Origin of the sequence: Corynebacterium sp. HMSC075F02 (assembly GCF_001838335.1) — a bacterium.
GTDB lineage: Bacteria > Actinomycetota > Actinomycetes > Mycobacteriales > Mycobacteriaceae > Corynebacterium > Corynebacterium jeikeium_D.
On record NZ_KV836324.1, the window covers coordinates 57,672 to 114,796 of the forward strand.

Sequence of the window (57,125 nt, forward strand, 5' to 3'; positions counted from 1 at the left end):
AGGAATGCGATGGCGGCAATCACGAGCGCGACAATTGCCGGTAGCCAGAATGCGGGAGTCCAGTCGGCGTCGGAAGTGGCGAACGAATGCAAGCCCCAGGCTGCCAGAGCACCGCCGACGGCGGCGCCGACATTGTGGGCAGTGTTCCAGATCGACATCAAAGTGCCACGCTCGGATGTCGAGAACCAGTGGACGACAACTCGTCCAGAGGGCGGCCAGCCCATGCCTTGGAACCAACCATTGATGAACATGACTGTCGCGAATATTGCAACAGAGGCGCTGATGGCTGGGACGAACGCAACAAAGAGGTTTACGACCGCGGACAGTGCTAGGCCAAGCGGGAGGAAGTACCTGGCATTGGCTCTGTCGGAGAGCATGGCCATGAAGAATTTGGATAGGCCGTAGGAGAACAGAACTGCATTGGCTACGATGCCGATTCCGGCTGCGCCAAGTAGGTCGTGCTTTTCCAGTACGGCGGACACCAGGGGGATGTTATTTCTGATGAGGTAGAAGCCCGCGTAGCCGATGAAGATGCCCATGAACACGTTGAATCGCCAGGTTCGGTAGGTCGGGGCAATTTTTTCCTCGGGGAGGGGAGCTGCTGGGCCGGGTGCGCTGAGCCAGCCGAGCCTCTGACTGCTCATAATGACAGTCCTTTCGCTGAAGGCCGCCGTTGCCTCTAATGCGACCTGTGCGGGTGGTTAGGGCAGCAGGCGGGGAGCTTTATCGTTTCAGCGTTGAGTTTACAGAGACTTCAGTCTCTATTAACGGGGCATTAACCTCCCGGCCTTGGAGGTCTTTGAGAGGGGTTGGCGTAAAAGCAATTAATGCTTGCCACTGCCTAGAGAATGTCATTAATGGCCTCGGTGGGGCGAGCCATCCTTACCCCCTTATTGGTGACGACAAACGGGCGCTCAATCAGGCGTGGGTGTGTGACCATTGCGTCCAGCAGTTCCTCGTCGCTGGAGTCCTTGGAGAGTTCCAGTTCCTTGAACTCTGCTTCCTTGGTGCGCACGGCATCGATGACGTTCAGGCCTGCCGCCTCGATTAGCGAGCGCAGCTCGGCCTTGGTTGGAGGAGTGTCTAGGTACTTGATGATTTCCGGCTCGATGCCGGCTTCGCGTAATACGGCGAGAGCCTGGCGGGACTTTGAGCAGCGGGGGTTGTGATAAATCTTCGCTTCCATGTCTCCATCATGGCTGATGTTGTGGCGTGAAGGTTGGCGCTGTGGCGTGACGGCCTGTGGATAGGGGTTGTTCAATGTTTATCCTTAAAAAATGTCATACCGAAAACACTTAAGTTCAATAGGTTGAAAATCGCTGTCGTTAGGTTTACTCTCACACGTGATAGATGAACGGCGAAGTGCGCCCCAACCGCCCCTAAGGTGACCCGATTTACTGAAGCGGCCGGTCAGCGTAGCCGTCGTAAAGCAATAACAAATAATCAAGAGCGGACACCAACATGACAATTTCCGGAAAACTTTCGCGATCAGCTAAGTCCATGTGTGCGGGCCTTTCGATCTTGCTAGCGGGCGCCGGCCTTGCAGCGTGTGGCGATGGCAGTGAGGGAGCCAGCGGCGAGAACCCAATCAACGTCGTGGCTTCCACGACGCAGATTTGTGATTACGTGAAGCAACTGGACATCGATGCAGTTGATTTGACCTGCCTGTTGGCGCCGAATGCAACAGCACATGAGCTGGAAATGACCCACGAGCAGCTGACCAAGACTGGTAACGCCGATCTCTTGTTCGTCAACGGCGTTGACCTGGAGCACTTCCTGGATCAGGCGATTGAGTCCTCGGGCTTTTCCGGAACGATGGCAGTAACCAGTGGCGTTCTCACTGCAGGTGACGTAGATGCCATGAAGGCAGCCAAGGACACGGACAAAACAAAGCCACTGCCACCAGAGAAGGCGAAGAATGGTAACTACACCATCGACCGAGGGGTGGAAAAGATTGATGTCGCCCCATGGCCATTCCCGCCGGAAGAACCCGGTGAGGAGGCGGAATTCCGCTTCGATCCGCATGTATGGACCTCACCGAAGAACGCCAAGATCCAGGTTGCCAATATCGGCTATGCCCTGGAACAGGTCGCTGAGGAACGTGGCGACAATGAGCTGAAGTCCACCATCGCCGACCACGTTGCGGCCTACCAGGAGAAGCTGAATCAGCTGGATGAGTGGGCAAATAAGTCCATCGCCACCGTGTCGGACCCTGTGCTGTTTACCAGCCACGATGCCTTTGGATACTTCTCCCACGAGTTCAATATCAACTTCATCGGCGCAGCGCTGTCTGATTTCAACGAGCAGCAGGATGCCACGGCCGCGCATATCGCCGAGGCGGCAAAGACCGTGAAGGACTCGGGTGCAACCGCGCTGTTTGCGGAGAACTCGAACAACTCGAAATCAATTGAGGCGATCGCCAAGGCCGCAGGTGTCAAGGCCATCGTTGGTGAGGACGCACTCTACGGCGACTCCCTTGGTCCGGCTGGCAGTGCCGGCGAGACCTACATCGGTTCCATCATCCACAACGTCACTCAGGTTGTGACGGCATGGGACGGAACTGTCGCGCCGCTGCCAGAGGGCATCAAGTGAGTCGTAACCGCTTAGCTAACCCCATGTCTGCTGACCCCATAGTCACGCTCCGCGATGCCTCATTCGGCTACACGGCGGTACCCATCGTCAATCACATCACCGCCAATGTCGCGCCGGGTACCGGGCTTGCACTCATCGGCGCCAATGGCTCTGGAAAAACGACTGTGCTGCGCGGAATCCTAGGTGGGACTCGTCTTCTCGCTGGTGAGATGCACAACAACGCGAAGATTGTGTCCTACGTCCCGCAGTCGGCAGACCTCGATCGCACTTTTCCGGTCACGGCGTTCGATGTCGTCGCCATGGGGGTGCTGCACGAACTGCGCCCCTTCCAACCGCTTGGACACCGCAAAGAACGCATCCACGCAGCGCTAGCCAAAGTCGGGCTTGCCGACCGCACCAGTGAACGTTTCGGCAACCTCTCCGGTGGTCAGCAGCAACGCGTTCTGTTGGCGCGTGCCATCGTCGCACGTCCGCAACTCGTGCTTCTCGACGAGCCGTTCAACGGCCTCGACACTGAAAATCGGGCGATGCTGCTGAATCTCCTCAACGAACTGAAGGAAAATGGCACGGCAATTATCGCGGCCACCCATGATCTTGTTCTTGCTGAGGAGACCTGCGAAAACACATTAATTGTGGCGGAGCAGCCGGCTTTTGGTGCGACCTCGAAGTTGGTGCCAGCCTATGTGGACTGAGCTTGCGAATGAGCTTGGGGTAGCGCCTTTCATGTTCAGGCCACTAGTGCTGCTGATTGCCCTCGGGGCGGTCTCTGGCCTGGTCGGTGTCATCGTGAACCTGCGTGGCCTCGAGTTCAATGCCGAGGCCATGGTGCATTCGATTTTTCCCGGAATTGTGGCCGGTGCCGTATTCGGCGGCATCGACATGATTATCCCGGTGGCTGCAGCATTTGCGGTGGTAGTGGCAGTAGCACTGACCTTGGTATCGCGCTCGCACATGTCGGAAGCCGGAGTGGCAGTTGTACTGACCAGCTTCTTTTCCATCGGTGTGATTCTCTCGCTGAAGAAAGGTGACCAGTCAGGACAGCTGGAAGCGCTCATGTTCGGGCGACTGCTGGAAGTCACTGACTCCCGTCTCACCAGCGCCCTGATTGTCTGTGCCATCGCCTTGGTTCTTATCGCAGTGACCTGGCGCCGGCAGGTGTTTGTTGCCTTTGATCGCTTCGGTGCCAAAGCCGCAGGCGTCAATGTGTGGGGCATCGACCTCACCATTAACGCGGCGATTGCTGCGGTCGTGGTGTCGTCGGCAAGCGCTGTGGGCGTGCTTCTGGTAGTCGGATATCTGGTCGTGCCGGGAGCGGCGGCGAGACTGCTGACTCGCCGAGTTCATGTGATGGTGCCGATTGCGATTGCAGTGGGCTGCCTCAGCGGAATCGTTGGTTTGGCACTGGTGCCTTTGGGGCCGGTGTCGCCTCAGGCAGTCGTCGCGCTGACCTCGGTGGGACTGTATTTCATGGCACTGGGGCTGCGCGTCGTGCTGGGAGGAGACCGTGTCTAGCATCCTGATTTTGCCCATTATCGAACTGATACTGGTAGGAGCCCTGGCTGGAGTAGTTGGGGTGCTCGCGGTGCTGGGAAAACAAGTGTTCTTCGCAGAAGCGATTACACATGCGACTTTTCCCGGCGCGGTTGTGGGCGTTGTTATTGCGGCAGCGCTCGGCCTGAGCCACTCGTGGATTTCGGTGTTCCTCTTTATCGGAGCATTTCTGATGTGTATTCCGATTGGGGCACTGTTCGGTCTGTCAAAGGTGGGAACGACGTCCTCGGCGGCAGGAATTGTGCTGACATTTGGGTTCGCACTGGGCTACTTCCTGAACAAGTGGTTCGCCCCGTTGCCGGTGAAGGTAGAAAGCTTCCTGGTCGGCAGCGTACTTAACGTGAACAAGATTGATATTGTGCTGTCCGGTGGCCTCTTGCTGCTGGTGGCGTTGGTGCTGGTGGCTCGGTGGCGCCAGCTGATTTACTTCACATTCGATCCGGAGTCTTTCGGGGTCGCGCATTCGAGGAGAAGAGCACAGTTGGTCATCAGCGGGCTGATTGTGTTGACTCTGGTGGCGCTGATTCCGGCTGTCGGCACGATTTTATCCATCGCGCTGTTGGCTGCCCCGGCAGCTGCGCTGGTTGGGGTAGTGAACGATACCCGTTTGCTATTCGTGTTAGCACCATTGATGGGTATCGCGATTGGCCTGGTGGGGCTATTCATTGCGGTGGCGGCGAACTTGTCAGTTGGTGGCTGTATTGGCGTGTGCGCCGGTTGTTTCTATGTCCCCCTCAAGATTGCGGCAACACGCAATAACGCTAGAGTTTAAAGAATGCACGTGGAGGATTTACCAGCAAAGACCCAGGACTACCTCAAGGTCATTTGGGATTTGCACGAGCGCACCGGTGAAAAAGTGGCACTAGGCGACGTCGCTGAGCGGATGGGTGAAAAGAAGCCCACCGCCAGCGAAGCTGTGAAGAAGCTAGCTGCACGTGGACTTGTCAACCACGAGCCGTACCGGGGCATTAGCCTGTCGGACCGTGGGCGGGATATTGCGCTGATCATGGTGCGTCGCCACCGGCTTATTGAAAGCTTCTTGGTCTCGACTCTGGGATACACCTGGGATGAGGTTCACGAGGAAGCTGAAAAGCTTGAGCATGCGGTCTCGGATGATTTCATTAGTCGCATTGATGCAATGCTGGGATTCCCTGAGCGCGATCCGCATGGCGATCCAATTCCCAGCGCCAGCGGTACCATCGCCAGCGCAGTGCGCACTGACCTGACGGATATCGAAGCTGGCGCGATGGTGGTAGTCGATCGTATTAACGACTCCGATCCTGAATTGCTGCGCTATTTGGCTACATCAGGGGTAGGCCCGGGGACCGTGCTCCGAGCCGAAGCCGCACCATATGCAGGTATGCATGTCTTCGCCATCATCGATGAGGTGGGCGATAACGAGCCAAAGAAAATTCATGTGGCAGACTCGGCACTATGGGCAATCAAGGCGACTCCAACAACCAACTGACGAGAGCCGCAGCGCGCTCTTACTATAAGGTGTCGCGGAATCTCACTGGGCCGACGAAAGTGCCACCCGCACCGTCAGTGTCGTTCGACAGCGTGAAGAGTGCTCGTCGGCAGGCATATGCCAGTGTCGAGAGTGTTGATGTGCCGTTGAATGCCATCGCTATCTCACGCGCCGAGCAGCAGGAACACATGGTTGACCTCGAACGTCGATTGAATGCCTCGACCAAAGACATGCGTGCCCTGGTTGACTACGAAGAGCAGCGCATTGCGGTTACTAGCACTGTCAAAGAGGCAATCGTCTATACGCTGCTGGCAATACTCCTTCTGGCAGCAGCCATTGGACTTGGCTACGCCAGCCACCTGGGGGCCGATGCGATTTTGAATGCTGCGGCGGAGGTGACGCCGCGATGAGTAAACGCTCAGGCTCCGACAACGGGTGCGCGACGGTCATTGTCGTATTTTTCTTCTTCGGCCTGATTGTTCAGCTCTTCGGTGTCACGCTGTGGATTCTGCAATATGCATTGCCAGTTGCGGGCTTGGTGCTTGCGATTCTCATTGCATACCAGGCGTGGGTCGGTGTGCGCCGCAGCGCTGAGGCGCACGAGCTCGCCGAGCGTAATCGCGCTGAGCTGCAACAGATTGCCATGGACACCGAGTACCAGCTCACCGCAATCCTCTCTGCCTGGGACAACGTGAACACCACAATGGGTGTCGGCACCATCTACAAAGATGTATTTGCCTCCGGTGAGGCTACGCCGGAGCTCATCGAGCTACGCGGTGAGCTCTCTCGTGCTCGGAAGCTAAACAACCGACTGCGCGAGCAGCGTGAAACTATGACCAACCGGGAGCTGGTGGAAGCCATCTCTGATGCCGACGCGCTGTGGTGCTCGCTGACGAAGACGTATCAGAACGCTCGTCGCGAGCTGTAGTAACGCACCTGGTTTACTCGACGGTCATCACAATCTTGCCGTCAGCGTGCCCGTCTTCCAATACTCGGTGGACCTCCGCGACCTCGGTGAGATTCTTAGTCAGTCCGATAGGAAGTGAAATCTCACCGGCAACCACGCGGTCGGCCAGGTCGGCGTAAATAGTCGTGTCATTCGAAATAGCCGGAATGTGCGCCTCAATGCCACGTTCCTTCGCCGGTGCCAGATCGGCCAGTGAAGGTAGCGCCACGATCCGACCATCCGATGGCAACACATCCAGCGAGGGCAGGAAGGTGTCGAAGTACACGCCATCGAGCACAACATCTACGCCCTCGGGGAACCGTCGACGCACAACCTCGAATACATCTTCCGCTGTGTAATCAAGATGCTGCGCGCCAAAGCCCACTAGTTTTTCATGATGGCGTGACGACGCACTGGCCAACACAGTTGCGCCACGGGCAACTGCCAGCTGCGTCATCAGCTGGCCAACGCCGCCGCCGGCACCATGAATGAGTACGGTGTCACCGCTTTTTACCTTCGCTAGCTGATCGACAGCCACGGTCGCCGTGATTCCCACTAGGGCAAGGCCCGCAGCGGTTACGTCGTCAAGCGAATCGGGTGTTCGAACCACACCGTCGGCGGGGAAGACGTTGTGCGTTGCGTAGGTGCCGCGGAAGTCATCGAAGCCGCGCATGCCGAAGACTCGGTCGCCGGGGTGGAAGTTGTCCACACCTTCGCCGACGGCAACGACTTCGCCAGCGGCTTCGCGTCCGAGGACGGCGGGAGGGGTGAACTTTGCGCACAGACCGGAAGAGCCATCGCGCATCTTGTAATCCAGCGGATTCGCGCCGATGGCTGTGGTTTTGACCAGGATTTCGCCGGGACCGGGCTGAGCATGATCGATAAGTGTCCTGGTGAAAATGTCAGCGGGGCCGAACTCCGGAATGGTCATTGCGTATGCGTTGCCTGAATTTGCTGCCATGTCCATCACTTTAGTCCTAGCAGCTAATTATCAACGGTCGGCAAGCGGGAGGGCAGCGGTGACGGCACTGAACGACTCATTGAGGTAGGCGCTGAGGAGGTCGGCGGCGTGGTTTGGGGTGTCCTCGATGAGAACTTTGGCGATACTGATGTGGCGATCGGCGTATCGGGCATGGAGTTCGATGCTTTGGGGGTAGGAGAGGAAGCAAAGACGGAGTTGGGCCTGAATTGATTCGGCGGTGGCTAACAGGTCGGGGGACCCGGAAGCTCTGACGATGGCGAGGTGAAAGGCATTATTCCGTTCGGGAAGGTTCAATGATGACTGTGAACCACAAATAGAAAGAATCTCTTCGCCGAGGAGCTTTGCCTGGCTCTTGCTTAGCGATCGCAGTGTTCCGCATTCGACGACATGGCGAAAGGCATACAGTTCGCGGATGCGTTGTTTGTCGAAGGAAGCGATAAACACGCCGTGATGAGGGATGTGAGTAAGTAGCCCCTCAGATTCCAGCTTGCGGTAGACCTGTCGGATGGTGTTGCGACTGACCTGCAGTCGCGCAGCAAGTTGGGTTTCACGGAGCTGCTCGCCACTGTAGTGCTTTCCGGCGAGAATCTCTCGGCGCAGGACAGTTGCGGTGACATCCGCTACTGAAACGTCTTGTTGTTTTTCCCCAGAGGACGTGTGGGGCTGATCGTCGAGGATGCTTCCGGGGGTAGTCATGTAATACAGACTACTAAAGCACTTTTGTGTGGCGGCCATCACCAATTAACATACGAGACATTGTTCAACAATCTCTGTGCAGGCGATCTTCAACGTGGGAATCCTTCAACGTGGGAATCGTCAGACTTGTAGGGAAAGGCCTTACGCTATGGACGCTTCAACATCTGCCCATAAGGCGCGGCGAACGGCACTCCTCGGCGCCGTATTCCTGATGGCGACCAGTGCTATCGGGCCGGGCTTCCTCACCCAGACCGCAACCTTTACGGCCAAGCTTGGCGCGGCTTTCGCCTTTGCCATTGTGATCTCGGTGCTTCTTGATATCGCGATTCAGCTCAACGTGTGGCGAGTGATTGCTGTCTCTGGACGCCGCGCGCAGGAGCTCGGCAACGCCGTGCTTCCGGGGCTGGGCTGGTTAATGTCAATTCTCATTGTCATCGGTGGTGTGGTCTTCAATATTGGCAACGTCGGCGGTGCTGGACTTGGTGCGAACGCGATGTTGGGCGTGGACGCAAAGATTGGCGGCATTGTTACTGCAATCCTCGCCATTGGCTTCTTCCTCTCCCGTCGGGCGGGTATGGCGCTGGACAAGGCACTCGTTGTGCTCGGTGTCGTGATGATTCTGGTCACTGGAATTGTGGCGTTCAGTTCTAACCCGCCAGTAGGGGAAGCACTGAAGAACACGGTCATGCCCGACACGATTGACTTGTTGGCAATCATCACGCTCGTCGGTGGCACTGTTGGCGGGTACATTACTTACGCTGGCGCTCACCGCATGCTTGATGCTGGCGCCGGCGGTGTAGAGAACCTCGCACAGACCACTCGCTCATCTGTTACGAGCATCATCGTCACAGCCATCATGCGTTTCCTCCTTTTCCTAGCTGTCTTGGGAGTGGTTGCGGGTGGCGTGGTCCTCAATACGGATGGAAACCCCGCTGCAGAGGCATTCCAAGCTGCGGCAGGAGATTGGGGTATGCGCTTCTTTGGCGTTGTCCTGTGGGCTGCGGGAATCTCGTCGATTGTGGGTGCCAGCTACACCTCAGCAACATTTCTGACTCGTTCCTCGGGTGCTGGAGCCAAGACTCAAAACACGATCACCATTGTCCTAATTGCAATCTCCACGCTGCTCTTCGGTGTCATCGGTACGGCTCCAGCGACGCTGTTGGTTTTCGCCGGAGCCTTCAATGGTTTGGTTCTTCCAATTGGCGTTACTGTGCTGATTTACATCGCGCTGTTCCGTGCGGATCTCATGAATGGTTACAAGTACCCGAAGTGGTTGGCGGCTATCGGAATCTTGGGTGTCGCAGTCGCCTGGTTCTTGGCGTGGCGCTCATTCGGCGGTGTGTTTGAAATGCTCGGCTAATCCCCCCCCCGGTTTCTCGCACAGCTCAGATGAGAACCAACATAACAACGGTACAAAGACCAGCATTATTACTTGGAAGGAGCGGTGACGTTTATGGGCGCCACTATCGATCTCAACTCTGACCTTGGGGAAGCGTTCGGCTCGTGGAAGATGGGTGATGATATCGCTCTGCTGAACATTGCGACCAGTGCCAATATTGCCTGCGGGTATCACGCGGGTGACGCTAGCGTCATGATGGAGACCTGTGAGGCAGCTGCCGTGCGCGGAATTCGCATCGGCGCGCACGTCGCCTACCGCGATCTCGCCGGATTCGGACGACGACGCATGGATTACTCACATCGAGAATTGCGAGCCGAAACCGTCTACCAGATTGGTGCACTTTCGGCATGTGCACGGGCGGTGGGTACCGAAGTTTCCTACGTCAAGCCCCACGGTGCCCTCTACAACCGCATCGCAGTGGATGAAAATCAGGCCGCTGCAGTGGTGGAGGCGCTCCTGCTCGCTCGCTCCACCTGCGGAGATGAGCTTGCCATTATGGCGCAGCCGGGGTCGGTCATCGAACGGCTCAGCCTCGACGCGGACCTCCCTGTGATTAGGGAAGCTTTTGCAGATCGCGCTTACAACTCCGATGGAACTCTGGTGTCCCGAGTACTCGAGGGGTCGGTCATTGTAGAACCCGATGCCGTCGTCAAACGCGTCATTGCAATGGCTAGCGGGGAACCAATCGTCGCCTACGACGGTTCACCGTTGACCGTGCAGGCTGACTCTATTTGTTTGCACGGAGACACCCCTGGTGCGGTCGAACTCTCCCGTATGATTCGCCAAGGGCTCGTCGACGCCGGAGTCACCGTCGCTGCCCACGTATAGCGCGGACTCGCACACCGGTCTTATCAACCGCAGTTTTTCAACCCCGCAAGAAAGAAAGGATCAGCACCGCCATGGCCGAGATTCGCCCTATGGGAACAAATGCGCTGCTTATCGACTATTCATCATCGGCCAATCCGTTGGCGAAGGTACTTCGTGCACACTCTGCTGCGGCTGAGATTGAGGGACTCGTTGACAGGGTACCTGCAGCCCAAACGCTCCTTCTTCGCTTTCGCGGACCGGCTCGTCGTTACCTCGGCGCAGTAGAAACCGCGCTGCGGGGCAACAATGCGCAGAGGCAGACCGTCGACAAGCGAAAAACAATGACGATTCCCGTTCACTATGACGGCGCGGACCTTGAGTCCTTGGCACAAAGCCTTGGGATGAGCCCTCAAGCGTTAATCGATTGGCACTGCGAACGCCCTTGGACGGCCGCGTTCGGTGGATTCGCGCCGGGCTTTTATTACATGGTGCGCGGGAGCGGTCAGGGGTGGCCAGAGCCGCTTGATATTCCCCGCCTTACGACGCCGCGCACTCGAGTTCCCAAGGGCTCCGTCGGACTTGCGGGCCAATTCGCAGGTGTATATCCCATCGATTCGCCCGGTGGCTGGCAGCTCTTGGGACATACAGATGTGGAGATGTGGGACTTGAATCGGCCTAATCCGGCGCTGCTTGAGCCCGGGGTTGAGGTGCAATTTGAAGCGACTTCTACGGTGAGTGCGGCGTAGAAAAAGGGGGCGGAAGAGATGAAGAATTCTATCGAGATTATTCGACCCGGCATATTGACGACGATTCAGGATTTGGGCCGTGCAGGGCAAGGCAGCCTGGGCGTGAGTACTTCCGGTGCGTTCGACCACGAGTCCGCGGCAGCTGCTAACCGGATGGTTGTCAACGAAGAAAGCCTGGCGGTGCTTGAGTGCGTCGTCGGCGGGTTGGAGTTCCAAGTAGCGGAGGGAGCAATCATATCCTTCGCAGGAGCCCACGGTGAGGTGACTGTCGAGCAGGATGGCAAGGTCATCAAGACCTCGATGAATAGTCGAATTGTGGTCGGGGCGAAGGCAATTGTGCGGCTTGGTACCTTCGATGCAGGTCTTCGCGGGTACGTCGCGATTCGAGGGGGCATCGATGTCGCGGAAGTGCTGGGCTCGCGGTCATACGATACGCTCGGCAAGCTCGGCCCAGCGCCTTTGCAGGCCGGTCAGGTCTTGCAGGTCGGCGACCCGGAGTATTCGACGGGGTCGTCAATCGCAATTTATCCCGCGCCTCATTGGTCGAGCGAGGCTGCGCGCTTAGATGTTGTTCCTGGCCCTCGGGCGGACTGGTTTACGCGGGAAAGCGTCAGTGATTTCTTTCACGAGACATGGACCGTGACGCAAGAGGCCAACCGCGTCGGACTTCGGCTGAATGGGACTACTCTTGAGCGCCAGGTCACCCATGAGTTGGCAAGCGAGGGAATGGTCCCCGGTGCGATACAAGTGCCCGCATCGGGGCAGCCGATTATTTTCGGTCCTGATCATCCGGCGACGGGTGGATATCCGGTCATTGGTGTGTTGACGGAGCCGTCATTGTCGAGGGCCGGGCAATTGGTGCCCGGCGCGAAGGTACAATTCCGCCGGGTGCGGGCGGTATAGGTCTGCGGCTTCATTCTGCGCGATGGTGCGCCACTACGTTTGCCAGCTATGAGCGTCACACCGTTCTTCGCAGTAAAATCAGCCACCATGATTGAACACGCCTCCTTTTCTCAACTCAGCGCGACGGATGTTTATGCCATCTCGGCACTGCGCACCGATGTGTTCTATCTTGAGCAGTCCTGTACAGAGCCGGAAATGGATTGGCGCGACCTGGAAGATACCGCAGAGCACTATTTCATCCGCGACGACAATGACTCCCGCAAGATTATTGCGTACTTGCGTGTAATTGACACGCTCGATGAGTTCTCGACGAGCTACCCGCGCACCATCGGCCGAGTTGTCGTCGATGCTGCGAGCCGGGGTAGGGGGTTGTCCTCGAAACTGCTGCAGCAGGTCATCGCTGACCACCCAGATACGGGGCTGATTCTGCATGCCCAGACGCAGGCGAAGGCTGTGTACGCAAAAGCCGGCTTCCATGAGATCGGGGAGACCTTCATAGAAGCCGGCATTGAGCACATCACGATGGTTCGTGATGCAGCCCGTGGCGAAGCCTAGGAATTAATCGCCTAGGCTCCGATTTGTACGGCGTTGCTTGCCTGAAGTTTTAAGCGTTGACCTTCGAACTCGCCAGGATGCGGTTCAGAGAGTCGACGCTGGCCTTCGCATCGCCGATAAGCATGTCGGTGTTTTCGTTGAAGAACAACGGGTTCTGCACGCCCGAGTAACCCGAACCCATCGAACGCTTGAGAACAATCACGCGCTCAGATTCCCACACCTTCAGCACCGGCATACCCGCAATCGGGGAGCCCGGCTGCTCTGCCATCGGGTTGACGGTGTCATTTGCACCGATGACCAGGGTGACATCCACATCAGCGAAGTCATCGTTGACCTCGTCCAGCTCCAGCACGATGTCGTAGGGAACCTTGGCCTCAGCCAGCAGCACGTTCATGTGACCCGGCAGGCGGCCAGCGACTGGGTGGATACCGAAGACCACTTCCTTGCCGGCCTCACGCAGGTTACGGACTAGGTCAGCAACAGCGTACTGAGCCTGTGCCACAGCCATACCGTAGCCCGGAGCGATGAGGATCTTGTCTGCGTCACGCAGAATCTCGGAGGTGTCCTCGTGGCTGACCTCGGTGTGGGAGCCTTCCACGGCGCTTCCCGACGAAGCCTCGGAGCCAAAGCCACCCAGAATAACGTTGGCAAAGGAGCGGTTCATGGCCTCACACATGATGTACGACAGGTAGGCGCCGGAGGAACCAACCAGCGCACCAGTGATGATGAGCAGCGGGTTGCCAAGCATGAGACCGGTGAAAGCGGCGGCCCAGCCGGAGTACGAGTTCATGATGGACACGACAACCGGCATGTCGCCGCCACCGATGGCGATGACCAGGTGCCAGCCCAAGAACAGGCCCAAAGCAGTCACTGCAACCATGCATGCCCATGCGATGGCGCCGCCCTCGGTGCCGGTTGCGATGAAGACAGCCAGGAGAACCAGAGTGACCACCAGAATGGCAATGTTCAGAGCGTTGCGGCCCGGCAGCAGAAGCGGCGAGCCCTTGATCTTCTCAGACAGCTTCAGGCCTGCGACGATGGAGCCAGTGAAGGTCACAGCGCCGATGAAGACGCCAATGTAGACCTCACCGAAGTGGAACTTCAGGGCATCGGGGGCTACATCTTCGGCGAAGATGTAGGAGTTGAAGCCGATGAAGATAGCGCCGAGTCCGACCAGACCATTGAACAGTGCAATCAGCTGCGGCATGCCAGTCATGGCAACGCGGCGTGCGCGACTGATACTGATGACACCACCGATGCCGATAGCGACAACGATGAGAATCAGGGTAATCAGCGGCGAGAAGTGAGTATCCGGCTTGGTGTCTGCGGTGACGAGTGCCTGAAAGATGGCAATGACAACGGCGACGGCCATGCCGGCAATACCGAAGGCGTTTCCGCGGCGAGCGGTCTCCGGCTTGGACAGGCCCGAGAGGGCAGCGAGGAACAGGACAGCGGCGACAATGTAGCCGACGTTGGACAGGCGGTAGGTCCAGTCCAGAAGCGAAGCAGTATCAATGCTAGCCATTAGACTTTATGCCTCCTCTTTCACAAACATGCCAAGCATGCGGTCGGTGACGGCGAAACCGCCGAAGATATTGATGGAGCTAACCACGATGGCCGCGAACGCGAGACCGGAAACCAGCAGGTTGGAGCTTCCCACCTGGAGAATCGCACCCACCAGAACAATGCCGGAAATCGCGTTGGTCTCAGACATCAGCGGTGTGTGTAGGCGCGGCGTGACCGCGGAGATCACGTAGAAGCCAAGCACGATAGCCAAGGTGAGAACCATGAAGTTGGCGCTCACGCTGTGCGGTGCGCTGAGCATAACCACAATTGCCAGCAGTGCCGTCAGACCCAAAGCAATCTTCGAGCCCAGGCCCGATCCCATGAAGGAAACCTTCTCCGGCGCATTCTCTTCTAATGCGGCCTGGTGAGCCTGCTGCTCCTGCAGTGGGGCAGCAGGGGTGACAGCGACCTTGATTGGCGGTGGTGGCCAGAGAATCTCAGCTCCGGTAGCGCCGGCGCCATTTTGTGAGCGAGCCTTTGTCACCGTGATGCCACGGATAATCTCGTCCTCGAGATTGAGAACTGGAGAGCCATCCTTTTCCGGCGTGATCAGCTTGAACAGGTTGAAAATGTTCTGGCCGTACAGCGACGATGCCTGCGCGGGCAGACGTCCTGCAAGGTCGGTGTAACCGATGACGGTCACACCGTTGTCAGTGACAATGGTCTTGCCTGGAACGGTCATCTCGCAGTTGCCGCCACCGGCGGCAGCCATGTCGACGATGACGCTGCCTGGCTTCATAGCTGCAACATCGGCAGCAGTCAGCAGCAGTGGAGAGCGACGGCCAGGGATATTCGCGGTGGTAATGACAATGTCAGCCTGCGCGGACTGCTCGGAGTAGAGCTTCGCGGCAGCGGCAGCCTGATCATTGGTCATTTCCTTGGCGTAGCCATCTTCGGACTTCTCGGTGGCGGCCGGAATCGGGATGAACTCTGCACCCATCGATTCGACCTGTTCACCGGCTTCAGGGCGCAGGTCTGTTGCCTTAACAACCGCGCCCATAGAGTTGGCCGTACCGATCGCCGCAAGTCCGCCGACACCAGCGCCGATGACGTAAACGGTAGCTGGTGGCATCTTTCCTGCGGCAGTCACCTGACCAGTGAAAAGGCGACCATATGCAGAAGCCGCTTCGACTACTGCGCGGTAGCCGCCGATGTTGGCCATCGACGACAGTACGTCCATCGACTGTGCCCTGGAAATGCGGGGAACTGCATCCATAGCAAGGGCGGTGATGTTGCGTTGCGCGAGCTCTTCGACCAGTTCTTCGTTTCGGCCTGGCGCAAGTCGGCTGATCAGCATGGCACCGTCGTTAAGCAGTGCACGGAACTGCTCCGGCGGAGTGTCGAGCGTTACGACGATATCGCTGTGCCAGACAGACTCGTCGACAATGGTGGCACCGGCGGATTCGTAGTCCGCGTCGGTGAACTTAGCAGCCAGGCCGGCGTCAGCCTGCACGGCGACCTCGTAGCCAAGCTTGACGAGTTTGCCGACGGTCTCCGGGGTCGCAGCCACAATTGTTTGCTGGGGATCGGGTTCTAAAGGGATGCCGATTCTCATTGTGGGAGTTCTTTTCTGTTCGGGGGTTTTATTAAGGGCCATGCGCACTCGGTTGTCGGTTAACAGTGAGTGTGGGCGTGGCCACTTTCTCCTTGGTGTCAATAAGGTATGCGCTGGTGGGGAGGCAGCGGAGGCGTTTGTGGAAAAAGGTAATAAAAATATGTGGGTAACGGTGGTGAGGTGGGTTTTCTGAATCTACGGACTCTTGGAAAGGGGGTAGGAAATGGGGGTGATGGTGTTAATTTTGGGCGAGAGTGAACATTTTCAGCGCTCTGAATGATTGTTTGAGGGGTGAAAGATGGGGGAGGCTATTTCTGTCTTTACGTATGTATTTACGTATTAGGTAAATTCGTATTCCTAGGTTCTTGGCAAGAGTTAAGGAAAACGATGATTGGTTCACTAAAGACGGACGGAAAGCCCGTGTCGGCATCCCGTCAAGGGCGGGCGCGCACGTTCTCGAAGGTGGTTGCTCTCTCGCTCGCAGCTGGTGTGGTTCTCGGCGGACAGGCGCCAGCGCAGGCGGCACCGCGCATTGGCCAGCTGCCGGACATCACTGCACGTGAAAGCACTGTTGACTACCAGAACTCGGAAACCGTGGACAAAATTGGCGGTGGTCTGGTGGATGTTATGGGTGGCGTGAACCGCGCCATCTCCGGTGGTGAAAGTGGCTATATCACCGAGCCGTTCGCCCCAGAGGCGGGGTACCTGCGCAAGGAGTTCGGAGCGATGGGCTCCCACCCAGTTGCCGCAACCCGTGAAGCAATGCCATGTGATGGTGTCGTCTACACCATCTACAACCGCGTACTGCGGGACCTCCACGGTCTCCACGGCACCACCGGCTGCTATGACGTGTTGCCGGAATCGGCTAACGCCTCCCCAGTTGGCGCGCAGCTCATTTACCCGGCGGATATCGACTCCATGGAGTCCGCGCCGCTGATGGTTCTGAGCCCTGGCATTGGTACTGAGCCAGGTATGTACGACGCGCAAGCGCGACTCTATGCAAGCCACGGATATGTCGTGGCTCTTGGCTACAACTTCACTAACTGGTTCGCGCCGCAGATGGTGCTGGCAGCCTCCGTGGCCGCAGCGGCCAATGAGGACGAGTCCACGCCACTTGCAGGCAAGATCGATTTCTCCCGCACGATGCTGGTCGGGCACTCTGCAGGTGGTGGCTCCGCAATCTTCCTGAACAACAGGATGGATAAGGCCTTCCAGGCTGCGGGTATCGATATGGTCACCCGCGGTCTGGTTGCCATCAACCCAGGGCCTTCCGACGCTGGGTTAATCTCCACCCCGCCGGAGATTCCGAGCCTAGTTGCCATTGCGGAACACGAGGACATCGTTCCTTTTGATGCAGATCGACGTGGTTACCGCGATGCTGCAGGGCCTGCCTGGGAAGCGGTAGTCACCGGTTCCTACCACGGCACCTACCTGGATGATCCGTCCAAGAATGTGCTCGGCTCGATGGTGCTGTCCTTTAGCGAGTATGTGCTCGCCGGAACGAGTCGAGCAAAGGCCGTCTATGCGGGTGCTAACTACGGCCTGGCCACTGACTCCGAGCTCAAGGACGTTCAGCGCAAGGGCGTCTAGAGCTGGCTACTCCATCGACTCTGGAATTAGCTTTGCCGCGGCTTCGGCGATTGCCTTGCGCTGCGCTTTCGTGAGCTGATTGCCGTTGAGGTAGTCGTTAGCCCAGAGGCCATCGGAAATCATTTGGACAACGTAGGCCATGCAGGCCTCCTCATCGGTGGCAATCTTCTCCGCCGGCGGATTCCACCGGCGCAAAAGGCGCGTCCAAATCTCGCGCAGCTCCGGCTCGGCGGCGGAGTCGATGGACATGAGTAGCTCGGCCCTCGTTGCCGTATCCAGTGAGACTTGGAGGTTTGCGCGTAGGCGGTTGGCGGGGGATACCTCCTCCGCAGGTCCTCCTGCGGCTTCGATAAGCTCCTCCTCCCATAACTGCGCCATGTGCTCATGGACGCTGCGGATCATGTCTTCACGGGAGGGGAAGTGGTAAATCAACCCTGATTTACTCATTCCGCATTGAGTTGCGACATTTTCGTAGGTGACCTCGGAAAAACCGCTTGTCTCGATAATCTCAACGATTGTGTCGAGGATGGCAGTGCGCTTACTCGTGCGCATATTCAGTCTCCTTCGGGTTGCCGCGGAATGTCACCGCAGTCGCAATCGCTGCAATGACAGCAACGACAGCCAGGATAATCAAAATGGCCAGGTAGGAACTGTCGAGGCCGGCGCGGGCGCCGTCGTTAAGCGCTGGCGTGTGAAGTGCATCGGTGAGTGAGATGCTGGCGTCGACAGGCGTAAACAGGGTGTAGAACATAGGCAGGAGACTGCCTGTGATTGCGACGGTAATCAGTGTGCCGAATTCGTAGGACACGGATTCCATCGCCGCCGCCATACCTGCCTTTGACCTCGGCGCTGAGCCGATTATCGCAGTCGACGACACCGACATCACAGAACCTGCGCCCGCGCCGAGCAGTATCAATCCCGCGATCATGAGCGAGAAATTGCCCGAGGAAACGCCGTAGTACATGCCTGCCAGTCCGACGGCGTTGAGGAGGAAGCCGCCGGTGATGAGTGTGCGGAAACCCACTCGATGGAGCACCATGCCGCCGATGACACCAACTGGCAAGGATGCCAGTGCCGCGGTGGCAACTAGCAAGCCCGCGTCGAGTGGTGTGTATCCGACGGAAATCTGGAAGCGCTGCGTCGTCATCAATTCGGCGCCTGCCAGGACAAACATGGCAAGCGCTGCTGCCAGCACGCCACCGGAAAACATCGGCGAACGGAAGACCGAAAAGTCGATGAGGGGTTCGGTAAGACGTGCCTGACGACGCTGAAACAGTGCCGCGCCCACTAGCCCACAGGCGATAGCTGCGACGATGACGGTGGAGGAGCGATGGCCGGCGAGTTCCTTGATGAGTGAAACCAGGCCCAGCATGGCCAGCATCGCGTAGAGGCTGGTGAGGAAGTCCCAGTGTTTGGCTGGGTTGGGCTGATTTGGTGGAGCGAAAATCAGCGTGCCAATGATTGCGAAAACTACGACAGGGATGTTGATAAGGAAGATTGAGCCCCACCAAAAGTGCTCCAACAGGAAACCGCCGACGACGGGGCCAGCAGCGGCACCCAGTGTTGCTGTGGCTGACCAAATGCCAATAGCCGTGGCAAGTTCACGAGGGTGGTGGAAGGTCTCACGTAGCAGTGCGAGAGTGGCCGGCATCATGGTCGCGGCGCCCAGTCCCAGGCAGCCTCGAGCGATGACCAGGGCCCAGGCGTGCGGCGCAAAGGCCGCGGTCAGGGAAGAGAAGCCAAAGATTGTCAGGCCCACAAGAAACATCTTGCGGTGACCGATGCGGTCGCCCAGAGTGCCTGTGCCGAGGAGGAGTGCGGAGATCACCAGTGGGTAGGCGTTGATGATCCACAGGCCCTCCAGCTCGGTTGTGTGGAGCTGCTCGCGCAGAACTGGCAGGGCAGTGTAGAGCACCGAGTTATCTATGCCGATGAGTAGTAGGCCGGCGCTGATGATAGCGAGGAAGGCCCACCTGTGGGTGACTGGAGTGGGCGGATTAGCCCCCGTGTAAGCGGTGTGGTCGGTACTTGTCATTCCAGTAACTGTAACGAACGTTCGGTTTAGTTACAACTTTTGGAGAGCGACGATTTAGGCCTAGAACTTCAACAAAAGTACGCCAATCCCGACCAAAGGGCCGGTGAAAAAGTGTCTAAGTTGAAGGCGTTGTTGAGGTACGAATTCACGGACGCCGTTCGATCCCCCGTGGCGCCCGAGCGGGTAAAGATCAGCTTGGACGCGCTGACTTTACGCTCGGAGCTTTACGCTCGGACGTTGTGGCCTATCACCGCCGGGATAGTGATTGGCGCATCCCCGAAAAGCTCCTTCTGGTATTCGTTCTGCTCGAAAGCGCCGGCATCGTTATCCCTGATGGTGGCCACATTTGTCAGTTTGCGTGCCGACGGTGCGGAGTCCTTTTGGAGCAGTCCGCCACGGTTGCCCGCAGTGGTGGCCGCGAAAGTCCCTGCACCACGGTTTCCAGCAGCGGTACCCGCGATTCCGCCAGCAGCACCCGTAGCTCCGGTAGTAGCACTGTTGCGCGCACTGATTAGGGAATTCATCAATCCACTTCCGCGCTGTGCAGTGCTATTCGAGGTGTTTGGCAAGGCAGAACCAGTTACCCCGACACCCAAGCCGGTTCCCATCCCGCGACCCGCTGTTGGTGCTGGCATACGACTGGGGCTCGAAGTCAGAACTCCCGAGGCTGGTGGGCGGGAGCTTGCGTTTCCAGAAGACGGCAGGGGCGGGATATTGCCCGCTGGTGTGAGCCCCGGAGTGCGTCCTGCACCGAGGGAGCCAGCCGGTCGGTTGCCGTGAACTCCGTAAGGTGAAGATGCTTGCGGTGATGTGCGTTGAAGTGGGGCGCTCGCGCCCGAAGGAGCGACCATGGCTGGATTCGCCGCGTTCGATTGAGCCATGCCTGATGTACCGGTCGGGGAAGTTGGCGAGATTGTGGAGCTCGTTGGGCTGCTAGGTGATGCGGGGTGCACAGGGGTAGCAGACGGATTAGTAGGGTTCGACAAAGTCGAAGTGCTCGGTTGAGCCTGCGAAGGAGCGGGAGCACTCGCGGCTGTGGATTGTGGTGTTGGAGAATCCGGAACAGTTGAGGTGGCGCCAACTGGTGCGCTGGCGGCCTGCATGCTTCCAGTCATCCCCGCAGGCGAAAGACCGAACTGACTAGTTCCAGAACGCCCGGCGACTGTGGCCCCAACGGAAACCTCGGCAGTCACACCACTTCCGGCATCGGCAGAAACCAGGTTAGGAATTCGAGGAATAGCGGTCTGTAGCTGTGCGGTATACGGGCCAGAGAGAAAGGCTGCTACCTCGGCCTGTTCAAAAGCCTTTTGCGCGCCAGGGTTTGGGAGTGCCTTGGACTCGGCCTCAATCGCAGATAGTGCATTGACGGCCATTGCCTTAACGGACGGCAAAACGGCAAGGTGTCCGGCCATGACCTCAGATGCGGTGGCGATGCTGGTTGCGCGTGCGGCCAGACCTTTCATTGTTGAGTCAGCAGCAGAGAAGACAGCACCGCTGTTGCTCGACACCAAGCCGGATGAGATGGAGGTTAGATTGCTGGCCAACGTGGTCATAGTTTCGGCGAAGTTGTTCCAGTAGGCGATTGCCTCGGCTACGGCACCGTCGTTTGTCGAGGAAAACATGGATAGTAGGGACTTCGCATCAAGACCGAGTTCCGCAGAAAGTGTGACTGGCGCGAAAGTGAGACTTCCAGCTTCAAACATTGGCCGACGCTGAAATACACCGCTTGTTCGCGCTACTTCGGCAATGGAAGCACCGTCACCATTGAACGGGTTAATGCTTCGAAGGATCCGATTCATGGTGGATTCGTGCTCAGTAATCACGCGACGGAAGTCAGCGAGATTTGTTTGCGCCCACGTGAGCTGTTTGCCCAGAGACAATCCGACGGCGGCAGAGCTTCCCGTACTGCCGGAAATTGCGAGACTGTGTTCTGTCGCCACCAGCTGGAGTGACGGAACCTGTGAGTAGCCGGCCAAGTTGGGCTGGATATGGATGGCATTATTTGCCAGCAAATTCGTGGAATGGAACTTCTGAATTGCAGAGTCGATTGTTGGAATTACGGCATGCATCATGATTCTTCCCCCAAGTAATCAATTAACAGCTCATTTACGGGAGCGCACAGCCGGTGCTGTGGGTCAGGGCTATCTTGTCCGGTTGTATCGATAACGAATCCGAGAGCCCCTTGCTCTGTTTCGACAGAAGCAATACAGGCAGAGCTTCCGAGCGGATTGATTTGAGTGAATGTCACCCAATTGAAAATCCCTTCGTGATGAGCCAAAGGCTCGGCACTGTAGCGTTCGAGTTGTGAATGAGCGACCGCAGCATGCCAGATGCTCAGCAGGCCGGAAGCGTCGGATTCGATAACGCAGCCGATCTGTTTATTTCCTTCGATTCGGCCCTCCATGTACGACTGCTCCTGGAACCCCAGCCTGTCTAAACGCCCCATAATCGCAGGGTCGTCACACGGATTGGTCAGGACGAATTCGGGTGCGTCGTAGTTGTAGTGCCCATCGGGACCAAGTGGAGCATCACCGGGCTCCGGCGGATTGTTGGGTGGAAGCACACCCGCAGGTAACGTCACGCCCGAGTCAGTAGTCATGGTTGTCGCATTGTCGCCGACAGGTTGAACGTCCTCGCCGGATGCCTCGGTCGATGCGCAACTAGTCCCCGTTATTCCCCATAGAAGTGCTGACAGTAGGGCGGCAGTAGTCGCCTTTTTCAATTTTCCCTCCCCAAAGAATTTGTGTGAGAAAGATATAACACCGCGGTCGCAATTGCGCTTGCTGAGAAGCCGAAAAAATAGACCGGCTGTGGATAACTTTTAGGGGGTGTGGACAACGCGGTCGCCGTGCAAAACGACGCCTCTGCGTAGCCACCACCTGCACCTTTGGGGTGCGTTCTCCGGGGCGTCGTTAAGCGTTGGTGGACAGCGCGGGTGTAATGACCGAAGTAATCCGAACGATTGGTTAGACTATGAGGCGCATTACAAAACCACGGGAGTGCCAACCGAAATTCCGGCACTGAGAGGACGCTAGGGATCGAGCGTCGACCGGACGAACCTGAATCTGGGTAATACCAGCGTAGGAAAGGGATGTGTTGCTTCATGGCCGCACGTGTATCTGTATCCGCTCCACCGAAAGAGGGCGAGGTTACAACTGGCCCGATTTACCGCAGCAACAAGCATTACGACGAGGTTGCGTTCAGCAACGATTTCGGTGAGGCGAACCTGCGCGTTCCAGTCCGTCGAATCAATCTGACGGACGGCACTCACTTCGATGCGTACGACACCTCGGGTATTTACACCGAGGAAAACCCGGAACTGAACCTGAAGGAGGGTTTGGCTAAGACTCGTGACTCTTGGCCGAAGGCTCCGGCGGTGCCGGCGGTTGCAGGCTCTGAGGAGGCCCCGAAGGTCAAGACGCAGCTGGCATGGGCTCGTGCGGGAATTGTCACCCCGGAGATGGCTTTCATTGCCGCTCGTGAAAATGTGGATCCGGAAGTTGTTCGCGAAGAGGTCGCTGCGGGGCGCGCCGTGATTCCGGCTAACCATAAGCACCCGGAGACTGAGCCGATGATTATTGGCAAGCGCTTTGCCACCAAAATCAACGCCAACATTGGTAACTCGGCTGTGACTTCGTCCATTTCCGAAGAGGTGGAGAAGATGGTGTGGGCGACCCGTTGGGGCGCGGACACCATCATGGATCTGTCCACCGGTAAGGACATTCACGAAACCCGCGAGTGGATTCTGCGTAACTCCCCGGTGCCGGTTGGTACGGTGCCGATTTACCAGGCGCTGGAGAAGGTTAAGGGTGACCCGGCCAAGCTGACCTGGGAAATCTACCGCGAAACCATTATTGAGCAGTGTGAACAGGGCGTGGACTACATGACCGTTCACGCGGGTGTGCTGCTGCGCTACGTGCCACTGGCCGCCAACCGCGTTACCGGCATTGTCTCCCGCGGTGGTTCGATTATGGCCGCATGGTGCCTCGCGCATCACCAGGAGAGCTTCCTCTACACGCGCTTCGCTGAGCTGTGCGACATTCTGGCACAGTACGATGTCACGTTCTCCCTCGGTGACGGCCTACGTCCGGGCTCCATTGCCGACGCTAACGATGAGGCCCAGCTGGCTGAGCTGCGGACCCTCGGCGAGCTGACCAGGATCGCTAAGTCCCGCGGCTGCCAGGTGATGATCGAAGGCCCAGGCCACGTTCCGATGCACAAGATCGCTGACAACGTGAAGTGGGAAGAGGAGTGGTGTGAGGAAGCTCCGTTCTACACCCTCGGCCCGCTGGCAACCGACATCGCGCCGGGCTATGACCACATCACGTCGGCTATCGGCGCGGCAATCATTGCGCAGGCTGGCACCGCCATGCTTTGCTACGTCACGCCGAAGGAGCACCTGGGTCTGCCGAACCGCGACGACGTCAAGGTCGGCGTGATTACTTACAAGATTTCCGCGCACGCCGCTGACCTGGCAAAGGGGCTGCCGCGTGCTCAGGAGCGTGACGACGCGCTGTCGAAGGCCCGCTTCGAGTTCCGTTGGCATGACCAGTTCGCGCTGGCCTTGGATCCGGACACTGCGCTGGACTACCACGATGAGACCCTGCCTGCAGAGCCGGCAAAGACCGCGCATTTCTGTTCCATGTGTGGTCCGAAGTTCTGCTCCATGCGTATTTCCAAGGATGTGCAGGACTACGCGAAGGAACACGGCCTGGACTCCGTTGAAGCTATCGAGGCCGGCATGGCTGAGAAGTCCCAGGAGTTCACTGATCAGGGTGGTCGCGTCTACCTGCCGATTACCGCGGAGTAATTGGTTGCGTCAAAGCTGCTGAAGCAAGCCGCGGTCGAGCTCTATTGGGCTTGGCCGCGGTTTTCTTTTGCTCTCAACCATTTCTTCCAATCCCAGCGTTGAGACTCAAACGGGGGTGGATAAGGCGCGCCTTAATAAATGCGTTAGGTGAGCCTAATATGCAGGTGTACATTGCTTGTATGCACAGTCTGAAGTTCTTGACTTTCGATCATTCCCACCGCCATCTTGCGGGGGCTCACGAAACTCGCCTTTCGTCCGGCTCCGAATCATCGCCCGTTGGAGAAGGCAAGCGTCGACCGGTGAGGCAGAGTGCGCGCAGAGGTGTTACTGCGGTTTCGCTGTCCGGCGCCATGGTCCTTTCAGCGTTTGTGTCCCCAGCAATGGCTGAAACTGCGAAGCCAATCGTGCCAGACAACTTTCCCAATGTGATTAATCCAGCGGAGAACTTCCAGCCGCAGGATCCGCAGTATGTCGAATCCCCGGAAGTTTCTGTCACTTTTGAGGACGGCACACCAGCTGAAGGCGCCACAGTTCATCGCGGCGATGTTCTCATTGTTCGCGGCAGTGGTTTTAATCCGTCGGCCAACCGTGGTGGTTACCCGCTTCCAATTCCTCCGGGTGTGCCCAATGGCGTTTACGTTCTCTACAGTGCGTTCCCAGACTCCTGGAAGCCAAGTGAAGGTGCTCCGTCCTCGTCGCGGAAACATCCGCACGACAACATTGCCTGGGTCACGCCGGCTGGAACTCTCGAGGCGATACCGAACCAGGGCGTCGACATGCGACGTTCTATCGCTCGTCAAGCCACTCCGATGACAGATGACGGCAGCTTTGAGGCTCGCATTGTTGTTGACCCGCCAGAGACCCCAGCTGGTGAAAACTGGGGCATTTATGTTTACCCGGCAGCCGGCTCCATTAATGAGGCCGAGGAAATCTACATCCCGTTGAATTATTCGGATGCTCCGGGCAAGAATGCCCCGGCTCCCTCCAGCGAGGATTTAGTAATTTCTGTATCTGCGCTGGAGAAGGTATTCGGCGCACTGGGTGGTGGCGTCACTGCCAAGAACGGTGCCCTAGAGCCTGAGGCCGGTGTCGTCTCATTCACCCGCGACAATGACAACAGTGATGTCGAAGGGGAGAGCTACCGCGGAGAAGTTCACATCACCGCGAAGTTCAGTCTGGTTCATGTGGTCGTTCGTAATCCGCGCATTGAGGAAGGCCCGACCGGAAAGATTATTACGGCAGAGGTCTCGCAGGGCTACGATGTCGGCCCGGATGAGATGGAGCGCATGCCCATAGCCGCTGTTGTCAACAGTGATGGCGATCAGCTGATCACGACCATCGGCACTATCTCGCAGTTCCGGTAGTCCCTCCGGTCATCATGGCCGCCAATTGTTGTCCACCTGGCACTTCGTTCAAAGTAAGCCGTCATACCTTGCGGGTTCCTGCGGGTTGTAACCACTGCTGTAGTGGAATCACTACATTAGATAGAGGCGCTTACCAGCGATGAGGAGGAACGTGGGACGGCATAGTCGGGCAGAAGGACCGGTGTCACAGGATGGGGCATCGTCACAGGTTGCGGAGTCGCAACGTGCTGTTGCGGAGTCTCCGTCGCGGGCCTCGCGAAAAATATGGGTTCGCAAACCCAATCAGGCCCCTGCGCTGACGCAATCGCCTGTGATGAGCTGGCCTCTTATGCTGGTCTCGCTGCTCGGTGGTCTTGCCTCGCTGCTGGCCTGGAATGGCCGCACCCAGCCGGACGATTGGGCGTCGCTCTGGGTGGGCGGGCTACTGATGGACAGGGGACTTGAGTCCCATCTCTATGATGCCGATCCAATCGATTTCACCGCCATGAGCGGAGAGGTCTGGCCACGCCTGGCGCAGGAAGTGTCTGCGCCATTTACGCATCCCTTTGTGCAAAACCCTTTGTTTGCAAAGGCTCTGGGAGCGATATCCCACGTCATGAGCTTTGAAACCTCGGTTGCTTGGTTGCTGTTTCTTTCCGGAATGGCCGTCGTGGTCCTGGTCGCAGCTTCCTACCACCTGTGGTTTCGGTCGACCATGCCCTGGGGCATCGCAGCGCTGGTTACCGCATGCGTATTCGCCCTGCCGACCACTCTCAATTCGTTCTGGATTGGTCAGACGACACCGCTGATTGTCGCGGGCGTCGCCTATGGGCTTGCTGCCTCGCGCACTCGTCCTTGGCTCGCGGGCATCGTCCTCGGCATTGTCGCATCCATTAAATTGACTCCGTATGCGCTCATCGCCGTGATGCTCTTTTTCGCTTATCGACGGCGCGCAGCCCTCTGGTCGCTGGCCACCACGGCGGTACTGGCGGTCTGGATGTTTATCCGCATTGACATGCCGGTTATTTCGGACTGGATTGACCGAATCGACGACATTGGTGCGTCGGTCTTGGTCGGTGGTGCGAATCAGTCGTTGGCGTCGACTTTAGCCACAGACCTGGGCAATCCTGATTTATTAGTAACAGTGGTTCGTGATTATCCGAGTCACGTGAAAACGATTCCACTGTGTATTGCGCTTGGCGTGGTGTTGATGGTCACGGCAGTTGCGTGGTTGAACCCGGTCTACCGGTTTGAATTCCTAATCACGGGCGCGTGGCTTATTGCAGCCACATTCTCATCGATTCTTTGGACCCATTACATGTTGATGCTGGTCACGCCTGTGTTCGGTTTGGCCGCCATGGCGCGGAACCGATTGACCAGACAGTGGCCGTATATCGGTATTGCGTTGCTAGTGGTCCTGCTGACGTTCCCTGTGACAAACCCGATTGCTGCTACGCCGTATACCGGCGGATTTGTGTACTCGGGGATTACTGCGATGCTCTTGACGCTGGCATTGATGCTAGTTGTTGGTGGCTGCCACGCGTTTGCGGTACATCGGTACGGCGATGGTGATGCAGGCGAGGTTGGAGCTGGTTTTGGCAGTGAATTAGCTGCCGCGGAGACATTAAAATTTCCTCAGCCAGAGCCAATGGTCTTATTCGACTTGAGGAAGCGCTAGATTTAGCGGCTCAGCATAGAGACGATGTCACGGGCAGACATGTCGCTGTAAATCTCGTTCCGGGCGCTCTTAACCTGGTGGCCGAAGTGGACTGCGTTAGCGTCACTGCTGGTGTCGCGGGTAAGAGCTTCGCGCAGCGGCTGAGAGAAGAAGGCGCGCTTGGTAGTGAAAGAACGGGGGAACAGGTTTTCAAGGCTCACGGTATAAACCCTTTCTGTGGTCGGAATCCGGTCAGGATTCCGGTTTGAGAGTTTCTGTATTCAAATGGTTTTCTTTGATGCGGTTGCCACTATATGTCTGAATATGCCCGATATCGAGTTAAAACGGGCAAAAGTGACTAAGTGGATACCGTTCCCAACATGAAAGCTGCATCACACTGTGGACCGGCTTAATGCTCGGTCACGGTCAGTTGTGGGCTCCAATACAATGAAATCCGGAATCAAATGTGAAGTAGGAGTTTGGTTATGGCTATTTCTTCGGCACCCACCCCTGAGTCCCCGGATTCAGCGGATACCTCGGACGCGGCATCGCGCAGCGTTCCGGCGGCAGCGCTCAGTCACGTTGAGGATTTAATAGATTTTGTGGCTGCGTCGCCAAGCTCATTTCATGCGGCACAACAGGTCGTTGACCGTCTGAGTGCAGCCGGTGCCACGGTCGTCGACGAGCACGAGCAGTGGCCAAGCGAGCCCGGTGCCTACGTCCTGCGTCGCGATGGCGCTGCCGTTGCTTGGGTCGTCCCGGAGACGCCGGCTGCCGATTTCACCGGTTTCCGTATTGTGGGTTCTCACACGGATTCGCCCGGTTTTCGTGTGAAGCCCAACGCGCGCACCTCCGCCGCAGGCTATGCGCAGGTCGCTGTAGAGGTCTATGGCGGCGCGTTGTTGGGAAGCTGGACCGACCGTGAAATCGAGTTCGCTGGTCGGGTAATTGATAAAAACGGCCATGAGCACCTTGCTCGCACTGGCCCGGTCGCGCGTATCCCGCAGTTGGCTATCCACCTCAATCGTGCGGTTAACGAAGAGGGGTTGAAGCTCCACAGGCAGAATCACACTGCACCAATCATCGGACTGGATACCTTCGGCACCGATGTGCACCAGATCATCGCTAATGCTGCGGGACTGTCTATCGACGACATCGTCGCCTGGGACCTCATTTCCTTCGACACTCAGCAGCCGCGCACCTTCGGTGCTCACGATGAGTTCCTGGCTTCTGGCCGACTCGACAACCTGCTCAGCGTCCACTCCTCCCTGGTCGCCTTCGAGACCTTGCTCCGTCAAAACTGGAGCACGTCAACCACCATCCCCGTCATGGTCGCTTTCGATCACGAGGAAGTTGGGTCCGCCTCCACCACGGGCGCTGCAGGGCCACTGCTTGCCGACGTTCTGTCCCGCATCGCAGCGGCCACGGGCGCTGACCTGGAACGCACTCAGCAGCTCTACCGCGGTTCCATCTGTCTCTCTGCTGACGGCGCACACGGTGTGCACCCGAACTATGCAGGCGAACACGAGCCGGGGCACCAGCCGGAACTCAATGCCGGCCCGGTGGTGAAGATCAATGCCAACCAGCGCTACGCCACCACGGCGGCCGGTCAGGCGGAGGTTGTCCGAATCGCAGCGGAAACCTCCAAGCGCATTGGCCAGGAAGTGCCGGTGCAGTATTTTGTCTCTGCGAACCACAAGCCATGCGGCTCCACTATCGGCCCGATCACTGCAACGCGACTGGGTATCGACACCATCGATATCGGAGCTGCGATGGTCTCCATGCACTCGGCGCGTGAGATGTGCGGCACGATTGACCCATGGTGGTTGGCCGAACTCACCGTGGATTTCTGGGGTGCCGGACACTAGCAGCTCGCTGGCAGCGCTGAAGTCGCCTCTAGCAGGGGAGATGTCGGGGCGCTGTGGCCGTCGTGAAGCGAAAATGGGTGAGGGAATTTCCGTAGCTGCTCGTCGTGGAGCCTATTTTCTGTCATGCTATGAACCATGAGTGATGCTAACGACACCCTGCCGTCGCACCGCCTTGAAGTACCCATCGAAGAGGCGGTGGCATGGCGTCGCCAACTGCACCAGAATCCGGAGCTGAGCTTCCGGGAGTACCGGACCTCGGACATGATTGAGGATCTGCTCAATCAATGGGATATCCCGACGTACCGGTTGACCCCGACATCGGTAATCGGCGTCATCGAGGGCACTGCGGGCGACCCCAGCACCGGGCGCGTGATTGGCTACCGCGCAGATATTGATGCGCTGCCGATTCAGGAGGAAACGGGACTGCCGTACGCCTCGCGCACGCCGGGTGTGATGCACGCCTGTGGTCATGATGTTCACACGGCGATGCTGCTGGGCACTGCGAAGGTGCTTTCCGGAATGCGCGATCAGCTGCACGGCAAGGTGCTGTGCATCTTCCAGCACGCCGAAGAAATGCTGCCGGGCGGGGCTCGTGAGCTGGTCGACAAGGGTGCCGCCGATGACTTAGATGAGGTCTATGCCTTCCACGTCGCGCCGCATCCGGTGGGGCATGTTGGGATTTGCGCCGGGCGAGTGACAACTATGTCGGGCATCGTCTCCATCGCCATTCGTGGCCGTGGCGGACACTCCTCGAACCCGCAGCTGTCGATTGACCCGGTGCTCATCGCCAGCCAGGCGACTCTCATGCTGAACACGATTGTCTCCCGCGATGTGGATCCAAAGCACATGAATATCGTCAACGTCGGCTCACTGCATTCAGGTGAGGCCGGCAACGTGATTCCGGATACGGCCAACCTGGAAGTGTCCATCCGCTCGGTGGATGAGGCCGACTGGGAGATTGTCTGCCAGCGTATCGAGGCCGTCGTCAACGGCGTCTGCCAAGCTCACGGCGCACAGGCGACTTTCGACTGGCAGATTCCGTACCCGATGGTGGTCAACGCCGACATTGCAGTCAATCGTGCCTGGCATGCGGCGACGAAGGCAGTTGGCAACTCCAAGGTGTTCGCCGCCGATCCGTGGGCTCCTTCGGATGACTTCTCCTATTTTTCTCGTGAAGCGCCGGGCTGTTACATGTTCCTCGGCACCGGTGGCCCGGAAGCGGGTAATCCCTTCTTTCTCCACAATTCCAAGTTTAAAATTGTGGAGAGAGCCATGGTCAATGGCATGCGCACGGAAATCCAAATCGCGCTCGACGCACTGAACCCGTCGAAGAATCATCCGCCGGAGCGACCTGCCACATCTCCGACCATGCCCGCAGCAGGTTCCGTGCCTCCACGGCCGCGGAAGGCAGGCCTTGGCACGCCACAGTCGCATGCGGGCCAGGCGCGGGCGTCGTCAAGCGAATCGGCGGGGGAGACCTCACCGAGTCCTGAGGCGGCGGCATCAGATAATTCCAATCAGCCTCAGGCACCTAGAGAGGATGCATAGGACAATGTCCACGACCCCCAACGCCCCTAATAAGACGCTCGCTGCCGCACCTGAGTGGTCGAAGTGGGCGATTGGATGGCACGTCTATCCACTGGGGTTTGTGGGAGCGCCCATCCGTGAGAAGGATCGAGGCGCCGCGCCGGTCAATCGAATTCGCAAACTGATTGACTGGCTTCCGTACGTCCAGGAGCTCGGGCTCAACGTCCTGCAGCTGGCTCCAGTATTCGAGTCGACTAGCCACGGCTACGATACCGAGGACTACTACCGCATCGACTCGCGCCTGGGCACCGAAGAGGACATGAAGGCCGTCATCGAAGCTGCCCATGAGCGCGGCATCAAAGTGCTTTTCGACGGTGTCTTCAACCACATCGGGTCAGAGGCGCCCGCGCTGAAGACCGCGAAGGAAAACCCTGACTCTGAAGAAGCGCAGCTCTTTGCGTTTACGCACTCAGATGGCGACATGACCGCGCCGGTGTTTGAGGGACATGAGAGTTTGGTCGAATTCGATCACACCAGTGACGCGACTGTTGATTTTGTCGTGAACGTCATGAATTACTGGCTGGCGCGGGGGATTGATGGCTGGCGCCTGGATGCGGCCTACGCAGTGGATCCACAGTTCTGGCACAAGGTTTTGCCGCGAGTGCGTGCTGAGCACCCGCATGCTTTTATCTACGGGGAGGTCATCCACGGCGACTATGCGGAGATTGTGTCGGTGTCCGGCATGGACTCGGTGACGGAATACGAGCTGTGGAAAGCGACCTGGTCGGCGCTGAAGGAGGAAAACTTCTTCGAGTTGGACTGGACTCTGAAGCGCCATGACACCTTCGCGGAGTCTTTTGTGCCGGTGACGTTTGTGGGAAACCACGATGTTTCACGCATTGCGACACAGGTAGGGGCCGACAAGGCCGTGCTGGCGGCAGCGGTGCTGTTTACCGTGGCCGGTGTGCCACTGGTCTACTACGGTGACGAACAGGGCTATACCGGTCTCAAAGAGGAACGCATCGGCGGTGACGACCAGGTCCGTCCAGTGTTCCCGGATAGCCCGGAGGAACTCTCTACGCTCGGCGAGGCTCTCTACCGCTCCTATCAGCAGCTCGTTGCGTTGCGCCGCCGCTTCCCATGGCTGCACTCCGCTCGCGTGGAGACTGATGAATTGCGCAATGGTTTCCTTCGCTACCGCGTGATCGCGACCGATGCGGCGCTCGTGGACGATGCTGCCGGGGCCTCGGGTGAGGCTGGAGCTTCCGGCGAGATGCCCTCGCTCGTTGTCGAGCTGAACCTGGAAAACGGCGCAACCAGCGTGGTGATCCGTGATGGTGACCACGTGGAATTTGAGTTTTCCTAGGCTCTCTAGGCGGCTCTAGGCTGCCCCGGAGAACCAAAACCGCCCGGACACAATGTCCAGGCGGTAATTCTTTCGTGCCCCATCGATGAGTGGGCACAAGGGGTAGTGACTGCGTTTATGTTTGCTGGCTACCCCTGTTTTCGCAGATGCAGTGATTACATCTCTGCGGTCTCAGCAGGGGTCATCTCGTCGGAGGATGCCGGAGTGGTGGCCTTCTGCTCGAAGGTCTCCGACGGGTTGGCCTGGTCGCCGACCTTCACGTCCGAGTCAACCTGATTCGGGGGAGAGCAAGCGACCAGGGCTGCTGCGGCAATGGCGGATGCGGCGATAGCGCCGGCGATGCGGTTACGCATGGATGTGGCTCCTCTGTCGGAAAAACAATAGCTGCAAGGGGCTAATAAACTTTTCTCACATTATCTTAAAGCAATATCTTAGAGGATTCTTAACGGCTTGCGGGAACCAAGGGGCCAATCGCCCCCGCGCCGATGCATAGGGTTGCCCCCGGAGTCGCCTTTTCCACATCGACATGGAGAGTATTTCCGCCACCGTTGAGGTACACATAGCGCGGTCGCAGATCGTTGTTCATCTTCACGACTGTGGAACCACCGCGGGTTTGCTCTTCAGTCTCGAAAGGATTGGGGAGCGACAGGCGCACATCCATGTCCTCGGAGGCGGTGGCCGGGAACTCAAGCACCCAGTCACCGAGCTTGATGATGTTCTCCAACTTGATGTCCTCCGACGCGGTGCCGTCCTCGCCAACTGTGATGCGATGGCCACACTGCTCGACAGGGCCGTCAGTGACACGGGTGACCTCGGAGACCTTGGCGTCGATAAGCGAACCGTCTGTATTGAACATGCGCGGGTGACCGGTGACGCGCTCAAACGGCGGGCGATCGGAGACCGCATCAAACACCCGCGAGTACATGTTCATCGGAGCGGCGACGGGCACGAGAACTTCGAAGGGGACGGGCTGGTCGATGAGATTGTAGTCGATCGCCTTGTCGGGGCCAGCGGCATCGGCTTCCTCGCGCAGCGCGGACAGCGACGCCTTGGTGTTGCCGATCCACTCCATTGCGATGTCATCAGACCAGGCATTGCGGTAAGTGACCACGGAAATCGTGGAGGTGACAGCCAGCGCGATGCCCAGCGACCAAATCAGAATGTGCGTACGAGCCGGTAGCAGCGCTGGCGCCTCGTCCTTCGGTGGGAGTCCAGCCAGGGAGATCGCGACGCAGATTACGATCACGAGCGCGACATCAGAGTAGTAGTGCAAAGTGTGCGCCAGCACGCCAGAGGTGTTCTCTCCCGAGCGGAACAGGGTGATGGCGAACAAGGTGGTGAACATGTACGCCACCGATAGCGTCCACGGAGCCCAGCCACGGTAATCGCGGCCGATGAGGGTGGCGGACAGAATCAACAGGATAATGCCACCGAGAGTAATCAGCTGAGACGAAGCGGAGGCAAACGGCTGTCCCGGAGCCCAGCGTTCCCAGCTTGTTGGTCCGCCGATGATGCCGGCAAAAATCTGGCCGAGGCCGTTGAAGAACAGTTCGGGCTGCAGCTTGTCAGAAATGAAGCCGGTGGTTTCGGCGGGACCGAAGTAGTACCACAGTGCCCAGGCGCCGGTCAGCAGCATCGATGGGATCCAGATGACGAGGCCGCCGCGGAGAACCTGCAGGATATTTCTGCGCTCCATGTAAGCCAACGTGACGACAACCAGCATGGAGATCGGTGCGATAGCCAGGGACTTCTCAAAGAATCCCAGCGCCACTGCCAGCAGCACGAACAGGCCTACGGCTTCCCACGGGCGGGGGCCGAAGGAACGACGCATAGTGGTGCGAATGGCGACAATCATGAAGATCACGAATGCCAGGTGGAACGGCTGGGAATTGGCCGCGGCCGACCACCAGGTGTCTCCCGGAAGCATCAGCGGAGTCCAGGCGACGACCGTGATGAGGAAGAGCGATACCAGCGTACGGCCGGTGAGAAGCTCAAAGAGTTTAGCTGTGGCGTATGTCAGCACTACCGACATCACGGCCATGGTGATAGCCGGTAGCCACCAGTTCCACGGTGCGATGAGGTGATAGAGGCCTTGCACCAAGAAGGCCAGTGGTGCAAGGTGCCCGTCGTGATCCTGAAGCAGGTAGTCCTTGCTCAGCAGTGGGGTGTCGTAAAGATGGCCAACAATGATGAAGTCATCCCAGTAAAAACCATGGCTAGTCAGTACCAGAATGCGAGCGACAAGCTGTATCGCAATAACAACTCCGATGAGTGGCCACCATTGCTTCGCAGACAGGTCAAGTCGCTCGCCCCACGTCAATGTGGGCATGTAGTATGGGCGAGAACTCTCCTGCTCAGCGGTGTTGTCAGCACCAGGGTCCTCGGCAGTTTTCACTGCGGAATTCGCGGCTGTCCCCTCATCGCCGACTGGCGGCGTATGAGGGGTTTGGGCAGTTGGGGTATCTCCTGTAGATGACCGCTCGGCTTTAGTCATGGTTCCTTATGTTATCTAGGCCATCTGCTGGGCGCGGTAGGGTAGGCAAAAGTTAGTGCTTAGGGCGTGTCGACACAGGCTTCATACGCCGCTAATGAATACATCAATAATGTTTGAGCAATACCGCTCGAGTTAAAGAAAAATAGGAGCAAGTGGGATGACGCAATCGGCGAGTGCAGCGCGCGCTAACTTCTCGTGGCGCAATATTGACATCATCATTGCAGCTGTTATCGGCGTGGCCGTTGGCCTGATTTTTGTTATCTGGAACATCATCGGCGGTGCGGGCTATGAAGCAGTCAACGCGCTTACTCCTGGTCTTGGCGGTTTGGTCGCTGGTATGTGGTTCCTCGGTGGTCCGCTCGGCGCGTACATCATTCGCAAGCCGGGTGCAGCTATCTTCGTCGAGGTAATCGCGGCGACGGTTTCAGCACTGATCGGTAACCAGTGGGGTATCTCCACCCTGTACTCAGGTTTGGCGCAGGGGCTCGGTGCGGAGCTGGTGTTCCTCATTCTGGCGTATAAGAGCTACAACCTGGCCACCGTGGTTATCTCCGGTCTCATGGCAGGTGTCGGCGCATGGACTTTCGAGCTTTTCACTGGCAACCTGGCCAAGACTTTCGAATTCAACGTCATCTATCTGATCTCCACGGCGCTGTCGGGTGCCGTCCTCGCCGGTCTGCTGGCTTACTTCCTGGCTAAGGCACTGGCGGCAACTGGAGCGCTGGATCGTTTTGCCATCGGGCGAGAGCGGCACGACGACGTCTAGGAAAATCGATGACAGATGAGGCGTTGACGCGGGGGCCGTCGTCAAGCGGAAATGTCCCTGCGGTGAGCGCGCGGGGGTTCGGATATCGGCACGCGGGGCGCAAAGCTGCGGTACTGAACGACATCACGCTGGACATCGAGCGCGGTGAAAAGGTGCTGTTGCTCGGCGCGTCGGGGATGGGGAAGTCGACGCTGCTCGCCGCTATTGCTGGCGTGCTTGGCGACGACTCCGATGGCGAAGCCACCGGAAAGCTCCTGATTGAAGGTCGTACTCCTGCTTCCGCACGGGGCGCGGTGGGCTTGGTGCTGCAAGACCCTGACTCGCAGACGATTAGTGCTCGCGTTGGCGACGATGTCGCCTTTGGTGCGGAAAACCTGGGCGTTGCCCCGGCTGAGATTGGCAACCGAGTGCGCGCCAGCCTGGATTTGGTGGGGCTGGATTTGCCGCTGGATCATCCCACGCACAGGCTTTCGGGTGGGCAGAAGCAGCGCCTCGCATTGGCAGGTGTGCTGGCAATGGGCGCACGGGTCATTTGTTTGGACGAGCCGACGGCCAACATCGACCCGGCCGGTGTGCCGGTACTACGCGATGCTGCGATTACCGCGGCGGAGAGGACCGGTGCGGCACTGATTGTGGTCGAGCATCGAGTGGATGCGTGGGTCGATGTGGTCGACCGCATCATCGTGCTGGGCCGCGGAGGTGTGATTGCCGATGGTGCACCGCATCGGGTCTTGGAAGACTACGGGCAGGCTCTGACGGATGCTGGGGTGTGGATTCCGGGTGCTCCGCCCGCGCTGCCGGACGCGCGTTCAGTTGCCTGCGACCAGGACGGGCACCCTAGCGGTGACATCGCGATCGAAACCCGCGAGCTGGACATCGGCTATGGCGCGAAGAAGTCGTGGTTCAGGGGTAGCGAAACTGTTGAGCCGATTGCTCGCGATGTGTCAGTTTCTATCCCGTCAGAAGCTTCCACCTGCATCGTTGGTCACAACGGCAGCGGGAAGTCCACGTTAGCGCTGACGCTCGGCGGCCTGCTTGAGCCGATGGCGGGCACGGTCCAAGTGGCCGGCAGCGGTAGTGCGCCGTGGAAATGGCCGTCGAAGAAGTTGGCTACTCGGATTGGCACGGTCTTCCAAGACCCCGAGCATCAATTTGTCACTGGCACAGTGCTGGAAGAGTTGCAGCTTGGCCCCAAGCTTGTCGGTGTCAACGCTGATCAGCGCATCGAGGAATTACTTGAGCGGCTGCGGCTAACGGCTCTGACCAAGGCGAATCCGTTCTCGCTGTCCGGCGGTGAGAAGCGACGTCTGTCGGTGGCGACAATGCTGGCGACAGCGCCGGATATTGTGCTTCTCGACGAACCGACGTTCGGCCAAGACCGCCGGACATTCACCGAGCTGCTCACTTTGCTTCGCCAGCTTGCTGACGACGGCCGAACTGTTATCTCGATTACCCACGATCCATTGGTGGTACAAGCGATGGGGGACTACGTCATCGACATGGATTCGTTTCATCCGGAGTGGCCAGGCCCTGCGGCGCCGGGACAGCGTGGTTCAGGGGAGCAGGCCGGTCCGAGCAGCAATAGCGGTTCGCGCGGCCAGGGCGAAGCAGGAGGGAAATCGTGACTGAAGTCGGTTCCGCCGGTACGGCTGAAGGTACGCAGAGCGCCATTTCGAGTAAGCAGCCTTTCCTCGCGACGGTCAACCCGGTGGCGAGAGTACTGGGCCTATTCTTGCTCACCACACCGCTGCTGATTTCCATCGACTGGGTCTCCGCAGTGGTTGCGCTTGTCTGCACGCTTTTCTTGGTGCCGCTGTCGGGTTTGGGTTTTCGTCGTTTTCTAGGACGCAGCCTGCCACTTCTTATTGCCGCGCCCATCTCAGGAATCTCGATGGCGCTCTACGGTAACCCGGAGGGCAAAGAGTATTTCTCCTTTCTGCTTGCGCATGTGACGGATAATTCCATTTCCCTGGCCATCGCGATCATGTTGCGTGTGCTGGCTATCGGTACTCCAGTTATCGTGCTGACAGCCAATATCGACCCCACCGATCTGGGCAATGGGCTGGCGCAGATTCTCAAGCTGCCCAGCCGGTTTGTGCTGGCAACGGTGGCGAGTCTGCGACTCGTCGGCCTATTCATCAGCGATTGGCAGGCGCTGACCCGAGCCCGTCGCGCACGCGGTTTGGGTGACCACGGCGCAATCCGCCGCACTATTTCTCAGGTGTTCGCTCTGCTGGTGTTTGCGCTGCGCCGCGGCACCAAACTGGCTACAGCCATGGAAGCCCGCGGCTTTGGCACACCGATTAAGCGTACGTGGTGGCACACCTCGACATTGGCCACGCGTGACTATGCCACCATGGCCGCCTGCCTTGCCATCGCCGTCGCAGCAATCAGTATTTCCGTGTGGGCCGGGGAGTTCCGCTTCCTGGGCGTAGCGTAGCAAAGGCGTTTCAATCACGATGATTCTGCTTATCGACGGCCGTTCCGGCAGTGGCAAAACCACCTTTTCGGCAAAGTTGCACAGTATCCTCGGTTGGCCAGTTATCCACTTGGAGGATGTATATCCGGGCTGGTCCGGTCTGCAGAAAGCATCGGCCGCAGTTGCGGAGACCATTTTGAACCCCGCTCTACCGGCCGATGAGCGCGGGTATCGCCGTTGGGACTGGTACGCCAGTGAATTCGCCGAGTGGGTCCCCACGCCACCGGACTCCTCGCTCATCGTTGAAGGCTGTGGCGCTGTCACTGAAGCTAACCTTGCCGCTGCCCGCGCCATCGGCGACGGCAACGCCTGGGGAGTCTGGGTAGAGCTGGACACGCAGACTCGATTTGCCCGTGCCATGGCTCGCGACGACCACTTCGAGGAACACTGGGACATGTGGGCCGAGCAGGAATCCCAGCATATGGCGAAGCACAATCCGCAACAGCTCGTCGACTGGACCATCAACGTCCCAGAACAGTTAACGTGGAAGCTCTGATGAGAAAAACACTCGCGTGCCTCGGTGCAGGCTTCGGTTCCATGCTCCTCGTCGGCGGACTACGCGTCGCCGCTAATTCGGAGCTACGCCCACCACGCCTGCCCAATCGCAGACCTCCGCGGTGGGTTCTTCCCACAGTAGGTGCCGCGTGGATACTGGCCAGCTACCGCGCCTACTACGTTCGCGCATCGCATCGCTTGACGACGCCCCTGGTCGCCGGCCTCGCAGTACCAGGAGCCGCAGCGATCGTTTTCGAGGCCGTTCGTCTTCGATGTGCAGCCAAAAAACCAACTCTGCCGCCACACACCGTGGTTGTGCTGGGATGCGGATTGAAGAACAATCGGCCCTCGGCCCTGCTGGCCAGAAGATTACAGCGAGCAGTCTCAGCGTGTGATGAGCGAACCGAGCGAATCATCTGCTCCGGTGGGGTCGGCAGTGAAGCGGTGACAGATGCCACCTGCTCCGAAGCGGACGCCATGGTGGAGTGGTTGGAGGCGAACGCTGGGGACGTCGTAAAGCGTGGCGACATCGAGTTGATCCCCGAGGACCAATCGACGAATACGTCGGAAAACATTGACTATGCGTGCGAATTGATGCGCGGCATGGACGGTGCGTTGAGCGCTGGAACGGTTGTTGTGACCAGTGATTTTCATGCGCCACGGGTAGCGAAGCTCATGCGCGAACGGGGGCTGGAATCCTGGTGTGTCGTCGGGGCCTATACGCCGTTGAGGTACTGGGCGACATCGCTGCTGCGGGAATTCCTCGCGCAGTTTATTCTGTGGGCGCCGAGCGGCAACGCGAGAATTTTACGAATTTCGCGGGTAGCGCGAAGCGTTAGCCACTAGTATCGAACGAAGATAAATACGTCGTGCGGTGATAGTGCTGCGTAGAAATGCGTAGAGCGCGATATCGAACACGACATCGGAATCATTAAATCGGGAGGAACACCCACATGGCTTTGACCCCAGGATTCGACCTGTTCCAGCTGCCAGAGGAGCACCAGGAGCTCCGCGCCGTTATCCGTGATTTGGCGGAGAAGCAGATTGCTCCGTACGCAGCGGACGTCGATGAGAACGAGCGTTTCCCGGAGGAGGCCCTGAAGGCTCTCAACGAGGCCGGCTTCAACGCCGTCCACGTGCCGGAGCAGTTCGGTGGCCAGGGTGCGGACTCGGTTGCGGCCTGCATTGTCATTGAGGAAGTTGCTCGTGTCTGTGGCTCGGCTTCTCTTATCCCGGCTGTGAACAAGCTGGGCACCATGGGCTTGATCCTCAAGGGCTCCGACGAGCTGAAGAGCAAGGTCCTGCCGGACATCGCCAACGGTGAAATGGCTTCCTACGCACTGACTGAGCGTGAGGCCGGTTCGGATGCCGGTTCCATGAAGACCCGCGCGGTCCGTGAGGGCGATGAGTGGGTCCTCAACGGCTCCAAGTGCTTCATCACTAACGGTGGCCGCTCCACCTGGTACACCGTCATGGCTGTTACCGACCCGGAGAAGGGTGCCAACGGCATCTCTGCATTCATGGTCCACAAGGACGACGAGGGCTTCCGCGTCGGTGGCCTGGAGCACAAGCTGGGTATCAAGGGTTCCCCGACTGCGGAGCTGTACTTCGAAAACTGCCGTATCCCGGCTGACCGCATCATCGGCGAAGAGGGCACCGGTTTCAAGACTGCCCTGGAGACCCTGGACCACACCCGCCCGACTATTGGTGCACAGGCACTGGGCATCGCGCAGGGTGCATACGACTACGCTGTTGGTTACGTGCAGGAGCGCCAGCAGTTCGGCAAGCCGATTGCTGCTTTCCAGAACACCCAGTTCATGCTGGCTGACATGCGTATGAAGATTGACGCTGCTCGTCTCATGGTCTACACCGCAGCCGCTAACGCTGAGCGCGGCACTGCTGAGGGCGGCGCTCGCCTGGGTCTGATGGCCGCAAACGCCAAGACCTTCGCCTCTGACGTTGCTATGCAGGTCACCACTGATGCCGTGCAGCTGCTCGGCGGTTACGGCTTCACCCGTGACTTCCCGGTTGAGCGCATGATGCGTGACGCCAAGATCACCCAGATCTACGAGGGCACTAACCAGATTTGCCGCATGGTCGCAGGTCGCCAGATTCTCGCAGACGCACAAAAGCGCTAATCACCAGCGCAAACGCTAAGCCCTCGCTACCAAGGCGGGGGCTTTTTCATGCTGCCACATCACCCAGAATTTGTCTCTTAACCCCAACGCGCACTAGTGACTGCGTTTATGACTGGCGGCGGTGGGGCGATGCGAGTTACTGACTGCGTTTATGACAAAAATGGCCCGAAAAATGGCTTGAAAGTGTCATAAACTCACACAGTTTCACATTTGCAGCCCGTAAATTTTGCGTTAAGTAGCAAGAAGCGTGTCCAATCGGCGTGCACCGGGGTCTACTTTTCTCTTAACCCCCGGTTTTTCGGCCGTCCCGCACGAGCCCCGCACGAGTCCCGCACGAGCCCCGCACGAGTCCGGCACTACACCATCCACCAGCTCGCCAGCAGCCGCACGCATCAGCCTCGCTGATCACACCCTCATTTCGCCAACCAAGCACAGGCCGCTACAACGATTGCCTCTGCTCCCCGGTCAAGAGTGGGTTGGAGGTCAGGGGCGAAAGCTGGGTTGTGGTTGCCAACAGCGCTGCTCTCATCCGCGAAACCGCCGAGCCCCCAGTACGTATATGGCACGCCAAGCGCATCGGGGATGATTGAGAAATCTTCAGAGGCGGGCACTGCGTCCAAGTCGGAGACTTCTTCACCGAAGTACGCGTCGAATGCCTCACGCACAGTATTCGTGGCATCCCCGTCATTATTCGTGAGGGGATAGCGGTCGTAGTAAGTGAACTGCGGGTCTTGAGGGCTGCGGGCAGCAACGCACTCTGCTCGTACAATGCGCTCGATTGCCTCTTTGAGGTGTTCGGTCACGGCGCTGTTGTAGGCACGAGTGTTGATGAGCAGCTCTGCGGAGTCAGGAATGATGTTGGACTTAGTTCCCGCTTGAATCGCACCAACGGTCACCACTGCGGTCTCGGTGGCCGCTACCTCACGCGAGACAATGGTCTGAAGGCGCATCACAATGGTGGATGCCAAGACAACGGGATCGACACTGAGCTCCGGCATGGATCCATGGGAGCCATTACCGTGCACAGTGACTTTGACCGAGAATGCAGAGGAGAGAACTGGCCCGCGGCGAGTTCCCACATAACCGCCGGGCAAGCTAGCTAGTACGTGTTGACCGAGATAAACGTCGGGACGCGGAATAGCCCTCTCCAGATCTGCCGCCAGCATTGCGCGTGCACCTTCGGCGGTTTCTTCAGCGGGTTGGAAAATACCGATGAATGTGCCAGACCACTGATCAAGGTTTTCGTTGAAAGCCTGCAGCGCTGTGAGCAAAGACATCAGGTGGAAGTCGTGCCCACAAGCGTGGGCGACGGGGACCTCTGTGCCGGTCTTTTCATCAATCTGCGTTGCCGTGGAGGCGTAGTCTTTGCCGGAAGTCTCCTTCACCGGTAGCGCATCAATGTCTGCGCGCATAGCTACAATCGGCCCGGCACCGTTCTCAATAATGGCAACGATGCCGGTGTCTCCGACGCGATTTGTGGAAATACCTGAAGATTCGAGCTCCTGAATAATCCGGTCTGCAGTGCTGTGCTCCTGCATGGAAAGCTCAGGGTGCCGGTGGAAATATTTGTACAGTTCCTCGCGCTGGGATTGGGTGGACGCGAGACCATTCAGAATCTTTCTGGCGCTCTCAGTATTAGTGGGCATACCTAAAATGTACGCCGACCTAAAGCGGACGGTGGAGGCCCTGGAAGGCATCCCCGTCCCGCCCCAAACCTCTAAGAGCTGCCTACGTCGTCACAAAGAACTTCTGGTTACGCTCGCCGCGGTAGGACTGGGCGGTTGCAGTTGCGGCGATGATAGAGGCAACAATCAGCAGGCCAGCTGTAATCAAACCGAGCGCCGACGAGTCTCCGGAGCGTACCTGGGAAATCGTTCCGACCAGCGTCATTGATGCATTAATGACAAAAACTGCCGCCGCCACGGACAGCACCGTGCGCGCTGCAGTCGATCCTTCAAGGAGTTTGCCAGCAAGCCACCAGCACGCAATCGCCGTTGCCGTCTGCGCGAGAATCGCAAACGCGAAGCTCACGGCCAAGCTGGTCTGTGCAGCAGAAACCTCGATGTTGTTGGCCTTTGCCGCTTCCGTAACAGTCGCGTCCCATTTCAATAGGGAACTGACCACGGTGAGGATTAGCGCTGGGACGTAAACATATACCGCGAGCCGCCACCACCTAAAGGACTGCGCCGCATGGAAAGGAACGTCTTTAGCCGAATTGACTGCCATAATTCCATACTCTAAACCACGCTGTCGCGGCGCGAAACGTCACTGCTAGGTTGAACTTATCGCTTGCCGACGAGCAGATAACCGGCAACCACCACAAAAGCTAACTTTTATACAGCGCTGGTGCGGTGCGGGTCGGTGAAGTCGACACCTTGGGTTTCCCACACGCGACGCAGTTCGTCAACGCCCTTAGCCCGAGCAAGGGCAAATTCGTTGGTCGTGGCCGGGACCGGCTGGAAGATTGTGACTTCGGTTTCCTCCACCGCGACCGGCGGGATTTCTGCCTTGAACAGCACAAAACCGGTGAAGCGCGACTGATCCCACAGTGGCTGGCCGAAGTCAATAAGTGCCCCCTCGGTCAGGACGAGGCCTTCGATGCTTGGGGAAGCGGCAAGAATACCCAGCGGGCGGATGACTTCGTCCAGTCCACCACGAATAGGCAAGATGAGTTCGGCACGCGGGCCAGAGTTGGTGTCCACCACCATTGCGGACGGATCTTGCATCGCCTCGGCACTGCAACCCAGTGTTGCATAGGTGACAATCCGGTCTGTGTCAGGTCCGAAGCGCAGCATCTTCAGTGGCGCAGAGCCAAGGAAGGTCAGCTGGGCTTCGCCGGGGTTGGACTCTTCAAAATAGGAGGTAAATGCTGCTCGGACTGCTTTGATGATCGCATTGCTGTCAGGGCCGGCGGGAGGAATGGGGCCGGTTAAGTTATCGAACACGGGCGGTACTCCTTGTTGAGGTGGTCATTTTAGGCTGCGGGCGAAAGCTCGACAGCATCAGCCCACGTCGCATCGAGGTTCAAAGTCTGCATCCACGTATCAATGTTGTCACCGTGTGCAGCGATTGCGGCGCGCGCAGTCAGCGTGGTCTCGATAGCGAATTCGGTGAGTTCATCGCTAATCAGCCCTTGGGTGTGGGCCGCGACGAGCTCGTCGACATCTTCAACGCGAATCTGTGTGGTCGCATCGACAGGTAGGGGAGCTATGGCCTCAGGATCGGTCGGTGCCTGCAGGATGTCGAGATACAAATCGGTCATACGCCAGCACTGCGGATCAGTCCGGTCGATGCTGACAATATCGACGTAACGTTGGTGTTCCACCTTCACGCCCGGGCGGAAGTGATAAATGCTGATGCGCAACCCCTCGTCGGCAAGCAGGAATGACTCTAGATATCCAAACTTTGGATGATCCATCCCACGGCGCATATAAAGGCGGCTGGGTGTGAGAGTTCGGAACTCGTCGACATTGCGCTGAAAGCCCTTGGGGTCGGTGTTGACCATTTCACGTAGGTCAAAGGTCTCGACTTTCGGAGGATGTGTGTCCTGACTCGAGCGAATTGGGGAGAGCGCAGGAGCTGCCGCGGTCGAAGCCGAAGTGGCCGGTGAAGTGGACATGCGAATACCTTAACGTGTAGGGGTTGCCTTTTTGGGCATAGAAAAGCCCTTTCTGCATACGTGATGCAAAAAGGGCTAGGGGAGAACTAGAAAAACTTAGTTCAGGCCGACCGGGAAGACACCGGCGGTCGGGGTGTAGCTGCAGTTGGTCGGACCAGGCTCTTCCTGAGTGGTGATACCGCCCTGCATGACAGCGATGACCACGCCCTTGCCCGTGTCAGCGGTGCCGTTGACAGCACCCGGGCCCTCCTCGGCGTTGATGCCGTTGTTCTCCAGGGTGGTCTTGCCGTACTTGCCGTTAGCAACGTTGACCCAGTAGACATTCATCTCTGTGTCCTGCTGCTTAGCCAGCTGCTTGGTGCCCAGGCCAGTGAAAATGAAGCCAAGCTGGTTTTCTGGAACACCTGGCAGAGGCAGGTCTGCCGGGCCCGGAACGGTAGTGGCCAGGCCGAAGGAACGACCTTCGCCGCCGATGCACTTGTCGGCAACAGTAGGCAGCAGGAACTGGTTGGTCTTCGGGGCACCTTCCGGAACCTTGAAGCCCGGCTCGCCCTCGCCCTCACCAGTCAGGAAGTCAATTCCCTTGTTCAGTGCGCTGGAAATTTCCTCAGGAACGCCTGGGGAGTTAATGATGTCGCGCGCGTTGCCGTAGAGATTCGGCGAAGCGATGTTCAGGGAGTCCAGCGACGGGGAAGCAGAAGCGGCGGGAGTCATGCCCGCAGTGAGAATTGCAGCTGCACCCAAGGTCGCTGCGGCACGGCGCAGGAAGGAGCGTCCAGTCGAAACCACGGTGAAGAACCTCTCATTCGTGGGCTATTGGAGTCGGAATCAAAATTTCGGAATCGTTGCTCATCTTAGAACGACTCCAACGGGAATTGGAAAGATTTGAAAAAGAAATGTTCAGAATCTTCTCAGGAGATTAACGCACGGATTCCCGCGTGTCGCAAGTTAATTAGAGTGATTTTTGGTGTAGAACGAGATGATTGTGAAAATTGTGACGTCATGTATGCCTGTGGTGTTAATGGTGTTTCGCAGCGCGTAAGCGGGTGAAGTCAAGTCTCATCCCGTGGGGTTACAACTATGGCATTTGGTCACATGTGTCACATGGCGGGCTGAGAGATTGCCGTCGTGAAGCGTTGTGGCGTTGGCGGATATGCCGTTATGACTGTCGGTAAAGCGGGGGTGCAGTAAGGGGGTAATTTATCCCTAAGGGTGGCGCGGCAGTGCCACTTTGCATGACGGATAGGTGCTCGGGGTTGTGAGAATCTCTGCCAGATGTGCAGGGCCATTAAGAAGGAGTACACTGTAGAACGCTTTATTACGCGTTGATGCGGGGCGTTAAAGGCAGTCGTAAAGACAGTTCTTTAGAGCAAGGCCGTATCTTGTTTCTTTTAGTCCTCTTAGCTTGTTAGGAGCTATCCGCCTGTGAGCGATACCGAGTTCCGTAATGTCGCCATTGTCGCACACGTCGACCATGGCAAGACCACTCTCGTGAACGCCATGCTGGAGCAGTCCGGCGTTTTCAGCGACCACGAAGAAGTTGCAGACCGAGTGATGGACTCTGGTGACCTTGAAAAGGAAAAGGGCATCACCATCTTGGCGAAGAACACCGCTATTCGCCGAAAAGGTGAGGGCAAGAACGGCGAAGACCTCATCATCAACGTCATTGACACCCCTGGTCACGCCGACTTTGGTGGCGAGGTGGAGCGCGCACTGTCCATGGTTGACGGTGTCGTGCTGCTGATCGACTCCTCTGAAGGTCCGCTGCCGCAGACCCGCTTCGTCCTGGGCAAGGCGCTTGCTGCCTGCATGCCGGTGATTATCGTGGTCAATAAGACTGACCGCCCAGATGCACGTATCGACGAGGTTGTCGAGGAAGCACAGGATCTGCTGCTCGAGCTAGCCTCCACCCTGGAAGACCCGGAAGCTGCTGAGGTCGCTGAGCGCAACCTTGAGCTGCCGGTTCTCTATGCCTCTGGTCGTGCCGGTAAGGCTTCTACCGAGAACCCGGGTAACGGCAACTTGCCGGAGTCTGAGAACCTGCAGCCGCTGTTCGACGTCATCACCGAGGTGCTCCCGGAGCCGTCCGCTGAGATTGATGCCCCGCTGCAGGCGCAGGTTACCAACCTGGACTCCAGCTCCTTCCTCGGTCGAATTGGTCTGATTCGTATCCATAAGGGCCGTATCCGCAAGGGACAGCAGATTTCGTGGATTCATTACGACTCCGAGGGCAATGAGCATGTCAAGAATGCGAAGGTCGCGGAGCTGCTGCGTACCGTCGGCGTGACCCGCGTACCTGCTGAAGAGGCCATTGCTGGTGACATCGCCGCTATCTCCGGTATCGACGAGGTCATGATCGGTGACTCTCTCTGTGATGCCGAGCATCCGGACCCGCTGCCGCGCATCCTGGTCGATGAGCCGGCTATTTCTATGACGATCGGCGTGAACACCTCGCCACTGGCAGGCCAGGGTGGTGGCGATAAGCTGACCGCTCGTATGGTCAAGGCCCGCCTGGACCAGGAGTTGATTGGTAACGTCTCGCTGCGCGTGCTGCCGACCGAGCGCCCGGATGCCTGGGAGGTGCAGGGCCGTGGTGAAATGGCGCTGTCCGTTCTGGTTGAAACTATGCGTCGTGAGGGCTTTGAGCTGACCGTCGGTAAGCCGCAGGTTGTTACCAAGACCGTCGACGGCAAGGTTCAGGAGCCGTACGAGCACCTGACCATCGATGTTCCAGAAGAGCACCTGGGTGCTGTCACTCAGCTGATGGCGGCTCGTAAGGGGCGCATGGAGCAGATGGGTAACCAGGGCACCGGTTGGGTGCGCATGGAGTTCCTCATTCCGTCCCGCGGTCTGATTGGCTTCCGCACTACTTTCATGACGGAGACCAAGGGCACCGGTATCGCCAATCACTACTCGGCCGGTTACGGCGAGTGGGCAGGCGAGATTAAGGATCGTCCGACAGGATCGTTGGTCGCTGACCGTACTGGCCAGATCACCGCTTACGCGCTGATTCAGCTTTCTGACCGCGGTACCTTCTTCGTCGAGCCGGGTGACCAGGCTTACGAGGGCATGGTCGTTGGCCAGAATCCGCGTGATGAGGACATGGACATCAACATCACCAAGGAAAAGAAGCTGACGAATATGCGCGCAGCCTCGGCTGATGCGACCGTGACTCTGGAGAAGGCGCACAAGCTTTCCCTCGATGAGGCTATGGAGTTCTGTGGCGCTGACGAGTGTGTTGAGGTCACTCCGGAGGGTATCCGCGTACGCAAGCAGATCCTCAGCGCTACCGATCGCGCTCGCGCTCGTTCCCGCGCGAAGGCCATGAATAAGAAGTAATTCGGGTTGCTAGGGGACTGGACCACCTGAAAACCAGTCTCGGGGTAACTGACTCGGCCAGGTGTCGAGTAATCTCGTGGATATGTTTATTCGCAGCCGTCGTCACGCAGCTTCTCGTCGATTTTTCGTAGCATCGACACTCTGCGTGACGGCGGCTTTGGCGTCTTCGTGCATGGCTCGCCCGTCGGACGCTCCGACTGTGCCCGGGCAGCAGGAAGTGCCGGTGCAGCAGGAAGACACCGCTGACCAGGCTAAAAAGATGCGTGAAGTCACGGTCGGTGTCGACGAGTTTGTCGAAGGTTTCAATCCGCATTTGCTTGCCGACGTCTCCCCGGTGACCAGCCTGGTAGCGCGACTGACACTGCCTAGTGTTTTTACCCCTGCGCCGGTTGAGGGCGAGGCTGGTGACGCTAGTGCCTCCGCGCAAGCTCCCGGAGTGGTGGATAACGCTGCCAATGCTCGCTCGGCAGGTGCTCCCCAGTGGCTACTCAACTCCGACTTGCTGGATTCCGTGCAGGTCATCGAGAGTGATGACAGCAAAGACGGTGACGCCAGAAACGGAGCTGGAAACGGAAAAGCGGCCGATGTTGACATCACGGATCCGACGGTAGCGGCAGAGCATGTCCGCTACCGCATTCGAAAAGGGGCGCAGTGGAGCGATGGCACGCCAATCAGTGGCGAGGACTTCCGCTACCTATTTTCCCAAGTCACGTCCACGCCAGGATCGCTGGATACGGCGACTTATGAGCTGATTAAATCCATTGATGTCTCCGATGGTGGCCGTCAGATTGATGTGACGTTCACTCAGCCGATTACGCATTGGCAGCGCCTGTTTGCACATCTCTTGCCAGCGCATTTGATGCGGTCGAACACTGATGGTTTTTCCGAAGGGCTGGCCAGCCGTTTCCCGGCCTCCGGTGGGCAGTACACCGTCGAGTCGATGGATGTCGGCCGCAACATCATTCGACTGGTTCGAAATGACCGCTACTGGGGTGAGCAGCCAGCAGCCTCGGAGGTTATTACGCTGCGTGCCATGCGTAGTGCCATCGATGGTGCGGAGCAACTGCGTTCGAAGCAGATCCATGCCGTGCAGGTCCGTCCGACGGAGACCTCTGAGCTGACGTACGGTCTGGTCCCCGGTGTTGCTGAGTTCTTCCATGAGCCGAACCGGGAACTGGTTTTCAGTACCAATCTCGCGTCGAGCAGGCTTGCCGACGAGTCCGTCCGCCGGGCCATTCTGCGCACCATCAACGTTGCAGAGGTCTCAGAGGTGGCCACCGGGCGCCGAATTGCGGGTGGTTCTGGTGACGGTGGTGGCCAGGAGAAATCCGAGGCACCTCAGGCCGGATTTACCGAGGACAATCCGCTACGAATCGGCATCATTAGCGACGGTATAGCGGCACGCGCTGCGGCTTTTGCGGTCGCTGACCAGTTGACTGCAGCTGGTATCCCCGCCACCGTTGTTTCGTATTCTCCGGCGGACATGCTGCGGTCTTCGTTGCCCTACGGAACCGTCGATGCCGTGGTGGCATGGGCAGAGCAGCCCAATTCCGTCCAGGCGGCCCGGGAACGCTATGCGTGTACGGAAGGCTCGGTGAGTTCGCTACCGCCGAAGGACTTGGATGAAGCAGGCGCAGAGTCGGCTACCGAGTCTGAGTCAGAATCCGAGTCTGAGTCTGAGGGCGTTGACAGTTCGACAAAACCTGCACCAAGTGAAGACCGGAGAAAGAGCGCTGAAGAGCAGAGCTCGCTGGACGGGACGACACCGTCTGAACGGTCCAAATCTTCTACCTCAGCGGAACCGGCTGACCTAAATGGAGTACCTGTCGCTCCGAAATCGGCTGCTCGGAGCGAGAATCTTTCCGGCCTTTGTGACCCGCAGGTTGATGAGCTGCTCGCTCCCGACAGTTCTGCGTTGCCCGCTGAACTCGCCGATATCATTGCTGGCCACAGTATCGAGCTGACCTTGGTGAAAGACGGCCTGCTGACGGTCGTCAGCCCGGAAATTACAATTACCGGGCGGAAGGACTCTTCGCAGTGGACTGATGACCCAGTGTTGGGTCGCCTCGGTGTTCTGGGCGAGGTTCGCCGAGTCTCGACGCAAAGCGGGACTCGAGAATCGTCTGAGAATTCTCAACCGGGAGATAGTCCGCGCGAAGATACTGAGCAGGACGGTTCGGGTCAGAACCAAGAAGTCCGCGATAACGCCGACCAGGAGAACAAGGGGAAGTAAGAAAGCCCGTGAAGTTACTTTTTGTTCACGCACATCCAGATGACGAGTCCATTTGGACAGGTGGTTTGATTGCGGCTGCCGCGCGCTCCGGAGCGTCGGTAAGCGTAGTGACCTGCACGATGGGCGAGCTGGGCGAGGTCATCGGCGCGCCGTACCAGGGGCTAGTTGCTGATGAAGCTGACCAGCTGGGCGGTTTCCGCGTCGCCGAGTTGCGCTCGGCGCTGCGTGCGCTGGGGGCCAATGGCCCAGACAATGCACCGCGTTTCCTCGGTGGTGCCGGGCGTTGGCGTGATTCCGGTATGGCAGGGGACAAGGGCAATGAGCATCCCCGTGCGTTCGTGAACTCGGGTGATGAGGCGGTCGCCCAGCTTCGCACCATCCTCGATGAGCTGCAGCCGGACCTGGTCATTACTTACGATGCCGATGGTGGCTATGGGCACCCGGACCACATTCGCGCACACGATATCACTGTCGCGGCGTGCGGAAATCGCTTTCCGACGCTGTGGGCGGTCACCGATCGTGAGGCAATGGCGGCGGGGCTGGATGCCATTACCGTGGTGCCGGAGAGCTGGCAGGCGTGCGATGTCGACGACTTCGCCACCGTGACCGGCCGTTTCGAGGTTCAGCTGGATGATGCCGCTGTGGCTGCCAAGGTTGAGGCCATGCGCGCGCATGCGACACAAGTGTGGTTCGCCGATGGTTCCGTCAGCGAGGTCAATCCAGATGCTGTCTATGGGCAGACCGACGGCTCTGGTCATGCGCGAGCCGTCTGGGCGTTTTCCAATTTGCTGTGTCAGCCGGTGACGCCGACTGAGGCATACCGTTTTGGTACGGCGACTGCTGCGTCCCTGGAAGAGCTGGGGGAACTGGTGAATGTCCGATTGCTGCAGGACCCGGCAGCAAGTGCCGGCTCAGTGCCGAGCGCGGACCTGGCAGTGGAGGGGAGCGCGGACGATGAGTAACCCTCAGCCTCACGAAAGCGAAGACTTGATTAACGCTGCTGGCGGAAAGTTGAAGAACGAGCGCTTGAGTATTGAAAAGCGCACATTCGGGGATGAGCGCTATTGGGGCGACCCGGAACGTTCGCAGCCACGCGAGAATTTCCATCAGGGTGAGGTCACGGTAGCGCTGGTCTGGCTGTCACTCGCTGCGTTGGCGGCGCTGGTGATTGAGGTAGTTTTCCTCGGAGCGTGGATTACCATGGGCTCGGTTGCTATTCCGTTGCCGTGGACTATTCCGCTGGCCTATATTGCCAATCTGATCATCACCAACACAGCGTTGCTGTGGACACGTGATCGCTCCAAAGCTGCGATTCCGACTGTCATCTGGGTGCTGGGCTTTGCCGGCATTTTGCTGTGGGCAGTGCTGCCCTTCGGTGGTGATTTGGCAATGGGGCAGTGGTTGCGAACAGTGCTGCTGCTTGTTTGCGGTGTGCTGGGCGGTGCCTGGCCGTTGCGCCATCTGCGGGCACTCTAGCGGAAACTGCAGTAGACGGTGAGGAATTGATGCAGGGCAAGCCTGCATCAATGTGGCCCTTTCTGGAGCCAGTTGATAACAACACCCACGTTGGGTGTAGACTCCAATCTGAATATACCGCTCTGTCTATTTTGCTCTGTTTCTCGTCGGAACGGCATAATCGACAGATAGCGAAAGCCTCATCCCATATCTTGTGAGAAAGGTTCTTAAACCTAAAACCATGACTTACATCATTGCCCAGCCATGTGTTGACGTCCTCGACCGTGCCTGTGTTGAAGAGTGCCCGGTTGACTGTATTTACGAGGGCAAGCGCATGCTCTACATTCATCCTGATGAGTGCGTGGACTGCGGCGCTTGTGAACCGGTCTGCCCAGTCGAGGCCATCTTCTACGAGGACGATGTTCCGGATGAGTGGGTTGAATTTATCGATGCCAATGTCGACTGGTTCGATGAGCTGGGTTCCCCGGGCGGTGCCGCCAAGCTCGGCCCCCAGGACTTCGATGTGCCGTTCGTGGCAGCGCTGCCGCCGCAGGCAGAAGACTAAAACCACAGAGGACTAAACCTATTTCTTTTCCCGGGAAGGACTTCATCACCGCTCATGTCAGCTGCTCGTAAGCGCGTAACTCCCGGTTCTCTTTTGCCTCAGTTTCCGTGGGATTCTCTCACGCAGGCGAAAGCCACTGCGGCTGCGCATGAAGAGGGCATGGTGAATCTCTCGGTCGGCACACCGGTCGATGAAGTCGCTCCGATAATCCGGCAGGGCCTTTCCGAAGGCTCTGCCGCACCGGGCTACCCACAGACCGTCGGCACGCCTGAGCTACGCGCGGCGATTGTTGCAGCAATGGCGCGGCGCTACGGCGTGACGGGACTGGAGTCAGCGGTCAACGGCGGCAATGTGCTTCCGGTCATCGGCACCAAGGAAGCGATTGGCTGGCTTCCCTTCCTCCTCGGCGTAGGCGCGGGGCATACCGTCGTCATCCCCGAGCTGGCATATCCCACCTACGAGGTCGGCGTGCGCATCGCAGGCGCTGAGCTGCTGCGTGCGGACTCGCTGACGCAAATCGGTCCCGCCTCGCCGACGCTGATGTTCATCAATTCCCCGGGCAACCCCAACGGCAAGGTCCTCGGTGTTGAACACCTGCGCAAGGTGGTTGAGTGGGCGCGTGCTCGGGACGTCATTGTTGCCTCTGACGAGTGCTACCTGGGGCTCGGCTGGACTGAACAGCCAGTCAGTATTCTCGACCCGCGAGTGTGCGACGGTGATTTCACCAACCTGCTGGCTATCCACTCGCTGTCCAAGACGTCGAACATGGCGTCGTACCGCACCGGCTGGTTCGCCGGCGATGCGGACCTTATTGCCGAGCTGGTTTCCGTGCGCCGTCACATGGGGCTGATGATGCCGGGGCCCATCCAGCACGCCACGATCGCCGCGCTTAACGACGACTCCCACGAGGCTGAACAAAAACAGCGCTACTGTGACCGCCGTGAGATTCTGCGCGATGCACTGGTAGCCGCAGGTTTTCGTATCGACGACTCCGAGGGCGGGCTCTATCTGTGGGCTACGCGCGGGGAAGACTGCTGGCAGACGGTTGATTGGCTGGCCGAACGTGGCATCCTGGTCGCACCGGGTAGCTTCTACGGCCCCAAGGGTGCGCAGCACGTGCGGGTGGGGCTCACAGCAACGCTCAACGACATCGAAGCGGCCGCAGCGCGTATTCGTGGCTAGCCCCGGCCAGATGTGCTGGCTCTAGTAGGCCGAATGCTGCAAACGGTGCCGACATCGGCATAGGACCAAATCATGAAAAAGGGAGTGCGCCGTGGGACGTGCCGCAGGTAACCGAGATGCTTGGTGGGGCCTTGAGAAGAACTGTCAGACAGCGCAAGTCGATGCTGCCGCTCACGAGCGCGAGGAGTACATCCCCTTTGAGCCGGCAATTGTGGCCGACACCGATGAGTTTCTGGTCGTAGACAAGCCACCTTTTCTGCCCGCAACCCCCAATGGCCGCATCGTGGCCAATACCGTTCAGGAGCGACTGCGACGTAGTCTCGGGGAACCGGAGATAGTGGCCGTCCACCGCCTGGATCTGCTAACCAGTGGGCTGCTGTTGCTTTCCCGGAATCCGGCTACCCGTGCGCGCTACCAGCAGCTTTTCCAAAACCAGGAAATCACCAAAGAATACGAATGCCTCACCGTGATGCCCGATGATTGGCATGTGGGGGAAACCAGGGATGTCACGCTTCTGCTCGATCCCAACCCTGCGGGGCGCGGAGTAAATGTCGTGGAGACCGACGATTCCGCTCGCGCTGCCGCGAAGAATCCCAAGTTCAAGCTCGCACGCACAACCGTGACCTTCCTCGGCCAGGTAGCCGCGGACATCGGCGATGTGCTGGCGAGCAGCAGTGGCGGTGGCGGTGGTGTGACCAGCGCCAGCGTTCCGCTGCACGCAGTCGGCTGTGGTTGTGGGCATTGCGGCAGCCGCATGCAGGTGGGGCGCTGGCGGCTACAGCCCCATACGGGCCGCACGCATCAGCTGCGGGCGACGTTGGACTGGCTAGGCTATCCCATTCTCGGTGAGGATACCTATGGCCGGGGAGCGGGGGCGCAGGGGCCGTCGGCAAGCGCGAGTGGCGTGCCAAAGTACACGCCGCAGTTGCGATTGACGGCGACCGCGCTGGCCTTTGTCGACCCCGTCACTGGTGAGCGACGTGCCTACCGGAGCGCGCGGAATATCGCGGCCCCGGCAGACGTGCCGACCACCTCTTAGTTAGAGTGCAGCTCCGCGCTGAGCTTCACCTTTTCGGCAGCCCACGGCACAACCTCGACTGCACCAGAGAGCGAGTTGCGGCGGAAGAGCATATTCGATCCGCCCGAGAGCTCGCGGGCCTTGAGCGTCTTCTTCACACCGTCTAGGGCAACGAGGCACTTGGTGCCGGCAGTGATGTAGAGCCCGGCTTCGAGTACGCAGTCATCGCCGAGCGAGATTCCGAGTCCAGCGTTCGCACCGAGTAGGCATCGCTTGCCGACGGACACAACTTCCTTACCTCCACCGGATAGTGTGCCCATGATGGACGCACCACCGCCGATATCGGAGCCGTCGTCGACGACGACCCCCTGAGAGATACGGCCTTCCACCATGGAGTGTCCAAGCGTGCCTGCGTTGAAGTTGACGAAGCCCTCGTGCATGACTGTGGTGCCCTCTGCGAGGTGGGCGCCCAGGCGCACGCGGTCAGCGTCACCGATGCGAACTCCGGTGGGAGTGACGTAGTCGACCATGCGGGGGAATTTATCGATGGAGTAGACGGTGACAGGCCCGCGGCGTGACAGCTTGGCTCGGGTTACCTCGAAGCCTTCGACAGCACAGGGGCCAAAATTCGTCCACACCACATTGTTGAGCTTGCCGAAGATGCCGTCCAGGTTGATGCTGTTGGGGGTGGCCAGGCGGTGGGACAGCAGATGGAGACGCAGGTAGGCATCGATGGTGTCGACTGGTGCGTCATCGAGTGAAGCGATGGTAGCTGTGACCAGACGGCGGGTGGTGCCACGGTCCGCATCGGCTACGGCCAGATCTGTGAGGTAGGTGAAATTTTCGGGCAGTGCGTCGGCGTCGATGGTTCCGGTCGTGGTGGAGGTTGCCACGCCCTCTTCGATGAGCTTGGGGGCGGGGAACCAGACGTCGAGAACAGTATCGTTGTTAAAAGTGGCAATGCCGGTAGCTTGTGCTCCAAATTTCATGGAAAACAGGCTACCGGCATATCCCTATCTATGAAAAGTGTTCCGCAAATGTGTAGCAAGGAAATGTTCGGATAGGGGTAGCAGGGTGGTTAGGCCCTGCAGCCAGTTGCTAACGGCTAGTTGCTATCGCTGGACTCGAGAGCCTCGCGGGCCGCGGTGCGGCTCTTCTTAGTCAGTGCAGCGAGCACCGCGAGGAACGCAGTGACACACACAACGGCGATAACCTGCTGGCGAGCACCAGAATCGGTGAGCATGCCAACAGCGAGGCCCAGAATCAGGATGACCGCTACCCAGGACAGTGCCGGGTAGGCCCACATGCGAACGGAAAGCTCGTTGTTGGCCTCCATCTGCGGGCGCAGCTTAATCTCAGACAGGGCGATGACCAGCCAGATCACCAGCAAGCAGCCGCCGACAGCGTTCAGTAGGAAGACCAGGACACTCGAGCCGTCGAAGACAACCTGCAGGCCCACGGAGACGAAGGCGAAGACCATCGACATGATGACCGCACGGTTCGGAACTGCGCCTTCATTGGTGTGGGCGAAGAAGCGCGGTGCCTCACCGCGGGTGGACATCGAGTAGACCAGGCGAGAGGTTGCGTAAATCTGAGCGTTGAACGCGGACAGCAGCGCCAGAACGATAATGGCCTCCATGAAGCCAACGGCACCCGGAATGTTCGCCTGCTTCAGAACCTGGGTGAACGGCGACTCAGCTGCGGAGTCAGCGCCGTCAATCTGGGAGTACGGCAACAGCAGGATGATGACGGTCACGCAGCCCAGGTAGAACACAGAGATGCGGAAGATTACCGAGCGGACAGCAGCAGCGATGGAGCGCTGCGGATCTTCAGCCTCAGCAGCGGCAATTGTGACAATCTCGATACCGCCGAAGGCGAAGGCCACGGCCAACAGACCAGCGGCAATGCCGGACACGCCATTCGGGAGGAATCCGGACTCGGCAATATGCGTCGTACCGACGAAGCTGGTGCCTGGCAGCAGACCGAAGAAAAGAAGAACGCCAATGACCAGGAACGCGATAATCACCGCGACCTTGATGAACGCGAACCAGAACTCAAACTCGCCGAAACCGCGCACATTCGCCAAATTCACTACAGCGAAGAAGACAACACAGATCAGGCCTGGAATCCAGCCCGGAATACCGAACCACGCACCCATGATGGCACCGGCACCGGTAATTTCAGCGCCGAGCACCATGATGAGCATGAACCAGTAGAGCCAGCCGAGGACAAAGCCAGCCGAGGAACCAAAGGCCATCTCGGCATAGGTGGAGAAGCTACCCGGTGTCGGGCGGGCAGCGGCCATCTCGCCGAGCATCTGCATGACGAGGACGACAATGAAGCCAGCGATGACATAGGAAACTAGAACACCCGGGCCAGCTGCCTTAATGCCGACGCCCGTACCAAGGAAAAGACCGGCACCGATTGCGGAGCCAAGACCCATCATGGTCAGGTGTCGAACCTGCAGCCCCTTGCCCAGCTGAGCTGTCTCGCCGGAGGTGGAGGTAATTTGCGATTCGGTCATGTCGCAAACATTACCTCGCTGATAACAGGGGCAATAACCGTATTACGGGTTTACCCCCATTCACCGTTTTGGGGTCAACTAATGTGCCTTCACGAGCACCGAAAGTAGGTTATCCGGCCAGCTCATCCGGCACGTCGGCAAGCTGAGCGAAAGCAGCGGCACCTTCGTCATTGCCCGGGCGTTCCGTGCGGCGGACGCACACCGCCGAGTGGTCCGGGTGATGGTAGAAGTGCATGTTGTCGCGGCCCGAAATTTCCCATGCCTGAATACGGCGGTTCTCCGCGGGGACATCGATGGGCGTATCGGGGGCAATGAGGATGCTTCGGTCAATAATGCAGTCATTACCGAGGCTGACGCCGACGGTGCCGGCCGCGATATCGATGTGGCAGCGCTCGCCAACCGTGAGCGGCTTACGCTGACCGGAATCGTCATGAGCGGCAATGATGGAGGCCGACAGTCCCACCTTCGTGTGCGCGCCAATGACGACACCGGAGGATAGACGTCCCTCAATCTTGCATGGGCCCAGAGTACCCGAGTTCAGCGAGACAAATCCCTCGCGCAGTACGGACGTACCCGGTGCCAAGTAAGCGCCCAACCGCACGCGCTCGGCCTCTGCAATGCGCACACCGGCGGGCAGCACATAATCGACCATGCGCGGCATGCGGTCGATGGCGTAGACGTGAATCAGACCGCGGACGCGCAAGTGGGTGCGCAGTTGCTCGAAGTTGTCCGGCAGACATGGCCCCTTGTTGGTCCACGCCACAACATGGAGCAACTCGTAGAGGCCCTTGGTGTTTAGCTGGTGCGGCTTGACCAGGCGGTGGGAGAGCAAATGCAGGCGCAGGTAGGCATCGTG

General features: G+C 58.6%; 53 protein-coding genes and 1 riboswitch (2 of these 54 cut by a window edge). Of the genes, 32 read left to right on the plus strand and 21 right to left on the minus strand.

What is annotated here, in order from left to right; genetic code table 11:
* Both HMPREF2920_RS09575 and arsC read right to left on the minus strand, forming a co-directional pair.
* Positions 1-644, minus strand: partial view of an MFS transporter gene (locus HMPREF2920_RS09575; protein ID WP_070601649.1) — the beginning only. It extends 754 nt beyond the left edge of the window; only the first 644 of its 1,398 coding nucleotides appear in the window; the start codon lies at positions 642-644; its stop codon lies off the left edge, out of view.
* A gap of 197 nt (positions 645-841) precedes the next feature.
* Positions 842-1,186: an arsenate reductase (glutaredoxin) gene (gene arsC, locus HMPREF2920_RS09580; RefSeq protein ID WP_070601651.1), complete on the minus strand. Its 345-nt coding sequence runs from the start codon at positions 1,184-1,186 to the stop codon at positions 842-844.
* 275 nt (positions 1,187-1,461) lie between these two features.
* Here arsC and HMPREF2920_RS09585 point away from each other — a divergent pair, with 275 nt between their 5' ends.
* The 7 genes from HMPREF2920_RS09585 (at position 1,462) to HMPREF2920_RS09615 (ending at position 6,539) form a co-directional block, all read left to right on the plus strand.
* Entirely contained in the window at positions 1,462-2,592 is a 1,131-nt protein-coding gene (locus HMPREF2920_RS09585; protein WP_016422351.1) for a metal ABC transporter substrate-binding protein, read from the plus strand.
* Positions 2,593-2,615: 23 nt separating this feature from the next.
* Positions 2,616-3,284, plus strand: coding sequence for a metal ABC transporter ATP-binding protein (locus HMPREF2920_RS09590; protein WP_042388536.1), 669 nt, complete (start codon positions 2,616-2,618; stop codon positions 3,282-3,284).
* On the plus strand, positions 3,274-4,104 hold the full coding sequence (locus HMPREF2920_RS09595; protein ID WP_016422353.1) for a metal ABC transporter permease: 831 nt from the start codon (positions 3,274-3,276) through the stop codon (positions 4,102-4,104). The genes HMPREF2920_RS09590 and HMPREF2920_RS09595 overlap by 11 nt, the downstream gene beginning before the upstream one ends.
* Entirely contained in the window at positions 4,097-4,915 is an 819-nt protein-coding gene (locus HMPREF2920_RS09600; RefSeq protein WP_016422354.1) for a metal ABC transporter permease, read from the plus strand. The genes HMPREF2920_RS09595 and HMPREF2920_RS09600 overlap by 8 nt, the downstream gene beginning before the upstream one ends.
* A gap of 3 nt (positions 4,916-4,918) precedes the next feature.
* On the plus strand, positions 4,919-5,611 hold the full coding sequence (locus tag HMPREF2920_RS09605; protein ID WP_049172669.1) for a metal-dependent transcriptional regulator: 693 nt from the start codon (positions 4,919-4,921) through the stop codon (positions 5,609-5,611).
* A 77-nt stretch (positions 5,612-5,688) separates the two neighbouring features.
* Positions 5,689-6,021, plus strand: coding sequence for a hypothetical protein (locus HMPREF2920_RS09610; protein ID WP_049193624.1), 333 nt, complete (start codon positions 5,689-5,691; stop codon positions 6,019-6,021).
* A complete protein-coding gene (locus HMPREF2920_RS09615; protein WP_070601653.1) occupies positions 6,018-6,539 on the plus strand; it encodes a phage holin family protein in 522 nt (173 codons plus the stop codon). Before HMPREF2920_RS09610 ends, HMPREF2920_RS09615 begins: the two co-directional genes overlap by 4 nt.
* Before the next feature lie 13 nt (positions 6,540-6,552).
* On the opposite strand, the gene HMPREF2920_RS09620 is transcribed toward HMPREF2920_RS09615, so the two are convergent.
* Both HMPREF2920_RS09620 and HMPREF2920_RS09625 read right to left on the minus strand, forming a co-directional pair.
* Entirely contained in the window at positions 6,553-7,518 is a 966-nt protein-coding gene (locus HMPREF2920_RS09620) for an NADP-dependent oxidoreductase (protein ID WP_224784254.1), read from the minus strand.
* A gap of 30 nt (positions 7,519-7,548) precedes the next feature.
* Entirely contained in the window at positions 7,549-8,235 is a 687-nt protein-coding gene (locus tag HMPREF2920_RS09625; RefSeq protein ID WP_049189356.1) for a GntR family transcriptional regulator, read from the minus strand.
* Between the two features lie 148 nt (positions 8,236-8,383).
* Between HMPREF2920_RS09625 and HMPREF2920_RS09630 the strand changes: the two genes are divergently transcribed.
* The 5 genes from HMPREF2920_RS09630 to HMPREF2920_RS09650 all read left to right on the plus strand — a co-directional run bounded on the left by HMPREF2920_RS09630 (position 8,384) and on the right by HMPREF2920_RS09650 (position 12,645).
* Positions 8,384-9,595 (plus strand): NRAMP family divalent metal transporter, encoded by a 1,212-nt coding sequence (locus HMPREF2920_RS09630; RefSeq protein ID WP_049193630.1) that lies wholly within the window; start codon positions 8,384-8,386, stop codon positions 9,593-9,595.
* Positions 9,596-9,688: 93 nt separating this feature from the next.
* The gene (locus HMPREF2920_RS09635; protein ID WP_049193632.1) at positions 9,689-10,462 is read left to right on the plus strand and encodes a LamB/YcsF family protein; all 774 of its coding nucleotides are present in this window, start codon (positions 9,689-9,691) and stop codon (positions 10,460-10,462) included.
* A 71-nt stretch (positions 10,463-10,533) separates the two neighbouring features.
* Positions 10,534-11,187, plus strand: a complete 654-nt coding sequence (locus tag HMPREF2920_RS09640; RefSeq protein ID WP_049172678.1) for a 5-oxoprolinase subunit B family protein — start codon at positions 10,534-10,536, stop codon at positions 11,185-11,187.
* An 18-nt stretch (positions 11,188-11,205) separates the two neighbouring features.
* A complete protein-coding gene (locus HMPREF2920_RS09645; RefSeq protein WP_049172680.1) occupies positions 11,206-12,090 on the plus strand; it encodes a 5-oxoprolinase subunit C family protein in 885 nt (294 codons plus the stop codon).
* Positions 12,091-12,177: 87 nt separating this feature from the next.
* On the plus strand, positions 12,178-12,645 hold the full coding sequence (locus tag HMPREF2920_RS09650; RefSeq protein ID WP_049193633.1) for a GNAT family N-acetyltransferase: 468 nt from the start codon (positions 12,178-12,180) through the stop codon (positions 12,643-12,645).
* Between the two features lie 49 nt (positions 12,646-12,694).
* Here the strand turns inward: HMPREF2920_RS09650 and HMPREF2920_RS10745 are convergent, their stop codons facing one another.
* Complete coding sequence (locus HMPREF2920_RS10745; protein WP_070601655.1) at positions 12,695-14,170, minus strand: NAD(P)(+) transhydrogenase (Re/Si-specific) subunit beta; 1,476 nt, start codon at positions 14,168-14,170, stop codon at positions 12,695-12,697.
* A gap of 6 nt (positions 14,171-14,176) precedes the next feature.
* Positions 14,177-15,766 (minus strand): Re/Si-specific NAD(P)(+) transhydrogenase subunit alpha, encoded by a 1,590-nt coding sequence (locus HMPREF2920_RS10750; RefSeq protein WP_070429464.1) that lies wholly within the window; start codon positions 15,764-15,766, stop codon positions 14,177-14,179.
* A gap of 387 nt (positions 15,767-16,153) precedes the next feature.
* Here HMPREF2920_RS10750 and HMPREF2920_RS09665 point away from each other — a divergent pair, with 387 nt between their 5' ends.
* Positions 16,154-17,356 carry an alpha/beta hydrolase gene (locus HMPREF2920_RS09665; protein WP_070429463.1) on the plus strand — a complete coding sequence of 401 codons (1,203 nt, stop codon included), beginning with the start codon at positions 16,154-16,156 and terminating at the stop codon, positions 17,354-17,356.
* 6 nt (positions 17,357-17,362) lie between these two features.
* On the opposite strand, the gene HMPREF2920_RS09670 is transcribed toward HMPREF2920_RS09665, so the two are convergent.
* The 4 genes from HMPREF2920_RS09670 to HMPREF2920_RS09685 all read right to left on the minus strand — a co-directional run bounded on the left by HMPREF2920_RS09670 (position 17,363) and on the right by HMPREF2920_RS09685 (position 21,990).
* Positions 17,363-17,908 (minus strand): TetR/AcrR family transcriptional regulator, encoded by a 546-nt coding sequence (locus HMPREF2920_RS09670; RefSeq protein WP_049172688.1) that lies wholly within the window; start codon positions 17,906-17,908, stop codon positions 17,363-17,365.
* A complete protein-coding gene (locus tag HMPREF2920_RS09675; protein WP_070601656.1) occupies positions 17,895-19,391 on the minus strand; it encodes an MFS transporter in 1,497 nt (498 codons plus the stop codon). Before HMPREF2920_RS09675 ends, HMPREF2920_RS09670 begins: the two co-directional genes overlap by 14 nt.
* A 224-nt stretch (positions 19,392-19,615) precedes the next feature.
* Positions 19,616-21,463 (minus strand): hypothetical protein, encoded by a 1,848-nt coding sequence (locus HMPREF2920_RS09680; RefSeq protein ID WP_070601658.1) that lies wholly within the window; start codon positions 21,461-21,463, stop codon positions 19,616-19,618.
* Positions 21,460-21,990 (minus strand): hypothetical protein, encoded by a 531-nt coding sequence (locus HMPREF2920_RS09685; RefSeq protein ID WP_246816344.1) that lies wholly within the window; start codon positions 21,988-21,990, stop codon positions 21,460-21,462. Before HMPREF2920_RS09685 ends, HMPREF2920_RS09680 begins: the two co-directional genes overlap by 4 nt.
* A 384-nt stretch (positions 21,991-22,374) precedes the next feature.
* Positions 22,375-22,496: riboswitch (TPP riboswitch) on the plus strand.
* Between HMPREF2920_RS09685 and thiC the strand changes: the two genes are divergently transcribed.
* The 3 genes from thiC (at position 22,495) to HMPREF2920_RS09700 (ending at position 27,222) form a co-directional block, all read left to right on the plus strand.
* Positions 22,495-24,201 carry a phosphomethylpyrimidine synthase ThiC gene (gene thiC / locus HMPREF2920_RS09690; RefSeq protein ID WP_070601662.1) on the plus strand — a complete coding sequence of 569 codons (1,707 nt, stop codon included), beginning with the start codon at positions 22,495-22,497 and terminating at the stop codon, positions 24,199-24,201. It overlaps the preceding riboswitch by 2 nt.
* Positions 24,202-24,581: 380 nt before the next feature.
* Complete coding sequence (locus tag HMPREF2920_RS09695) at positions 24,582-25,565, plus strand: HtaA protein (RefSeq protein WP_246816346.1); 984 nt, start codon at positions 24,582-24,584, stop codon at positions 25,563-25,565.
* A 313-nt stretch (positions 25,566-25,878) separates the two neighbouring features.
* Positions 25,879-27,222, plus strand: coding sequence for a glycosyltransferase family 87 protein (locus HMPREF2920_RS09700; RefSeq protein WP_224784043.1), 1,344 nt, complete (start codon positions 25,879-25,881; stop codon positions 27,220-27,222).
* Positions 27,223-27,224: 2 nt separating this feature from the next.
* Here the strand turns inward: HMPREF2920_RS09700 and HMPREF2920_RS09705 are convergent, their stop codons facing one another.
* A complete protein-coding gene (locus tag HMPREF2920_RS09705) occupies positions 27,225-27,422 on the minus strand; it encodes a hypothetical protein (RefSeq protein ID WP_048732933.1) in 198 nt (65 codons plus the stop codon).
* Between the two features lie 264 nt (positions 27,423-27,686).
* On the opposite strand from HMPREF2920_RS09705, the gene HMPREF2920_RS09710 reads away from it, so the two are divergent.
* The 3 genes from HMPREF2920_RS09710 to HMPREF2920_RS09720 all read left to right on the plus strand — a co-directional run bounded on the left by HMPREF2920_RS09710 (position 27,687) and on the right by HMPREF2920_RS09720 (position 31,962).
* Positions 27,687-29,069, plus strand: coding sequence for a M18 family aminopeptidase (locus HMPREF2920_RS09710; protein ID WP_049172704.1), 1,383 nt, complete (start codon positions 27,687-27,689; stop codon positions 29,067-29,069).
* Between the two features lie 135 nt (positions 29,070-29,204).
* On the plus strand, positions 29,205-30,617 hold the full coding sequence (locus HMPREF2920_RS09715; protein WP_070601664.1) for a M20 metallopeptidase family protein: 1,413 nt from the start codon (positions 29,205-29,207) through the stop codon (positions 30,615-30,617).
* A 4-nt stretch (positions 30,618-30,621) separates the two neighbouring features.
* Complete coding sequence (locus HMPREF2920_RS09720; RefSeq protein WP_070549484.1) at positions 30,622-31,962, plus strand: alpha-amylase family protein; 1,341 nt, start codon at positions 30,622-30,624, stop codon at positions 31,960-31,962.
* 155 nt (positions 31,963-32,117) lie between these two features.
* Here the strand turns inward: HMPREF2920_RS09720 and HMPREF2920_RS09725 are convergent, their stop codons facing one another.
* Both HMPREF2920_RS09725 and HMPREF2920_RS09730 read right to left on the minus strand, forming a co-directional pair.
* The gene (locus HMPREF2920_RS09725) at positions 32,118-32,315 is read right to left on the minus strand and encodes a hypothetical protein (RefSeq protein ID WP_049172707.1); all 198 of its coding nucleotides are present in this window, start codon (positions 32,313-32,315) and stop codon (positions 32,118-32,120) included.
* A gap of 89 nt (positions 32,316-32,404) precedes the next feature.
* Positions 32,405-34,456, minus strand: coding sequence for a DUF2339 domain-containing protein (locus HMPREF2920_RS09730; RefSeq protein ID WP_070549486.1), 2,052 nt, complete (start codon positions 34,454-34,456; stop codon positions 32,405-32,407).
* A 157-nt stretch (positions 34,457-34,613) separates the two neighbouring features.
* Here HMPREF2920_RS09730 and HMPREF2920_RS09735 point away from each other — a divergent pair, with 157 nt between their 5' ends.
* The 6 genes from HMPREF2920_RS09735 to HMPREF2920_RS09760 all read left to right on the plus strand — a co-directional run bounded on the left by HMPREF2920_RS09735 (position 34,614) and on the right by HMPREF2920_RS09760 (position 40,334).
* On the plus strand, positions 34,614-35,222 hold the full coding sequence (locus tag HMPREF2920_RS09735; RefSeq protein WP_049189346.1) for an ECF transporter S component: 609 nt from the start codon (positions 34,614-34,616) through the stop codon (positions 35,220-35,222).
* 8 nt (positions 35,223-35,230) lie between these two features.
* The gene (locus HMPREF2920_RS09740; RefSeq protein ID WP_070549487.1) at positions 35,231-36,847 is read left to right on the plus strand and encodes an ABC transporter ATP-binding protein; all 1,617 of its coding nucleotides are present in this window, start codon (positions 35,231-35,233) and stop codon (positions 36,845-36,847) included.
* A 44-nt stretch (positions 36,848-36,891) separates the two neighbouring features.
* Positions 36,892-37,662, plus strand: coding sequence for an energy-coupling factor transporter transmembrane component T family protein (locus HMPREF2920_RS09745; RefSeq protein WP_070549499.1), 771 nt, complete (start codon positions 36,892-36,894; stop codon positions 37,660-37,662).
* Between the two features lie 19 nt (positions 37,663-37,681).
* On the plus strand, positions 37,682-38,197 hold the full coding sequence (locus tag HMPREF2920_RS09750; RefSeq protein WP_049193649.1) for a nucleoside/nucleotide kinase family protein: 516 nt from the start codon (positions 37,682-37,684) through the stop codon (positions 38,195-38,197).
* On the plus strand, positions 38,197-39,042 hold the full coding sequence (locus HMPREF2920_RS09755) for a YdcF family protein (protein WP_070601666.1): 846 nt from the start codon (positions 38,197-38,199) through the stop codon (positions 39,040-39,042). Before HMPREF2920_RS09750 ends, HMPREF2920_RS09755 begins: the two co-directional genes overlap by 1 nt.
* A 107-nt stretch (positions 39,043-39,149) precedes the next feature.
* On the plus strand, positions 39,150-40,334 hold the full coding sequence (locus HMPREF2920_RS09760; RefSeq protein ID WP_016422383.1) for an acyl-CoA dehydrogenase family protein: 1,185 nt from the start codon (positions 39,150-39,152) through the stop codon (positions 40,332-40,334).
* 413 nt (positions 40,335-40,747) lie between these two features.
* On the opposite strand, the gene HMPREF2920_RS09765 is transcribed toward HMPREF2920_RS09760, so the two are convergent.
* From HMPREF2920_RS09765 to HMPREF2920_RS09785, 5 genes are all read right to left on the minus strand, one after another.
* Complete coding sequence (locus HMPREF2920_RS09765; protein ID WP_070437965.1) at positions 40,748-41,980, minus strand: amidohydrolase; 1,233 nt, start codon at positions 41,978-41,980, stop codon at positions 40,748-40,750.
* An 82-nt stretch (positions 41,981-42,062) separates the two neighbouring features.
* Positions 42,063-42,560, minus strand: coding sequence for a hypothetical protein (locus HMPREF2920_RS09770; protein WP_048732907.1), 498 nt, complete (start codon positions 42,558-42,560; stop codon positions 42,063-42,065).
* A 107-nt stretch (positions 42,561-42,667) separates the two neighbouring features.
* Positions 42,668-43,279, minus strand: coding sequence for a suppressor of fused domain protein (locus HMPREF2920_RS09775; protein ID WP_070549611.1), 612 nt, complete (start codon positions 43,277-43,279; stop codon positions 42,668-42,670).
* 29 nt (positions 43,280-43,308) lie between these two features.
* Positions 43,309-43,953 carry a ribonuclease FAU-1 family protein gene (locus HMPREF2920_RS09780; protein WP_049172719.1) on the minus strand — a complete coding sequence of 215 codons (645 nt, stop codon included), beginning with the start codon at positions 43,951-43,953 and terminating at the stop codon, positions 43,309-43,311.
* Positions 43,954-44,049: 96 nt separating this feature from the next.
* Positions 44,050-44,742 carry an Rv1157c family protein gene (locus tag HMPREF2920_RS09785; RefSeq protein ID WP_016422388.1) on the minus strand — a complete coding sequence of 231 codons (693 nt, stop codon included), beginning with the start codon at positions 44,740-44,742 and terminating at the stop codon, positions 44,050-44,052.
* A 636-nt stretch (positions 44,743-45,378) separates the two neighbouring features.
* Here HMPREF2920_RS09785 and typA point away from each other — a divergent pair.
* The 7 genes from typA to HMPREF2920_RS09820 all read left to right on the plus strand — a co-directional run bounded on the left by typA (position 45,379) and on the right by HMPREF2920_RS09820 (position 53,766).
* Positions 45,379-47,292 (plus strand): translational GTPase TypA, encoded by a 1,914-nt coding sequence (gene typA / locus HMPREF2920_RS09790; RefSeq protein ID WP_016422389.1) that lies wholly within the window; start codon positions 45,379-45,381, stop codon positions 47,290-47,292.
* A gap of 82 nt (positions 47,293-47,374) precedes the next feature.
* Positions 47,375-49,525, plus strand: a complete 2,151-nt coding sequence (locus HMPREF2920_RS09795; protein ID WP_070549612.1) for an ABC transporter family substrate-binding protein — start codon at positions 47,375-47,377, stop codon at positions 49,523-49,525.
* Between the two features lie 8 nt (positions 49,526-49,533).
* Positions 49,534-50,487 (plus strand): N-acetyl-1-D-myo-inositol-2-amino-2-deoxy-alpha-D-glucopyranoside deacetylase, encoded by a 954-nt coding sequence (gene mshB, locus HMPREF2920_RS09800; protein WP_070549613.1) that lies wholly within the window; start codon positions 49,534-49,536, stop codon positions 50,485-50,487.
* A complete protein-coding gene (locus HMPREF2920_RS09805; RefSeq protein ID WP_070549614.1) occupies positions 50,480-51,001 on the plus strand; it encodes a hypothetical protein in 522 nt (173 codons plus the stop codon). The genes mshB and HMPREF2920_RS09805 overlap by 8 nt, the downstream gene beginning before the upstream one ends.
* Positions 51,002-51,221: 220 nt before the next feature.
* Positions 51,222-51,545 (plus strand): ferredoxin, encoded by a 324-nt coding sequence (fdxA, locus tag HMPREF2920_RS09810; protein ID WP_005509435.1) that lies wholly within the window; start codon positions 51,222-51,224, stop codon positions 51,543-51,545.
* Positions 51,546-51,599: 54 nt separating this feature from the next.
* Positions 51,600-52,727 carry a succinyldiaminopimelate transaminase gene (gene dapC / locus HMPREF2920_RS09815; RefSeq protein WP_070549615.1) on the plus strand — a complete coding sequence of 376 codons (1,128 nt, stop codon included), beginning with the start codon at positions 51,600-51,602 and terminating at the stop codon, positions 52,725-52,727.
* A gap of 91 nt (positions 52,728-52,818) precedes the next feature.
* Positions 52,819-53,766, plus strand: coding sequence for a pseudouridine synthase (locus tag HMPREF2920_RS09820; RefSeq protein ID WP_070549616.1), 948 nt, complete (start codon positions 52,819-52,821; stop codon positions 53,764-53,766).
* On the opposite strand, the gene dapD is transcribed toward HMPREF2920_RS09820, so the two are convergent.
* The 3 genes from dapD to HMPREF2920_RS09835 form a co-directional block, all read right to left on the minus strand.
* Positions 53,763-54,734, minus strand: coding sequence for a 2,3,4,5-tetrahydropyridine-2,6-dicarboxylate N-succinyltransferase (gene dapD, locus HMPREF2920_RS09825; protein WP_070549617.1), 972 nt, complete (start codon positions 54,732-54,734; stop codon positions 53,763-53,765). The genes HMPREF2920_RS09820 and dapD overlap by 4 nt on opposite strands.
* A 116-nt stretch (positions 54,735-54,850) precedes the next feature.
* The gene (locus HMPREF2920_RS09830) at positions 54,851-56,254 is read right to left on the minus strand and encodes an amino acid permease (RefSeq protein ID WP_172620259.1); all 1,404 of its coding nucleotides are present in this window, start codon (positions 56,252-56,254) and stop codon (positions 54,851-54,853) included.
* Between the two features lie 124 nt (positions 56,255-56,378).
* Positions 56,379-57,125, minus strand: the 3' portion of a protein-coding gene (locus HMPREF2920_RS09835) for a 2,3,4,5-tetrahydropyridine-2,6-dicarboxylate N-succinyltransferase (RefSeq protein WP_049193666.1). It continues 246 nt past the right edge of the window; only the last 747 of its 993 coding nucleotides appear in the window; its start codon lies off the right edge, out of view; its stop codon occupies positions 56,379-56,381.

Coding starts and splice junctions, on each gene's coding strand:
- arsC (WP_070601651.1), bottom strand. CDS start 1,186: ATGGAAGCGAAGATTTATCACAACCCCCGCTGCTCAAAGTCCCGCCAG.
- HMPREF2920_RS09585 (WP_016422351.1), top strand. CDS start 1,462: ATGACAATTTCCGGAAAACTTTCGCGATCAGCTAAGTCCATGTGTGCG.
- HMPREF2920_RS09590 (WP_042388536.1), top strand. CDS start 2,616: ATGTCTGCTGACCCCATAGTCACGCTCCGCGATGCCTCATTCGGCTAC.
- HMPREF2920_RS09595 (WP_016422353.1), top strand. CDS start 3,274: ATGTGGACTGAGCTTGCGAATGAGCTTGGGGTAGCGCCTTTCATGTTC.
- HMPREF2920_RS09605 (WP_049172669.1), top strand. CDS start 4,919: ATGCACGTGGAGGATTTACCAGCAAAGACCCAGGACTACCTCAAGGTC.
- HMPREF2920_RS09615 (WP_070601653.1), top strand. CDS start 6,018: ATGAGTAAACGCTCAGGCTCCGACAACGGGTGCGCGACGGTCATTGTC.
- HMPREF2920_RS09620 (WP_224784254.1), bottom strand. CDS start 7,518: ATGGCAGCAAATTCAGGCAACGCATACGCAATGACCATTCCGGAGTTC.
- HMPREF2920_RS09625 (WP_049189356.1), bottom strand. CDS start 8,235: ATGACTACCCCCGGAAGCATCCTCGACGATCAGCCCCACACGTCCTCT.
- HMPREF2920_RS09630 (WP_049193630.1), top strand. CDS start 8,384: ATGGACGCTTCAACATCTGCCCATAAGGCGCGGCGAACGGCACTCCTC.
- HMPREF2920_RS09635 (WP_049193632.1), top strand. CDS start 9,689: ATGGGCGCCACTATCGATCTCAACTCTGACCTTGGGGAAGCGTTCGGC.
- HMPREF2920_RS09640 (WP_049172678.1), top strand. CDS start 10,534: ATGGCCGAGATTCGCCCTATGGGAACAAATGCGCTGCTTATCGACTAT.
- HMPREF2920_RS09645 (WP_049172680.1), top strand. CDS start 11,206: ATGAAGAATTCTATCGAGATTATTCGACCCGGCATATTGACGACGATT.
- HMPREF2920_RS09650 (WP_049193633.1), top strand. CDS start 12,178: ATGATTGAACACGCCTCCTTTTCTCAACTCAGCGCGACGGATGTTTAT.
- HMPREF2920_RS10745 (WP_070601655.1), bottom strand. CDS start 14,170: ATGGCTAGCATTGATACTGCTTCGCTTCTGGACTGGACCTACCGCCTG.
- HMPREF2920_RS10750 (WP_070429464.1), bottom strand. CDS start 15,766: ATGAGAATCGGCATCCCTTTAGAACCCGATCCCCAGCAAACAATTGTG.
- HMPREF2920_RS09665 (WP_070429463.1), top strand. CDS start 16,154: ATGATTGGTTCACTAAAGACGGACGGAAAGCCCGTGTCGGCATCCCGT.
- HMPREF2920_RS09670 (WP_049172688.1), bottom strand. CDS start 17,908: ATGCGCACGAGTAAGCGCACTGCCATCCTCGACACAATCGTTGAGATT.
- HMPREF2920_RS09675 (WP_070601656.1), bottom strand. CDS start 19,391: ATGACAAGTACCGACCACACCGCTTACACGGGGGCTAATCCGCCCACT.
- HMPREF2920_RS09680 (WP_070601658.1), bottom strand. CDS start 21,463: ATGATGCATGCCGTAATTCCAACAATCGACTCTGCAATTCAGAAGTTC.
- HMPREF2920_RS09685 (WP_246816344.1), bottom strand. CDS start 21,990: ATGACTACTGACTCGGGCGTGACGTTACCTGCGGGTGTGCTTCCACCC.
- thiC (WP_070601662.1), top strand. CDS start 22,495: ATGGCCGCACGTGTATCTGTATCCGCTCCACCGAAAGAGGGCGAGGTT.
- HMPREF2920_RS09695 (WP_246816346.1), top strand. CDS start 24,582: ATGGCTGAAACTGCGAAGCCAATCGTGCCAGACAACTTTCCCAATGTG.
- HMPREF2920_RS09700 (WP_224784043.1), top strand. CDS start 25,879: ATGAGCTGGCCTCTTATGCTGGTCTCGCTGCTCGGTGGTCTTGCCTCG.
- HMPREF2920_RS09710 (WP_049172704.1), top strand. CDS start 27,687: ATGGCTATTTCTTCGGCACCCACCCCTGAGTCCCCGGATTCAGCGGAT.
- HMPREF2920_RS09715 (WP_070601664.1), top strand. CDS start 29,205: ATGAGTGATGCTAACGACACCCTGCCGTCGCACCGCCTTGAAGTACCC.
- HMPREF2920_RS09720 (WP_070549484.1), top strand. CDS start 30,622: ATGTCCACGACCCCCAACGCCCCTAATAAGACGCTCGCTGCCGCACCT.
- HMPREF2920_RS09725 (WP_049172707.1), bottom strand. CDS start 32,315: ATGCGTAACCGCATCGCCGGCGCTATCGCCGCATCCGCCATTGCCGCA.
- HMPREF2920_RS09730 (WP_070549486.1), bottom strand. CDS start 34,456: ATGACTAAAGCCGAGCGGTCATCTACAGGAGATACCCCAACTGCCCAA.
- HMPREF2920_RS09735 (WP_049189346.1), top strand. CDS start 34,614: ATGACGCAATCGGCGAGTGCAGCGCGCGCTAACTTCTCGTGGCGCAAT.
- HMPREF2920_RS09740 (WP_070549487.1), top strand. CDS start 35,231: ATGACAGATGAGGCGTTGACGCGGGGGCCGTCGTCAAGCGGAAATGTC.
- HMPREF2920_RS09750 (WP_049193649.1), top strand. CDS start 37,682: ATGATTCTGCTTATCGACGGCCGTTCCGGCAGTGGCAAAACCACCTTT.
- HMPREF2920_RS09755 (WP_070601666.1), top strand. CDS start 38,197: ATGAGAAAAACACTCGCGTGCCTCGGTGCAGGCTTCGGTTCCATGCTC.
- HMPREF2920_RS09760 (WP_016422383.1), top strand. CDS start 39,150: ATGGCTTTGACCCCAGGATTCGACCTGTTCCAGCTGCCAGAGGAGCAC.
- HMPREF2920_RS09765 (WP_070437965.1), bottom strand. CDS start 41,980: ATGCCCACTAATACTGAGAGCGCCAGAAAGATTCTGAATGGTCTCGCG.
- HMPREF2920_RS09770 (WP_048732907.1), bottom strand. CDS start 42,560: ATGGCAGTCAATTCGGCTAAAGACGTTCCTTTCCATGCGGCGCAGTCC.
- HMPREF2920_RS09780 (WP_049172719.1), bottom strand. CDS start 43,953: ATGTCCACTTCACCGGCCACTTCGGCTTCGACCGCGGCAGCTCCTGCG.
- HMPREF2920_RS09795 (WP_070549612.1), top strand. CDS start 47,375: ATGTTTATTCGCAGCCGTCGTCACGCAGCTTCTCGTCGATTTTTCGTA.
- HMPREF2920_RS09805 (WP_070549614.1), top strand. CDS start 50,480: ATGAGTAACCCTCAGCCTCACGAAAGCGAAGACTTGATTAACGCTGCT.
- fdxA (WP_005509435.1), top strand. CDS start 51,222: ATGACTTACATCATTGCCCAGCCATGTGTTGACGTCCTCGACCGTGCC.
- dapC (WP_070549615.1), top strand. CDS start 51,600: ATGTCAGCTGCTCGTAAGCGCGTAACTCCCGGTTCTCTTTTGCCTCAG.
- dapD (WP_070549617.1), bottom strand. CDS start 54,734: ATGAAATTTGGAGCACAAGCTACCGGCATTGCCACTTTTAACAACGAT.